Origin of the sequence: Cellulophaga omnivescoria, assembly GCF_001999725.1 — a bacterium.
In the GTDB taxonomy this organism is placed as follows: domain Bacteria; phylum Bacteroidota; class Bacteroidia; order Flavobacteriales; family Flavobacteriaceae; genus Cellulophaga; species Cellulophaga omnivescoria.
On record NZ_MDDP01000050.1, the window covers coordinates 171749 to 228154 of the forward strand.

50 protein-coding genes and 2 tRNA genes (1 of these 52 running past the window's edge) are annotated in these 56406 nt (G+C 33.2%); 19 read left to right on the forward strand and 33 right to left on the reverse strand.

All coding sequences use genetic code 11. The annotated features are described in order from the left end of the window. The 6 genes in view from BFJ87_RS16075 to ccoS are tightly spaced (at most 30 nt apart) and all read right to left on the reverse strand, a layout consistent with a single transcriptional unit that may run on beyond the window. Positions 1–360: the 5' portion of a FixH family protein gene (locus tag BFJ87_RS16075; RefSeq protein WP_077407014.1), read on the reverse strand. Its footprint begins 87 nt before the window's first position; 360 of the gene's 447 nt are visible here — the first part of the coding sequence; it begins with the start codon at positions 358–360; the stop codon falls past the left edge of the window. A gap of 11 nt (positions 361–371) precedes the next feature. Beyond that, the gene (ccoG, locus tag BFJ87_RS16080) at positions 372–1787 is read right to left on the reverse strand and encodes a cytochrome c oxidase accessory protein CcoG (protein ID WP_077407017.1); all 1416 of its coding nucleotides are present in this window, start codon (positions 1785–1787) and stop codon (positions 372–374) included. Between the two features lie 30 nt (positions 1788–1817). Further along, positions 1818–2705, reverse strand: a complete 888-nt coding sequence (locus BFJ87_RS16085) for a cbb3-type cytochrome c oxidase N-terminal domain-containing protein (RefSeq protein WP_077407020.1) — start codon at positions 2703–2705, stop codon at positions 1818–1820. Positions 2706–2709: 4 nt separating this feature from the next. Then, entirely contained in the window at positions 2710–2904 is a 195-nt protein-coding gene (locus BFJ87_RS16090) for a CcoQ/FixQ family Cbb3-type cytochrome c oxidase assembly chaperone (RefSeq protein ID WP_077407023.1), read from the reverse strand. Between the two features lie 4 nt (positions 2905–2908). Further along, positions 2909–5107: a cytochrome-c oxidase, cbb3-type subunit I gene (ccoN, locus tag BFJ87_RS16095; protein WP_077407025.1), complete on the reverse strand. Its 2199-nt coding sequence runs from the start codon at positions 5105–5107 to the stop codon at positions 2909–2911. A 3-nt stretch (positions 5108–5110) separates the two neighbouring features. Further along, positions 5111–5311 carry a cbb3-type cytochrome oxidase assembly protein CcoS gene (ccoS, locus tag BFJ87_RS16100; protein WP_077407028.1) on the reverse strand — a complete coding sequence of 67 codons (201 nt, stop codon included), beginning with the start codon at positions 5309–5311 and terminating at the stop codon, positions 5111–5113. 183 nt (positions 5312–5494) lie between these two features. Between ccoS and BFJ87_RS16105 the strand changes: the two genes are divergently transcribed. Further along, on the forward strand, positions 5495–6754 hold the full coding sequence (locus BFJ87_RS16105) for an alginate export family protein (protein WP_077407031.1): 1260 nt from the start codon (positions 5495–5497) through the stop codon (positions 6752–6754). Positions 6755–6812: 58 nt separating this feature from the next. On the opposite strand, the gene BFJ87_RS16110 is transcribed toward BFJ87_RS16105, so the two are convergent. Then, on the reverse strand, positions 6813–9188 hold the full coding sequence (locus BFJ87_RS16110) for a heavy metal translocating P-type ATPase (protein WP_077407034.1): 2376 nt from the start codon (positions 9186–9188) through the stop codon (positions 6813–6815). Between the two features lie 117 nt (positions 9189–9305). On the opposite strand from BFJ87_RS16110, the gene BFJ87_RS16115 reads away from it, so the two are divergent. Both BFJ87_RS16115 and BFJ87_RS16120 read left to right on the forward strand, forming a co-directional pair. Beyond that, the gene (locus BFJ87_RS16115) at positions 9306–9992 is read left to right on the forward strand and encodes a Crp/Fnr family transcriptional regulator (RefSeq protein ID WP_077407036.1); all 687 of its coding nucleotides are present in this window, start codon (positions 9306–9308) and stop codon (positions 9990–9992) included. 78 nt (positions 9993–10070) lie between these two features. Further along, positions 10071–10913: a universal stress protein gene (locus BFJ87_RS16120; RefSeq protein ID WP_077407039.1), complete on the forward strand. Its 843-nt coding sequence runs from the start codon at positions 10071–10073 to the stop codon at positions 10911–10913. Between the two features lie 71 nt (positions 10914–10984). Here BFJ87_RS16120 and BFJ87_RS16125 read toward each other — a convergent pair whose 3' ends face one another. The 8 genes from BFJ87_RS16125 to BFJ87_RS16160 form a co-directional block, all read right to left on the reverse strand. After that, positions 10985–11845, reverse strand: a complete 861-nt coding sequence (locus BFJ87_RS16125) for an outer membrane beta-barrel protein (protein ID WP_077407042.1) — start codon at positions 11843–11845, stop codon at positions 10985–10987. Positions 11846–12127: 282 nt separating this feature from the next. Continuing rightward, positions 12128–12202, reverse strand: a tRNA-Val gene (locus BFJ87_RS16130). An 89-nt stretch (positions 12203–12291) separates the two neighbouring features. Further along, positions 12292–13503, reverse strand: coding sequence for a bifunctional folylpolyglutamate synthase/dihydrofolate synthase (locus tag BFJ87_RS16135; protein WP_077407045.1), 1212 nt, complete (start codon positions 13501–13503; stop codon positions 12292–12294). A gap of 54 nt (positions 13504–13557) precedes the next feature. Then, positions 13558–14469, reverse strand: coding sequence for an energy transducer TonB (locus BFJ87_RS16140; protein ID WP_077407048.1), 912 nt, complete (start codon positions 14467–14469; stop codon positions 13558–13560). Then, on the reverse strand, positions 14469–14855 hold the full coding sequence (locus BFJ87_RS16145; RefSeq protein WP_034642970.1) for an ExbD/TolR family protein: 387 nt from the start codon (positions 14853–14855) through the stop codon (positions 14469–14471). Before BFJ87_RS16145 ends, BFJ87_RS16140 begins: the two co-directional genes overlap by 1 nt. A gap of 10 nt (positions 14856–14865) precedes the next feature. Further along, positions 14866–15558, reverse strand: coding sequence for a MotA/TolQ/ExbB proton channel family protein (locus BFJ87_RS16150; protein ID WP_077407051.1), 693 nt, complete (start codon positions 15556–15558; stop codon positions 14866–14868). Positions 15559–15608: 50 nt separating this feature from the next. Then, positions 15609–16943, reverse strand: a complete 1335-nt coding sequence (gene nhaD, locus BFJ87_RS16155) for a sodium:proton antiporter NhaD (protein ID WP_077407054.1) — start codon at positions 16941–16943, stop codon at positions 15609–15611. 21 nt (positions 16944–16964) lie between these two features. Then, entirely contained in the window at positions 16965–18191 is a 1227-nt protein-coding gene (locus BFJ87_RS16160) for a Glu/Leu/Phe/Val dehydrogenase dimerization domain-containing protein (RefSeq protein ID WP_077407057.1), read from the reverse strand. 303 nt (positions 18192–18494) lie between these two features. Here BFJ87_RS16160 and BFJ87_RS16165 point away from each other — a divergent pair, with 303 nt between their 5' ends. From BFJ87_RS16165 to BFJ87_RS16205, 9 genes are all read left to right on the forward strand, one after another. Beyond that, positions 18495–19637, forward strand: a complete 1143-nt coding sequence (locus tag BFJ87_RS16165) for an acyl-CoA dehydrogenase (protein ID WP_077407060.1) — start codon at positions 18495–18497, stop codon at positions 19635–19637. 235 nt (positions 19638–19872) lie between these two features. Beyond that, a complete protein-coding gene (gene gltB / locus BFJ87_RS16170) occupies positions 19873–24384 on the forward strand; it encodes a glutamate synthase large subunit (RefSeq protein ID WP_077407063.1) in 4512 nt (1503 codons plus the stop codon). 6 nt (positions 24385–24390) lie between these two features. Further along, positions 24391–25857, forward strand: coding sequence for a glutamate synthase subunit beta (locus tag BFJ87_RS16175; protein WP_077407066.1), 1467 nt, complete (start codon positions 24391–24393; stop codon positions 25855–25857). A 68-nt stretch (positions 25858–25925) separates the two neighbouring features. Continuing rightward, a complete protein-coding gene (locus tag BFJ87_RS16180; RefSeq protein WP_013621600.1) occupies positions 25926–26117 on the forward strand; it encodes a cold-shock protein in 192 nt (63 codons plus the stop codon). A 163-nt stretch (positions 26118–26280) separates the two neighbouring features. After that, the gene (gene rpe, locus BFJ87_RS16185) at positions 26281–26940 is read left to right on the forward strand and encodes a ribulose-phosphate 3-epimerase (RefSeq protein WP_077407069.1); all 660 of its coding nucleotides are present in this window, start codon (positions 26281–26283) and stop codon (positions 26938–26940) included. After that, entirely contained in the window at positions 26940–27905 is a 966-nt protein-coding gene (locus BFJ87_RS16190; protein ID WP_077407072.1) for a YpdA family putative bacillithiol disulfide reductase, read from the forward strand. The genes rpe and BFJ87_RS16190 overlap by 1 nt, the downstream gene beginning before the upstream one ends. Before the next feature lie 162 nt (positions 27906–28067). Continuing rightward, positions 28068–30059, forward strand: coding sequence for a tetratricopeptide repeat-containing sensor histidine kinase (locus BFJ87_RS16195; protein ID WP_077407075.1), 1992 nt, complete (start codon positions 28068–28070; stop codon positions 30057–30059). Then, the gene (locus BFJ87_RS16200; RefSeq protein ID WP_077407078.1) at positions 30046–30693 is read left to right on the forward strand and encodes a response regulator; all 648 of its coding nucleotides are present in this window, start codon (positions 30046–30048) and stop codon (positions 30691–30693) included. Before BFJ87_RS16195 ends, BFJ87_RS16200 begins: the two co-directional genes overlap by 14 nt. A gap of 106 nt (positions 30694–30799) precedes the next feature. After that, entirely contained in the window at positions 30800–31192 is a 393-nt protein-coding gene (locus BFJ87_RS16205) for a hypothetical protein (protein WP_077407081.1), read from the forward strand. A 366-nt stretch (positions 31193–31558) separates the two neighbouring features. Here the strand turns inward: BFJ87_RS16205 and BFJ87_RS16210 are convergent. From BFJ87_RS16210 to mraZ, 15 genes are all read right to left on the reverse strand, one after another. Continuing rightward, positions 31559–31632, reverse strand: a tRNA-Arg gene (locus BFJ87_RS16210). Positions 31633–31653: 21 nt separating this feature from the next. Continuing rightward, positions 31654–32103 carry a GatB/YqeY domain-containing protein gene (locus BFJ87_RS16215; protein ID WP_077407084.1) on the reverse strand — a complete coding sequence of 150 codons (450 nt, stop codon included), beginning with the start codon at positions 32101–32103 and terminating at the stop codon, positions 31654–31656. Positions 32104–32201: 98 nt separating this feature from the next. Continuing rightward, the gene (gene ftsZ, locus BFJ87_RS16220) at positions 32202–34175 is read right to left on the reverse strand and encodes a cell division protein FtsZ (RefSeq protein ID WP_077407088.1); all 1974 of its coding nucleotides are present in this window, start codon (positions 34173–34175) and stop codon (positions 32202–32204) included. 45 nt (positions 34176–34220) lie between these two features. After that, a complete protein-coding gene (ftsA, locus tag BFJ87_RS16225) occupies positions 34221–35579 on the reverse strand; it encodes a cell division protein FtsA (RefSeq protein ID WP_077407091.1) in 1359 nt (452 codons plus the stop codon). A 3-nt stretch (positions 35580–35582) separates the two neighbouring features. After that, on the reverse strand, positions 35583–36302 hold the full coding sequence (locus BFJ87_RS16230; protein WP_077407094.1) for a cell division protein FtsQ/DivIB: 720 nt from the start codon (positions 36300–36302) through the stop codon (positions 35583–35585). Next, positions 36299–37645, reverse strand: coding sequence for a UDP-N-acetylmuramate--L-alanine ligase (gene murC, locus BFJ87_RS16235; RefSeq protein WP_077407097.1), 1347 nt, complete (start codon positions 37643–37645; stop codon positions 36299–36301). Before murC ends, BFJ87_RS16230 begins: the two co-directional genes overlap by 4 nt. Beyond that, positions 37642–38733 carry an undecaprenyldiphospho-muramoylpentapeptide beta-N-acetylglucosaminyltransferase gene (gene murG, locus BFJ87_RS16240; RefSeq protein WP_077407100.1) on the reverse strand — a complete coding sequence of 364 codons (1092 nt, stop codon included), beginning with the start codon at positions 38731–38733 and terminating at the stop codon, positions 37642–37644. Before murG ends, murC begins: the two co-directional genes overlap by 4 nt. Then, on the reverse strand, positions 38720–39913 hold the full coding sequence (locus BFJ87_RS16245; RefSeq protein WP_077407103.1) for an FtsW/RodA/SpoVE family cell cycle protein: 1194 nt from the start codon (positions 39911–39913) through the stop codon (positions 38720–38722). The genes murG and BFJ87_RS16245 overlap by 14 nt, the downstream gene beginning before the upstream one ends. A gap of 18 nt (positions 39914–39931) precedes the next feature. Further along, positions 39932–41266: a UDP-N-acetylmuramoyl-L-alanine--D-glutamate ligase gene (gene murD / locus BFJ87_RS16250; RefSeq protein ID WP_077407106.1), complete on the reverse strand. Its 1335-nt coding sequence runs from the start codon at positions 41264–41266 to the stop codon at positions 39932–39934. Next, complete coding sequence (gene mraY, locus BFJ87_RS16255; RefSeq protein WP_077407109.1) at positions 41267–42490, reverse strand: phospho-N-acetylmuramoyl-pentapeptide-transferase; 1224 nt, start codon at positions 42488–42490, stop codon at positions 41267–41269. It lies immediately after the preceding gene. A gap of 25 nt (positions 42491–42515) precedes the next feature. Continuing rightward, positions 42516–43979 (reverse strand): UDP-N-acetylmuramoyl-L-alanyl-D-glutamate--2,6-diaminopimelate ligase, encoded by a 1464-nt coding sequence (locus BFJ87_RS16260; RefSeq protein ID WP_077407112.1) that lies wholly within the window; start codon positions 43977–43979, stop codon positions 42516–42518. Beyond that, positions 43976–45982 (reverse strand): penicillin-binding protein, encoded by a 2007-nt coding sequence (locus BFJ87_RS16265; protein ID WP_077407115.1) that lies wholly within the window; start codon positions 45980–45982, stop codon positions 43976–43978. Before BFJ87_RS16265 ends, BFJ87_RS16260 begins: the two co-directional genes overlap by 4 nt. Continuing rightward, positions 45982–46299, reverse strand: a complete 318-nt coding sequence (locus BFJ87_RS16270; protein WP_013621583.1) for an FtsL-like putative cell division protein — start codon at positions 46297–46299, stop codon at positions 45982–45984. The genes BFJ87_RS16265 and BFJ87_RS16270 overlap by 1 nt, the downstream gene beginning before the upstream one ends. Next, positions 46299–47195, reverse strand: coding sequence for a 16S rRNA (cytosine(1402)-N(4))-methyltransferase RsmH (gene rsmH / locus BFJ87_RS16275; RefSeq protein WP_077407117.1), 897 nt, complete (start codon positions 47193–47195; stop codon positions 46299–46301). The genes BFJ87_RS16270 and rsmH overlap by 1 nt, the downstream gene beginning before the upstream one ends. Next, complete coding sequence (gene mraZ, locus BFJ87_RS16280) at positions 47182–47646, reverse strand: division/cell wall cluster transcriptional repressor MraZ (RefSeq protein WP_077407120.1); 465 nt, start codon at positions 47644–47646, stop codon at positions 47182–47184. Before mraZ ends, rsmH begins: the two co-directional genes overlap by 14 nt. A 239-nt stretch (positions 47647–47885) precedes the next feature. Here mraZ and BFJ87_RS16285 point away from each other — a divergent pair, with 239 nt between their 5' ends. Continuing rightward, positions 47886–48650, forward strand: a complete 765-nt coding sequence (locus BFJ87_RS16285) for an alpha/beta fold hydrolase (protein ID WP_077407123.1) — start codon at positions 47886–47888, stop codon at positions 48648–48650. 23 nt (positions 48651–48673) lie between these two features. Further along, positions 48674–49294: a ribosome biogenesis GTP-binding protein YihA/YsxC gene (gene yihA / locus BFJ87_RS16290; RefSeq protein WP_077407126.1), complete on the forward strand. Its 621-nt coding sequence runs from the start codon at positions 48674–48676 to the stop codon at positions 49292–49294. Positions 49295–49297: 3 nt separating this feature from the next. Here yihA and BFJ87_RS16295 read toward each other — a convergent pair whose 3' ends face one another. Next, on the reverse strand, positions 49298–49696 hold the full coding sequence (locus BFJ87_RS16295) for a GTPase (RefSeq protein WP_245799651.1): 399 nt from the start codon (positions 49694–49696) through the stop codon (positions 49298–49300). Between the two features lie 87 nt (positions 49697–49783). On the opposite strand from BFJ87_RS16295, the gene BFJ87_RS16300 reads away from it, so the two are divergent. The 3 genes from BFJ87_RS16300 (at position 49784) to BFJ87_RS16310 (ending at position 53155) form a co-directional block, all read left to right on the forward strand. Beyond that, complete coding sequence (locus BFJ87_RS16300; protein ID WP_077407129.1) at positions 49784–50095, forward strand: hypothetical protein; 312 nt, start codon at positions 49784–49786, stop codon at positions 50093–50095. A gap of 68 nt (positions 50096–50163) precedes the next feature. Continuing rightward, positions 50164–52560, forward strand: a complete 2397-nt coding sequence (locus BFJ87_RS16305; RefSeq protein ID WP_077407132.1) for a TonB-dependent receptor — start codon at positions 50164–50166, stop codon at positions 52558–52560. A 19-nt stretch (positions 52561–52579) separates the two neighbouring features. Next, positions 52580–53155 carry a type 1 periplasmic binding fold superfamily protein gene (locus BFJ87_RS16310; protein ID WP_077407135.1) on the forward strand — a complete coding sequence of 192 codons (576 nt, stop codon included), beginning with the start codon at positions 52580–52582 and terminating at the stop codon, positions 53153–53155. Between the two features lie 73 nt (positions 53156–53228). Here the strand turns inward: BFJ87_RS16310 and gldC are convergent, their stop codons facing one another. Continuing rightward, a complete protein-coding gene (gene gldC / locus BFJ87_RS16315; RefSeq protein ID WP_077407138.1) occupies positions 53229–53564 on the reverse strand; it encodes a gliding motility protein GldC in 336 nt (111 codons plus the stop codon). Continuing rightward, a complete protein-coding gene (gene gldB / locus BFJ87_RS16320; protein WP_077407140.1) occupies positions 53565–54530 on the reverse strand; it encodes a gliding motility lipoprotein GldB in 966 nt (321 codons plus the stop codon). A gap of 96 nt (positions 54531–54626) precedes the next feature. Between gldB and nadE the strand changes: the two genes are divergently transcribed. Together nadE and BFJ87_RS16330 are read left to right on the forward strand one after the other, a co-directional pair. Further along, positions 54627–55415 carry an NAD(+) synthase gene (gene nadE / locus BFJ87_RS16325; protein ID WP_077407143.1) on the forward strand — a complete coding sequence of 263 codons (789 nt, stop codon included), beginning with the start codon at positions 54627–54629 and terminating at the stop codon, positions 55413–55415. Positions 55416–55586: 171 nt separating this feature from the next. Beyond that, positions 55587–56216: a response regulator gene (locus tag BFJ87_RS16330; protein WP_077407146.1), complete on the forward strand. Its 630-nt coding sequence runs from the start codon at positions 55587–55589 to the stop codon at positions 56214–56216. Positions 56217–56406: the final 190 nt, after the last annotated feature.

Consider the following 56406-nt stretch of genomic DNA (forward strand, 5'->3'; position numbering starts at 1 on the left):
TTTGTCAGGTATGAGCAAATGTGTTTTGGATAAACTTATGGGTAAGCTAAAATCCAATTGTTTATTAGATGGCCTATATAGGGACACCTTACCTGTTATTTTATTAAAATCTTGATCCTTTGGAAAAACTATTAATAAGCCATCTTTAGTTTTATCTACAGCTAGTTTATTAGTTAATTTATAAGCATTGGTAACGTCATTAATTTCTTTTTGATACCCTAACTCTGCCTTATAATACTCTTCTGTAACCAAATCATGTTTTGCTCTGTTCTCAGAATTCATTCTAACAACAAAGTATAATATAAAGCTAATGAAGCCTACAAATGCCAGTACTATTCCTGTTCCCCAATTTATTTTCATAACTTATTTTTTTATTTGTAGCTTCTTGGTGCCAAAAAGCGTGCTGTAGTTGTTTCTACCAATTTATTATTGCTATACACTCCTATTTTAAGCTTGTCTTTATCACCATTTAAAGCTGCATTATTAATTTCTATAAATAATGTGCCTTCTGCCAGCTCTTGTGCTGGTACGTTAAAGTTTTTATGTGTAACCAGTTTAATTGTTCCTTTGTGGGATAGCAGTTTAAAACTAACATCTGTAACATCTTCTGTTGTTTTATTCACCAGTTTAAACGTATATACATTACTAATTATACTTCCTTCTTTATGCTCGTATAACTGACCTGGAAGTCGTAAAATATTTGCTTCTAAATCGTTTCTTAAAAACAGCATACCAATAAGCAATCCAATTAAAATTATTAAAACAGCCGAGTAACCTTTTAGTCTTGGTGTAAATTTAAACTTGGCTTTCTTTTCTATATTATCTTCACTGGCATACCTAATTAAACCTTTTGGCAAGTTTACTTTTTCCATTATGGTATTACACTCATCTATACAAGCAGTACAATTAACACATTCTAGTTGCGTACCATTTCTTATGTCTATACCTGTAGGACAAACATTTACACATTGCGCACAGTCTATACAATCTCCGTGACCAAGTGCTGTGCGATCTTCATTTTTTCTAAACTTTTTTCTTCCATTTTGTCCTTCGCCTCTTTTATGGTCATACGCTACTACAATAGATTTATTATCTAAGAGTACACCTTGCATACGCCCATAAGGACAAGCTATTATACATACTTGCTCTCTAAACCAAGCAAAAACAAAATAGAAAACCGCAGTAAAAATCAACAATGAAATTATTGTACTGGTATGCAACAATGGTCCGTCTGTTATGTATTTAATTAGCGTATCACTACTAATTAAATACGCCAAAAAAACGTTAGCAATTATAAATGAGATGATAAAAAAGATAATCCATTTGGTAACTCTTTTTCTTATTTTATCTGCATTCCATTTTTGCTTATCTAAACGCATTTGTGCGCCACGGTCACCCTCTATCCAATATTCTATTCTACGAAAAACCATTTCTAAGAATATCGTTTGCGGACACATCCAGCCACAAAAAATACGCCCAAAAGCAACGGTAAAAAGAGCAATAAAAACAACACCTATAATCATTGATATTACTACCAAATGAAAATCTTGTGGCCAAAAAGGAAAACCAAATATGTTAAAACGACGATCTATGACATTAAACAATATAAATTGGTTGCCCTTTATTTTTATAAAAGGAGATACTAGTAAAAACAACAGCAAAGTGTAGCTAACAATTTTGCGATAATTGTAAAATTTGCCACTAGGTTTTTTAGGAAAAACCCAAGCTCTTTTGCCGTCAGTATCTATTGTACCAATAGAATCTCTAAACTTTTCATCTGCAGCCATTGTGTTGTTTTTACTAGTAATACTCCGTTGTTATTCTTCTGTTGGTTCTGGTTTCCAAATTTCTCCTTGCGGTTCTTTAGGACTAGCAGGGGTTGTACCTTGTAATGTTAAAACATAACTTGCTACCTGTGCACGTTCTAAAGGTTTTAATATTTGTTTCCAGGCAACCATACCTTTACCGTCTCTACCACCTTCAGATATGGTATTAAAAACATTTTTAATACCACCACCTAAAATCCAATATTCATCCGTAAGGTTAGGTCCTATACCGCCTCCACCATCTGCTATATGACAAGCAACACAACTTGTTTGATATATTTTTTCACCAGCTTTTATATCTGCAGTTTCAGTTAGCACCTCAACTGTATTAACATCTACCAAACCCTTAGCTGTTTTTTTGTACTCTTCTATTTCTATTTTGGCTGCAGCAACATCTTGCTCATACTCCAAAGCCTGGTCATAATCATTAAACACATGAAATCTTGCTAAATACACCACACCAAATATGATACCTGCATAAAAAAGGTACACCCACCAAGGCGGCAAATTGTTATCTAACTCTTGTATACCATCATAATTATGATCTAAAATTATTTCATGCTCTTCTTCCATAGGCTTAGAACCTAATAGTTTAGCATAAACTCTTTTCCCCCATTTCCACTCAAACTTTTTAGTATCTTCTTCTAAATACTTCTGTTTTGCTTCTTCTGGTAAGGTCTGGAACATTACATTTTCTATAGACCTAACTATTACTTCTGATGCTATTAAGATTAATAACACTAGTACTAAAAAACCTAAAACAATTGGGTAAGCAATAAACGCTGGCTGGTCACCAGAATCTATAAAGTATTCCATTAATCCAAAAACGATAAAGAAAACTAGAGGTATCCTTATCCACCAAGGTGTCATATTTTTCATAGTATTATTCTTTTGTTAGGTTGGTTTTATCATCATCTTCTAGAGGTATATTACTTACCTCTTTAATATGCTCTTTTGTTGCTGTAAACACCCACCAAAAAAGTATGGTGAAGAACACAAAAAATATAAGTAGCGATATCATAGGATAAGTTGCTATACCCTCCATACTCTCCATATGTCCTTTTATAAATTTTAGCATAACATTATTTTTTAGCTGTTGTTTCTTCCGTGTTTTTTATTTTAATATCTGTACCTAAACGCTGTAAGTAAGCTATTAGAGATACTATTTCTCTGTCTCTCATTTCTACAAAAGGCTGTCCGCTATCTTTAGCAAACTTTTTATCTGCCTCGTAGCTCTTTGCAAAATCTGGATCTGTATATAAGTTCTTTTCTATTTTAGTAGCCTGTACATCCATAGATTTTTCTGCGTTAGCAATATCTTCTTCTGTATATGGTACACCAAGAGCTACCATTGCTTCCATTTTAGCTTTAATATTACTTCTATCGTGCTCATTACGAACAAGCCATTGGTAAGCTGGCATTATAGAGCCAGATGAGGTACTTTGTGGATCATACATATGGTTTAAGTGCCAATTGTCTGAGTATTTACCACCAACTCTTAATAAATCTGGACCTGTACGCTTACTTCCCCATAAAAAAGGATGATCATAAACAAACTCTCCTGCTTTGGCATACTCACCGTAGCGCTCTACCTCCCCTCTAAAAGGGCGAATCATTTGCGAATGGCAACCAACACAACCTTCTCTTATGTACAAATCTCTACCCTCTAACTCTAAAGGTGTATAGGGTTTTACACTAGTTATAGTTGGTATATTAGATTTTACCAATATTGTTGGTATTATTTGCACAATGCCACCAATTAAAATAGCCACAGTAGCCAATATTGTTAACTGTACAGGCTTACGCTCTAACCAAGAGTGGTATGTTTCTCCTTTTGTTCTTTTTTTAGATACTCTTGTAAGAGGTGCAGCTTCTGCCAACTCATCTTCTACTTTTTGTCCAGAACGCACTGTTTTAAACACATTATACAACATAATAAACGCACCTAATATGTACATACTACCACCTATTGCACGCATCCAGTACATTGGTATAATTTCTTTTACTGTTTCTAAAAAGTTACCATAAACTAATGTCCCATCTGGATTAAAATCTTCCCACATTAAAGCTTGTGTAAAACCAGCCACATACATTGGCAATGCATAAAGAATAATACCCAAAGTACCTATCCAAAAGTGTGCATTAGCTAAACCTGTAGAATGTAATTTTGTTTTAAACATTTTAGGTACCAACCAGTAAATCATACCAAAAGTTAAAAAGCCGTTCCAGGCCAATGCCCCAACGTGTACGTGTGCAATAATCCAGTCACTAAAATGCGCAATTGCATTTACATTTTTTAATGATAGCATAGGACCTTCAAAAGTTGCCATACCATAACCTGTGATAGCTACTACCATAAATTTAAGCGTTGGGTCTGTACGTACTTTATCCCAAGCACCACGCAAGGTTAAAAGTCCATTTATCATTCCACCCCAAGATGGTGCTAGTAACATTATAGAGAATGCCACTCCTAAGTTTTGTGCCCAATCTGGCAATGCAGAATACAATAAATGGTGAGGTCCTGCCCAGATATAAATAAATATTAAGGACCAAAAGTGTACTATAGATAACCTGTAAGAATATACAGGTCTGTTAGCTGCCTTAGGCACAAAGTAATACATTAACCCTAAAAACGGCGTTGTTAAGAAAAATGCAACGGCATTATGCCCGTACCACCACTGTACCAATGCATCTTGTACACCTGCATAAACAGAGTAACTTTTTAAGGCACTAACAGGCAACTCCAAACTATTAAAAATATGTAGTACAGCTACAGTTACAAATGTTGCTAGGTAAAACCAAATTGCTACATATAAATGTCTTTGTCTTCTGCGTAACATTGTACCAATAAGGTTCCAACCAAAAGCTACCCAAACAACAGCAATTGCAATATCTATAGGCCACTCTAACTCTGCATATTCTTTAGAAGTACTGTAACCAAGTGGTAGTGTAATAGCTGCAGCAACAATAATAGCTTGCCAACCCCAAAAGTTAAAATTACTTAGGCCATCACTAAACATACGTGCTTTTAGCAAACGTTGTGTAGAGTAATATACACCTGCAAAAATAGCATTACCTACAAAGGCAAAAATTACCGCATTGGTATGTAATGGTCTTAACCTACCAAAACTTAACCATGAAATACCATCGGTTAAATTTGGGAAAAGAAACATAAAGGCTAATAACAGACCTACTGACATCCCTACAATACCCCAAAATATTGTAGCATAGAGAAATTTCTTTACGATTTTGTTATCGTAATAAAACTGTTGTACTTCCATAATTTAATTCATCTTAGTTTGTTCGATTTTTTTACTTTCTTTAGTACTAGAGCTCTTTTGTACAAGTTCGTCTTCAAAAAGCATACGTATAGATGGTGTATAAGAATCATCATACTGACCACTCTTTACCGATATTATAAATGCTAAAAAGAAAAACAGCGCCACTATAATACTTATAGACAGCAACACATAAATTACACTCATACCTACCTGAATTTATAAGACAAAATTACCGGCTATGCACTTCTTATAATATGATATATATCATACTTTAAAGAAATTTGAGAAAAAGATAGTTTAGTTTATTCTTAATAAGATTACTATAGTGATTAGCCTATGAAATAAAAGCTAGTATATTTGAATAAACATTACAAATAGAGAACTACAATGAAGTTATTGAAAAATGTATTTTTTACTACATTCCTAATTATTATACAGCAAGTAAATGCACAACAGTTTAATTTAGATGCAGAAATAAAACCTCGTTTTGAGTTTAGAAACGGTTACAGCACCTTAAATTCTGATGCTGTTGATCCTGCTTCTTTTGTATCACAAAGAACTAGATTAAATTTTGGTTACAAAGGAACCGAATTTAACGCTTTTGTTGCTGCACAGAACGTTAGGGTTTGGGGAGATGCCGCTACATTGTCTACTACAGATGCTAATGGCATAACACTACAACAAGCTTGGGCTGAAGCTTTTTTAGGAAAATGGAGTTTTAAACTAGGAAGGCAACATATTGCTTATGATACAGAACGTATTTTTGGACGTGCAGACTGGAACCAACAAGGTAGAAGCCACGACGCTCTTAAAATAAAATTTAAACCAAATGCAACTAACAGAATAGATATTGGTTTTGCGCTAAATGAAACGTCACAATCTATTTTTGAGGAAGATTACACCTTAAATAACTATAAAAACTTTCAATATTTATGGTACAACACCAAGTTTAACAAAATAGGCTTAAGTTTTTTATTTTTAAATACTGGTTTTGCTTTTGATGATAATAATGAGCAAAAAATAGCGTACAACCAAACCATTGGTTTAACAAGTGCCTTAAATGATACTAGATGGAGTGCAAATGCATCAATTTATTTACAAACTGGTAAAATTGAAAATTCAGATTTATCTGCTTTAAATGCTAGTGCAACCATAAACTACAGCTTAAACTCTGAGTTTTTAGTAGGGCTTGGAGCCGAGTATATGTCTGGTACAGATATGAACGAAACAACTGGCGATTTAAATTCTTTTACGCCTTGGTTTGGCACCAACCACAGGTATAATGGTATTATGGATTATTTTTATGTTGGCAACCACAGCAACTCTGTTGGTTTAGTAGATATTAACGCTAAAATTAATTACAGTAAAAATAAGTTTTCTGTAAACTTGGCACCTCACTTTTTTAGTTCTGCTGCTACTATAGTAAATGGTAACGGTATAGAGCAAGATAGCTATTTAGGAACTGAAATAGACCTTACATTTGGTTACAAAGCATCTAAAAGTATACTTTTTAATGCCGGATACTCACAAATGTTTGCTTCTGATTCTATGGAAATTATTAAAGGAGGAGACGCCTCTATGACCAACAATTGGGCTTGGGCTATGATTACTTTTAAACCACATTTTTTTAGTTATAACGGCAATTAAACTTTAATGTTTTACGCATAAAAAGAGCAGTTTTACAAATTGTAAAACTGCTCTTTTTTTATTCTAATTTTTTACCTACTAAATTGGTTGCAATAGTAGTAAACAAAACAATACTTATAGAGCTTAAAGGCATTAATATAGCTGCAATAACAGGCATTAATTGTCCTGTAGTAGCAAAATACAAACCAATTAAATTGTATGACAATGAAAAACCAAAACTTAGTTTTATAATCTGCATTGCACTTTTAGATGCTTTAATATAATTATTTAACTCTTTAAATTTTGATGCATCTAAAATACCATCGCAAGCGGGAGAAAACACATTTACATTTTCTGATATAGCAATACCAACATTACTTTGTGCCAAAGCACCGGCATCATTTAAACCATCACCAACCATAAGTACTTTTTTACCTTGGTCTTGTAAACTTTTTATAAAGTTTAATTTATCTTCTGGTTTCTGATTAAAGTAAAGCGGAGTTAATTTAGGCAATAAAGCTTGTAAACGTTCTTTTTCTCCTTCATTATCACCAGATAAAACACCTAAATCCAAAGAGTTCTGCATTTCACTAAACAATTTAGATACACCTTTTCTGTATTGGTTACTAAAAACAAACTTGCCTTTATAAGCATCATTACTACTAATATACACCGCTGTATTTTCTTGACCACTTACAGTACCGTTTCCTGCAAAATTTGCAGATCCTACTTTTATATTATTATCTTCTAAAACTCCTATTATCCCTTTTCCTAAATGTTCTTGATACTCATCCAAAGTTAAAATATCTTGTGCTGCTAATAAATTGTAAAGTGTTCTACTTAATGGGTGGTTAGAGGCTCTTAATGTATTTTTTAATAACGATTCTTCTTCTGCACTTAACGCCATACCCTCATAGCTAGCTGTGCTCTTTTGAGCTGTTGTTAAGGTACCTGTTTTATCAAAAATAGCTGTAGTTAACTGTGCTAACTGCTCTATAGTTTGTGTGTTTTTTAAATAGAATTTTTTACGCCCAAAAATGCGTAACATATTACCCAATGTAAATGGTGCTGCCAATGCTATGGCACAAGGGCAAGCAATGATTAAAACCGCAGTAAAAACATTTATAGCCTTACTACTGTCTATAAACATCCAAATAAATGTAGCTATAAAAGCAATACTTAAAACTGCAATTGTAAAACGCTCACTTATTTTATCTGTAATGGTTTGGAACTTGCTTGTTTTATCTACTGTAAAAACGGAATTCCCCCAGAGTTGCGTTAAATAACTTTGTGATACCGATTTTAAAGCTTCCATTTCTATTGCTCCTTGCAACTGCTTACCACCTGCTAAAATTTTATCGCCACTTGCCTTTTCAACAACTTCAGATTCACCTGTAACAAAGCTATAATCTATACGCGCATTACCTTTTAACACAATACCATCTACAGGTATTAACTCTTCATTTCTTATTAAAAGTTTATCTCCTTGCTTAATATCATACACTTGTACTGTTTCTTCTTCTCCTCCAGGCAAAATTCTAGTCACAGCAATAGGAAAATAAGACTTGTAATCTCTCTCAAAAGATAAAAAGGAATATGTTTTTTGCTGAAAAAATTTACCTAAAAGCAGAAAAAATATCAACCCTGTTAAACTATCAAAAAAACCAGTTCCCCAATCAAAAATAATTTCTAATGTACTACGTACAAAAAGCACTAAAACACCTAATGCAATTGGCACATCTATATTTAAAATTTTAGAGGAAATACTTTTGTAAGCAGATATTAAATAATCTTGTGCAGAATAAAAAACTACAGGCAATGAAAAAGCAAACATTAACCACCTAAACACATTTTTATACTGGTCTAACCAAAACTCTTGTACTTCAAAATACTCTGGAAAAGACAAAAACATAACATTTCCAAAGGCAAAACCAGCTACTCCTAATTTATAAATAAGACTGCGGTCTACGCTTTTTTTACCTTTGCTATAATCCTCTAAAGAAATATATGGCTCATAACCAATTTTAGCCAATAAAATTACCAACTGCTTTAAACTTAATTCTTCTGGATTATAAGCTATACGAACCATTTTTTTAGGAAAATCTACTTGAGATGATCTTACTGCTTTTGCTAATTTATTTAAGTTCTCTAAAACCCAAATACAAGAACTACAATGTATATGTGGTATGTATAAATTTACTATTTGATGATTTTCTTCATTAAACTCTATTAATTTATCTAAAATTTTAGGAGAGTCTAAAAAGTTATATTTATCCGCTACTTCATTTGGTGTGGCACCAGCAGCAGATTGTAAATCATAGTAATAAGTTAAGTCGTTAGACTCAAAAATTTCGAAGACTGTTTTACATCCATTGCAACAAAAATGCTTACCTTTAAATACAATAGGTATTGTGTCACAATCATCTCCACAATGAAAACATTTTTCTTTTATCATCTTTAACATTTTAGACCAAAACAAAGGTCTGTTAAAGTGCTATTTTAAAATATGACAAATGTCAGGTTTTGATTTTAACATTAACCGTAAATTTGTATTGTAAGCAAAAACAATGTTATGAGTAGGTGTGAAAATTGTATTATTCGTCAGTTTAATTCGTTACGAGCTATGAGCAAAGACGAGTTAAAAAAAGTATCTGACACCAAAGTTTCTAAAACTTATAAAAAAGGTGATGCAATTTTTGAAGAAGGAGAGCGTCTAGACGGTGTATTTTGTGTTAGAGATGGCGTGTCTAAACTATCTAAACTTAGCTCTAACGGAAAAGACCAAATAATAAAACTTGCTACTAAAGGAGAGATTTTAGGGCAACGTTCTGTAATTGCAGAAGAATCTGCTAACTTAAGCGCTGTAGCTATTAAAGATGTAGATCTTTGTTTTATTCCTAAAGAAAGTATTTTACATACTTTAAACACCAACCCCAATTTTGCTGTTGAGGTATTGCGCCATATGGCCAATGATTTAAGAGAGGCAGATGATGTTATTGTAAATATGTCTCAAAAAACAGTAAAACAACGTATTGCAGAAGCCTTTATCTATTTAAAAAATGAGTTTGGTGAAGATGATAATGGTTTTTTAAAACTAAGCTTAAGCAGAGAAGATATGAGTAATGTTGTGGGTACTGCAACAGAGTCTACTATTAGAATTATATCTGAATTTAAAAAGAAAGGTATGATTGAAACCTCTGGAAAACAAGTTAGAATTAAAGATATAGCAAAATTACAAAACGTTGTAAGCGGATTATAAGTTTTTAAAACTGACAAATATCATAGTTTACGGTTGTAACTACTTTTATTTTTACATCAGATATTTTAACACAGTCTGATGAAAAATATACTCTTACCCACAGATTTTTCTGAAAATGCAAACAATGCAATTACGTATGCTCTTGAGCTTTTTAAAAAAGAAAAGTGTAATTTTTACTTATTAAATACTTACGTACCCGCTATAACACATAGCAGGTTTATGGCAGAAAGCTCTAAAACTCTGGTTGTAGAAAAGAATACAGAAACAAGCTCTAAAAATGGGTTAAAAAAGACAATAGAATATATTAGGCAAAAACACGCTAACCCTTTACATAGTTTTAAAACCATATCTTCTTTTGATTTACTAACCCATGAAGTTGTAGATATTATTAAAAACGAGCATATAAATTTTGTAATATCTGGCACTAAAGGAATAACAAATTTTAAACGTGTATTTATTGGTGCAAATACTATGCACATAATTAATGCAATTAAAGACTGTCCTGTTTTAGCAATACCAAATAACTATAATTTTTGTGTTCCAAAACAATTGGTTTTGGCAACAGACCTTAAACGCAGCTTAAGTCCCGAAGCATTGCAAGCACTTTTGTTTATAACAAAATTGTATAGTTGCACAGTACATATTCTTCATTTAAAAACAAATGTATTGTTAGATGATTTTCAGCAATCTAATTTAAAAATAGTACAAAATTGTTTAGCTAGTGCCCCTTTAAAACTACATTTATTACCATATTACGCAAATAAATCTGAAATTATAAGCAGATTTATAAAAGACCACGCAATAGATACTTTGGCATTAGTTTATAATAACCGTAGTTATTTAGAAGAATTAATACAAGAACCCGTTGTAGAAAATGCAGATTACCATACAAAAATTCCATTACTGGTTTTACCTAGCTAATCATTAGCAATAAAAAAGCTCCAAAAATGCAAAACACATCTTTAGAGCTTTTTTAAAGTTTTAATTTAAGCTTACTGTTTAGCAGCCTTTTTAAACTTATATGTTATACCTACGTTAACTCCAAAAGAAGAATATGGTACTTTTTGTGATAATTTTTTAGATGGATCTGTATTGTCATTTCTTAACTCATCTACATAAGTAGTTTTTTTACTGTAACCTGGAGGTAAGTTATCTAAAGTAAAAACACTTTCTGCAACCATATTACCATCAGGAGTAAATAGGTTTGTATTAAACTCTTGCAATTCAGAATCTTTACGTTTTAGGCTAATACCGTAGTATTCTGCCTCTACGTATATACTAAAGTTGTTATCTATAGGGAATTTATATCCTAAAGCACCAACAAAACCTAAAGGAAACTTACCGTGAAAATCTTCTGTGTAATTCGTTTCTGAGTAAGAACCCTCAGGAAGGCTATATGGCTCTCTCTCTGCCTCAGACATTAATGTACTACTAAAAACTACAGCTTCTGTTTTACCTGCTATTTTTAATAATGCACCTGCACGACCATAAAAATTATCTGTAAATTTGTAAGCTACAGCTACAGTTGCACCATAAGCTCTACCTCTTGCAATTGCATCTACATCTACTCCTGGTACTGTGGTCTTATTTATAGTATGGTCTGCTCCATTTAAATAACCAACACCCACATCTAAACCAACTTTTTCATTAAAAAAATAAGTTCCTCTTAGCTGAAAGTTAACACCCTCTCCGTAACTACCATAAGTATTTTCTACACTTGTTGTTGTTGTTTCTGTTCCTAATTTCATCTCAGCGCTTCCAATTGCATAACCTGTACCTGCCGAAATTTCAAATTGAGCATAAGACATAGTACTAATTAAAATACCGACTAATAATATTACTCTTTGTTTCAAAATATATAGTTTTAAGTTAATATAATGTAAAGGTAGAAAAAAGGAAAATGAAGAACACACCAATTGTAGTAATTTCTGACGTTTAACACTAATATTATAGAAATGATAATTTATTATTTAAATTATAGAACAATAATAAACACAGCTACCAATAAGCTTAATTATACCTAAATTTATTAAGATATATTGTAGTTTCAGTATAAGATTGTATAACAAGAAGTTTACTTACAAAACGATATAAAATAAAAAAGCTCCCGATAAAATCGGAAGCTTTAATTACTGTGGGCCCTACTGGATTCGAACCAGTGACCCCCTGCTTGTAAGGCAGGTGCTCTGAACCAACTGAGCTAAGAGCCCTCATTCACAATTTAGAAATTTGTTTTCCGTATTGCGAGTGCAAATATATAACTGTTTTTCGTTTCTCGCAAATAAAAAATGAAAAAAAATTAAACTATTTCTGCAACAACAAAAGTGCTGCCTCCAACGTAAATTAAATCTTCTTTTTTTGCTAAAGATTTTGCTTTTTCAAGTGCTTCTTTTACAGATGAATAAGCATCACCCCGTAATAAAAAGCTACTTGCTTTAGCTTGTAATTCCTCTGCATTTAATCCTCTTTCTATTTTTGGACAACAGAAAAAATAATTTGCATTTTTTGGAAAAAGAGGTAAAATAGCATCCAAATTCTTATCCTTAACAACTCCTAAGACAATAAAAAGCGACTTATATTTTTGCTGTTTTAATTGATCTAAAGTTAAACTTAAGCCTTCTTTATTGTGTGCTGTGTCGCAAATTACCCTAGGTTGCTCCTGTAATAGTTGCCACCTACCCATTAATCCAGTATTTTCTACCACATTTAACAGCCCTTTTTCAATTGCACTATTCGTAATTGTAAATTCTTTTAATTGTTTAAGTGTAGCTAAAACACCTTTTATATTTTTTTGCTGATAATTACCCAATAAAGATGTTTTGTATGTTTTTACTAAAATAGCATCTGCATAAATTAAATGCGCGTTTTTAGACTCTGCAATTTCCTTAAACACAGCTACTGTTTCTTTTTGATTTTCACTTACTACAACCGGCACATTATTTTTTATAATACCTGCTTTTTCTGCTGCAATTTTTTCTAATGTATCTCCTAATAAATCTGTATGATCTAGTCCTATATTTGTTATTAATGAAACCTCGGGCGTAATAATATTAGTAGAATCAAGTCTTCCACCTAAACCAACTTCTATAATGGCTATGTCTACTTTTTCTTTAGCAAAGTAATTAAACGCCATTGCCACAGTCATTTCAAAAAATGAAAGTTTATGATCATTAAAAAAAGGCATATTACTTTCTACAAAGTTTATAACATCATCCTCTGGAATTTTAATTCCATTAATTCTTATGCGCTCCCTAAAATCTTTTAAATGCGGAGAAGTATATAAACCTACATTGTAACCAGCTTCTTGTAAAATAGATGCTAACATATGGCTACTAGAACCTTTACCGTTAGTACCAGCTACGTGTATACTTTTAAACTGTTGTTCTGGAGATCCTAAAGCTTTAGAAAATAGCTTTATATTGTCTAGCTTTCCATTAAACGCAGATTTTCCTTTGTTTTGGTATATTGGAAGTTGAGCAAACATCCAATCTAACGTTTGGCTATATGTCATTAAAGTATATTAAATTGAGTAAATAAGGAGTAAAATTAAAGTAATTTTAGATAATTACTCTCCTAATTTAAAGTTTACAACAACAAAACCTATTTGTCTGCTTGGAGCATTAGCATCTAAGTTCCACTTATGTAAACGTGCAGTTGCCTCTGCTGGCTTTAATAAACAAGGATGGTTGTTAGTTGTACCTTTTACGCCTGGTGTTGCAGATAGCACTTTACCGTTACGGTCTACAATAATTTTAACAACAACTCTACCCTCTTCATTACACTCTTGCTTTACTTTACCTTTTGCTAGTAGTTTTCTTCCAGATAATCCGTAACCAGCCCCACCACTACCAGAACCTGGAGAGCCATAATAACTAGTTGCATAAGGGTCTCCTTGTGGATTTCCCTTGTCACCAGCTTTATTATCATCTCCTTCTCCTCCTGTGGCTTTACCGTCAGACTTAGCTAAGCCACCAAAAAGGTTATCTACCTTATCCCTTTTTGCCTGCTCTGCTTTACGCTTACGCTCTGCTTCTGCTTTTTCTGCAGCAATACGCTGCTGCTCCTTACGCTCTGCCTCTGCCTTAGCTTTTTTTGCTGCGGCATCTGCTTTACGTTTAGCTTCTTGCTGTTGTTTTATTAAAATTGATTCTTCATTATCTTGAGTAACCAATTTTTCTGCTGCCTTTTCTTGTGCAGACTCTTGTTGTACTTGTGGTTCTGCTACAGGCTTAACTTCTTCTTGTTGTTCTTCTACAACCTCTTTTGTAGTCTTTACTGGTTCAGATTTTATTTTCTCTTTTGGTTGTACGTTACCTTTACCAAAATCCATCTGACCAAAATTAACCGCAATACCCTTTTCTTCTGGCGGATCCATATAAGTTAAACCAACATAAAAAAGCAACAACAAGAAAACGCTTAACAACAAGGTTGTAAGCGTAAAAGATTTTTTCTTGTGTTTGGTATCTAAGAACGACATTATTTTGCTCGCACAGCTAAAATAACCTTGTAATTATTTTTATTAGCAATATCCATTACGTTTACTGCTTCTTTTACAGGCACTGTTTCTTCTGCCCTTAAAATAATTGTAGGTTTTTCTTGACCTTCTAGTGCTTTCTTTAATTCAATTTCTATGTATTTCCCGTTTATTTTTTCATTATTCACAAAATACTCTAAGTTTTTATTAATACTTACAGATACATTTTGTGTGTTGGTTGACTTCCCTTTTGCCTTAGGAAGCAACAGATCTAGTGCATTTGGTGCATTTGACGTTAGCATAAAAAATACCAACAATAAAAACACAATGTCTGTCATAGACGACATACTAAAGTCCGGACTTACTTTATTTCTTCCTTTTAATTTCATCTAAAGGAATTTAAAGTGGTTCGTTTAATAAGTCTAAAAAGTCTACAGCGTTAGCTTCCATAGCGTGTACAACTTTACCCGTTCTGTTTACAAGGTGGTTGTAGCCAATGTATGCAATAATACCCACAACTAAACCAGCTACTGTAGTTGTCATTGCTGTATAAATACCAGATGCTAAAGAACCCATTTCTGCTTGCCCTCCTGCAGATGCCATTTCATGGAATGCCAAAATCATACCAATTACAGTTCCTAAGAAACCAATCATAGGTGCAGCACCAGCAACAGTAGCTAAAACACTAACATTTTTTTCTAATTTATATACTTCTAAAGTACCCGCATTTTCAATAGCAGTATTAATATCATCTAAAGGTTTTCCTATTCTAGATATCCCTTTTTCAGTTAATCTTGCCACCGGAGAATCTGTTTGTGCACACAACATACGAGCAGCGTCTAGCTTACCATTTGTTACGTGGTCTTTAATCTGATTCATAAAATTTTTATCAATTTTAGAAGCAGCCTTTATTGCAAAGATTCTTTCAAAATAAATATATAGAGCAACAAACAAAAGAATTCCTAAAATTGCTATAATAATAATGCTACCCGCACCACCATTTACAATTAAATCTATTACTGATAGTGTTTTTTCTTCGGATACACTTTCTCCCATTACTACCTCATTAGCAGCATCTTGAAACAATAACATATATTTTCCAGTATTTAAGTTGCTCTTATAACGCTATTTTACAAATAAAATTATACGTTTAATATAAAATCTCTGATTAAAATAAAAGAAGCTGCACCTGCTAAAAAGCCTACTAAAGCCAACCAAGTGATTTTCTTAAAATACCAGAAGAAATCTATTTTTTCCATACCCATTGCAACTACACCTGCAGCAGAGCCAATAATTAACATACTACCACCCGTACCGGCAGAATATGCAATAAAGTGCCATAAAGGATCATCCATAGTTTGAGGAAACATACCAATACTAGCTGCTACCAACGGAACGTTATCTATAACCGCAGAACCTGCCCCTAATAACATTACTACAATATCTGAATTTGGAATTGCCGCATTTAGATTTTCTGCAAAGTGGAATAACATACCTAACGATTCTAAAGCAGCTACAGCTAACAATATACCCAAGAAAAATAAAATACTTGGTAACTCTATCTTAGACAAAGAATGATGAACTGGACTATGGTGAGCAGCAGCTTCACTTTCACCATCTACATTAGATATACTAAATTTAGAGTTACTGTAAATTTCTGCAAAAGTTGCAACAACAGCTAAAGACAACATCATACCTACATATGGTGGTAAGTGCGTAATAGTTTTAAAGAAAGGAACAAAAACAATAGCTCCTAAACCTAAATATAGCATTGTAGATCCAAATTTAGATTTTTTATCGCTATCGGTTTCTTCAATATCTTCAATATTACCTTTAAAGGCTTTAAATCTACTTGCAATAAGTGTTGGTACTACCATACAAACAATAGATGGTACAAATACGTGCTCTACTAATTGTGCAGCAGAAACTTTATCTGCTATCCATAGCATTGTGGTTGTAACATCTCCAATAGGAGACCAAGCTCCACCAGCATTAGCTGCAATAATAATCATACCAGCAAACCACAAACGAGTTTCTCTGTTTCTAATTACTTTTTGTAAAATTGTTATTAATACAATAGTAGCTGTTAAGTTATCTATAATTGCTGATAAGATAAAAGCAAGAATGGAGAACAACCATAATAGTTTACGTTTGCTTTTTGTTTTTATAAACCCTTTAATTGTGGCAAAACCATTAAAGTAATCTATAATTTCTACAATAGTCATTGCCCCTAATAAAAAGACCAATATTTCTGCAGTTTTTCCTAAGTGATGTAGTAAAATTTCATCTACGTGGCTTGGTGCTAATTCTCGCAAAGCCGCATCAACTTCAAAAACTGGCATATGAGCTAATGCTATTACCGCCCAAAGTAATGCCATCATGGCAAGTGCAGGTATTAGCTTATCTATTTTAAGATTGTGCTCTAAGGTTATTGCTAAATAACCAACAAAAAAAATAATTATTATAATGGTCTCCATTCTTCTTCTTCTTAGTTTAGTTTATATTAATTGTTTTAAAGCTATCTCAAAAGCAGTCTTACTTAACTGTTTTTTTGAAGCGTTATTTTTATATACATTTTGCATTGCTTTCTTTATAGTTTCAGATGTATCTAGAAAAACCAACTCATCATTCATTTCTACTCTTCTTTCCATAAAGTAAGCAAATACTCTAGCCATACCACAGTTAGATATAAAATCTGGAATTAAACTTACACGCTCATCTGTATACTCCATTATAGGACCAAAGAAAATTTCTTTATCTGCAAATGGCACATTAGCTCCACATGTAATAACTTCTAGACCTGTATCTATTAACTGTGTTATTTGTTCTTTGGTTATTAGTCTAGATGCGGCACAAGGTGCAAATATTTCAGCTTCTAAACCCCAAATTTGTTTATTAATTTCTTCAAACGGAATCATATTATCCGCTACAAGAGTATTTCCGTTTTTATTAAGGTAAAGCTCTTTTACTTCTTCAAAAGAAAAACCGTCTTTGTTAATTATACCACCATCACGGTCTATAATACCTACAATTTTAGCTCCCATTTGACTAAGGTAATATGCTGCAGCAGCACCCACGTTACCAAAACCTTGTACTATTGCTCTTTTACCTTTTATGGTACCACCATAAATATCATAATAATGTTTTGCTGCTTCTGCTACGCCAAAACCAGTAATCATATCTGCTACTGTGTACTTACGCTCTACAGAAGGAGAATACGTATTACTCTCTATCACTTTTATAACACCCAATCGCAATTGGCCAATACGGTTAATTTTATCTGCTTCTGTAGGTTTAAAATGTCCGTTAAAAACCCCTTCTTGTGGATGCCAAACACCAGCATCTTCAGTAATAGGAATTACTTCGTGTATTTCATCAACATTTAAATCTCCGCCAGTACCATAATAACTTTTTAATAATGGAGCAACGGCATTGTACCAACGTTTTAGAACTCCTTTTTTTCTTGGATCACTAGGATCAAAATTAATTCCTGATTTTGCGCCACCAATTGCTGGCCCAGAAACTGTAAACTTCACCTCCATAGTTTTTGCCAAAGACAAAACTTCATTCATATCCAAACCTTTACGCATTCTTGTGCCACCACCGGCTGCACCGCCACGTAAAGAATTTATAACCGTCCACCCTTCGGCTTCCGTTTCAGAATCCTTCCAATTAAAAACTATTTCAGGTTGTTTGTCCTCGTATTTTTGTAGTAAATCTTTCATTTTAAATTGATTGTAAATTATGTAACATATTATTGCATTGCTATTGTTGTTAAAAATATCCCTCCCAAACGGGAGTTACTGCTGTCTCATAATTTTAATATTAAATCAATTACTAAAAGTTCAATTCAACAAATATAAAAATATTGCGGCATTTTTAAACTTTTAACAACCATAGAATGATTAATTTTTCATTAATTTTACGTTGAACCGTACTAAAGTATAGAGAAAGAGAACAATATACTGTTGAATATATCACAATATAAAGCTATATTTGTACACATAAATTAACATTATCGCAATAAGATGGACTTTAAGTTAACAGAAGAACAATTAATGATTCAGCAAGCAGCAAGAGATTTTGCTCAAAATGAATTATTACCAGAAGTAATTGAAAGAGATGACGCCCAAAGATTCCCTGAAGAAGAAGTAAAAAAAATGGGCGAGCTAGGCTTTTTAGGAATGATGGTAGACTCTAAATACGGAGGAAGCGGCCTAGACACCCTTTCATACGTTTTAGTAATGGAAGAATTGTCTAAAGTAGATGCTTCTTGTTCTGTAATTGTTTCTGTAAACAACTCTCTAGTTTGTTGGGGCTTAGAAACTTTTGGCACAGAAGAACAAAAACAAAAATACTTAACTCGTTTAACAACAGGAGAAAGTATAGGTGCTTTTTGTTTGTCTGAACCTGAAGCTGGTAGTGATGCTACATCACAAAAAACTACAGCAATAGACAAAGGAGATCACTACGTATTAAACGGTACAAAAAACTGGATTACCAATGGTAGTTCTGCAGACATATACTTAGTAATTGCACAAACAGACATAGAAAAAGGGCACAAAGGAATTAATGCTTTAATTGTAGAAAAAGGAGCAGAAGGGTTTGAAATTGGACCAAAAGAAAATAAATTAGGTATTAGAGGTAGTGACACACACTCATTAATATTTAATGATGTAAAAGTACCTAAGGAAAATAGAATTGGAGAAGACGGTTTTGGTTTTAAATTTGCTATGAAAACACTTTCTGGTGGAAGAATTGGTATTGCTGCACAAGCATTAGGTATTGCTGCAGGCGCATATGAATTAGCATTAAAATACTCTAAACAAAGAAAAGCATTTGGTACTGAGATTGCCAACCACCAAGCTATTGCTTTTAAATTAGCTGATATGCACACTTCTATAGAAGCTGCAAGGATGTTAGTTTACAAAGCTGCTATGGATAAAGATAATCATGAAAATTATGATTTATCTGGTGCAATGGCAAAACTCTACGCATCTAAAGTTGCTATGGATGTTGCTGTAGAAGCCGTACAAATACACGGTGGTAACGGTTTTGTTAAAGATTACCACGTAGAGCGTTTAATGAGAGATGCTAAAATTACACAGATTTATGAAGGCACATCTGAAATACAAAAAATAGTAATTTCAAGAAGCATTTTAAGAGATTAAATTACAATAATATCTTTTTTTAATAGAAATGCTGCACAAGTTCACTTGTGCAGCATTTTTTTATGACAAATTCATAATTTAACATTATGAATTTGATAATTTATACACCCTTAAAAATTTAAAATTTCACATAATTTATCAATACACTGAAAATGATGAATTAATTTCTTACTTATCATTAAATCTTTAAACATAATTTAACGATTGTAATATATTTGAAGAAATGTGATAATTTATGAAGCTGAAAAAACAAGGGTTATACCTACCGGATTTTGAACATGACAACTGTGGAGCAGGTTTTATATGTAGCTTAAAAGGAAAGAAGTCTAACGACATAATACATAAAGCCTTAGAGATATTAGATAAACTAGAGCACCGAGGAGCCGTTAGTTCTGATGGCAAAACGGGTGACGGGGCTGGTATCTTAATAGATATACCACATGATTACTTTGTAGAGGTTTGTAATTTTACTCTGCCAGAACCAGGCGAATATGCTGTTGCAAACATATTTTTGCCGCAAAAGGAAAACCAAAGAGATTTTTGTATTTCTGTTTTTGAAGAAAACATAAAAAAACAAGGGTTAAAATTGCTTGGCTGGAGAGATGCGCCTGTAAACAAAAATGTTCCTGGGCGTATTGCTATGGAAACAGAGCCCTTTGTTAAGCAAATATTTATAGCAAAAGAAGACAGCTCACAAGATTATGCTTCTTTTAACCTAAAATTATACATTGCTCGTAAAGTTACAGAGCACACAATTTTGGGATCTAAATTATCTGAAAGTGGCTTTTTCTATGTACCAAGCTTATCTACAAAAATTATTATTTTTAAAGGTCTTTTAATGCCACAAGACATTAAATTTTACTTTAAAGATTTAATGGATCCTAGAGTGGTTACAAGACTTGCCTTAGTACATCAACGTTTTTCTACAAACACTTTTCCTACTTGGGATTTAGCACAACCATTTAGGTATATGTGCCATAACGGAGAAATAAATACGTTACGCGGTAATGTGTCTAGAATGCGCTCTAGAGAAGAGTTATTAAAAAGTGATTTATTTGGAGATGAAATAAAAAACATACTTCCTATAATATTACCTGGCAAATCTGACTCTGCAACTATGGATATGGTGGTAGAATTACTGTTGATGACAGGCAGATCTTTACCAGAAGTAATGATGATTATGGTACCAGAAGCCTGGGAAAAAAACCCAGATATGTCTCCTGCTAAAAGAGCTTTTTACGAGTACAACTCTTGTATGATGGAGCCTTGGGACGGACCTGCATCTGTACCATTTACAGATGGCAACTATATTGGAGCAGTTTTAGATCGTAACGGATTAAGACCTTCTAGATATTCTGTCACCAAAGATGGCTACGTAATTATGTCATCAGAAACTGGTGTGGTAGATATAGAACCAGAAAACATTGAGTTCCACGGCAGATTAGAGCCTGGGAAAATGTTTTTGGTTAATATGGAAGAAGGCCGTATAGTTAATGACGAAGAAATAAAAGAAAAAATTGCTCAATTAAAGCCTTACCAAAAATGGTTAGACAATAATTTGGTACATTTAAAAGATATACCTTATAATGACTGCCCTTTATTTCTAGGAGAGGAAAGTCTTGATAAAAGAAAATCTCTTTTTGGATATACTTTAGAAGATATAAACACAATTATATTACCAATGGGCAAAACAGCCAAAGAACCTATTGGTTCTATGGGGTCTGATACTCCAATTGCTGTATTATCTGAAAAACCACAACTTATTTACAATTACTTTAAGCAATTATTTGCCCAAGTTACTAATCCACCTTTAGACGGGATAAGAGAAGAGTTAATTACAGATATTAGCTTAACTCTTGGTAGTGATCATAATATTTTTGATTTTTCGGAATTGCATTGCCGTAAATTAAAAATTCAGAATCCTGTAATATCTAAAGAAGATTTAGACAAGATAAAGAACTATGATGCTAGTCCAGATTACAAAGTAACATCTATTCCTATTTTATACAAAATAGCACGTGGGCACAATGCTTTAGAAGAAGCTTTAGCTAGCATACTAGACCAGGCCTCTAAAGCAATAGATAGCGGTACAAATATTATTATTTTATCAGACAGAAATGTAAACAAAGACAACGCACCTATACCTGCTTTGCTAGCTTTATCTTTTGTAAATAGCGGACTTCAAAAACTAGGAAAAAGATCTAAACTTAGTATCATTATTGAGTCTGCAGAACCTAGAGAAGTACATCATTTTGCATTATTATTTGGTTACGGAGCAAGTGCTGTAAACCCATATTTGGTAAACGAAATTATTGCTGAGCAAATAGAAGAAAATGACATTACAGACATTACTTTTGATGAGGCAATTAAAAATTACAACAAAGGTATTGGCAAGGGAGTTTTAAAAGTGATGAACAAAATAGGCATCTCTACCTTAAACTCTTACAGAGGTTCGCAATTATTTGAGTGCATTGGTATAAACACCAAGGTGGTAGATAAATATTTTCCAAATACCCCAACAAGAATACAAGGTATTGGCTTGTATCAAATAGAAAAAGAAATAGCAAAGAGACATCAAAAAGCATTTAACACTAAAGAAGTAGCTGCTAGTTTAGAACTAGAAATGGGCGGTGCATACAGATGGCGTAGAGATGGTGAAAAACACTTATTTAATCCACTTACCATTGCTAAACTACAAAAATCTGTACGTAACAACGAACCAGAAACCTACAAAGAATACTCTAAGCTAATTAATGAACAATCAAAACACTTAATGACTATTAGAGGTTTGTTTGAATTCTCTAACTACGATCCAATTCCTATTGAAGAGGTAGAACCTTGGACAGATATTGTAAAGCGCTTTAAAACTGGCGCAATGTCTTACGGATCTATAAGTAAGGAAGCTCATGAAAATTTAGCAATTGCTATGAACCGTATTGGCGGTAAAAGCAATTCTGGTGAAGGTGGTGAAGATGCAGAGCGTTTTTACAAAAATGAAACTGGAGATTGGAGAAACAGCGCTATAAAACAAGTTGCTTCAGGTAGGTTTGGAGTAACATCTAATTACTTAACAAGTGCCAAGGAAATACAAATAAAAATGGCACAAGGCGCTAAACCTGGAGAAGGCGGACAATTGCCTGGACCAAAAGTAAATCCGTCTATAGCAAAAACAAGAAACTCTACTCCGTATGTAGGTCTTATTTCCCCTCCTCCACATCATGATATTTATTCAATTGAAGATTTATCACAATTAATATACGATTTAAAATCTGCCAACAGAGAGGCAAGAATAAATGTAAAATTAGTATCAGAAGTTGGTGTAGGTACCGTAGCTGCTGGTGTAGCAAAAGCAAAAGCAGATGTAGTATTAATTTCTGGTCATGATGGAGGAACAGGAGCATCTCCTTTAACATCTTTAAAACACGCAGGCTTACCTTGGGAACTTGGTATTGCAGAAGCGCAACAAACTTTGGTTATGAACGACCTAAGAAATAGAGTTGTTGTAGAGTGTGACGGACAATTAAAAACGGGTCGTGACGTTGCAATTGCATGTTTACTTGGAGCAGAAGAATTTGGTTTTGCAACCGCTCCTTTAGTAGCTTCTGGATGTATCATGATGCGTGTTTGTCACTTAAACACTTGTCCGGTTGGTATTGCTACTCAAAATCCTGAACTACGTAAAAAGTTTAAAGGAAAACCAGAACACGTAGTTAATTATATGTACTTTATTGCTCAAGAATTAAGAGAAATAATGGCACAGTTGGGCTTTAGAACGGTTAACGAAATGGTTGGTCAGGTTCAAAAACTAGACCGCAACAAAGCCATAGAACACTACAAAGCAGAAGGCATAGACCTTACCCCTATTTTACATCAAGTAGATGTACCTGCTGATACCAAACTATACAATACACAAAAACAAGAGCACGATATTTATAAATCTATAGAGTTTAAAATTATAGAAAAAGCGCATCCATCATTATTCAGAAAAGAAAAACTAACACTAGATTTTCCTATTAAAAATACAGACAGAGCAGTTGGTGCAATTATAAGTAATGAAATTTCAAAAACCTATGGTGCAAAAGGTTTACCTATAAACACGCTACGTTTAAACTTTACTGGTTCTGCCGGACAAAGCTTTGGTGCCTTTGCAACCAGAGGTTTAACTATGACCGTTAATGGCAACACTAATGATTATTTAGGAAAAGGGCTTTCTGGCGGTAAACTAGTAATAAAAGTTCCTGAAGGTGCTACTATAATTCCAGAAGACAATGTTATAACTGGTAACGTAACCTTATATGGTGCTACTGCTGGTAGAGCCTACATTAATGGTAAAGCAGGTGAACGTTTCTGCGTGCGTAACTCTGGAGCAAAAACTGTTGTAGAGGGCATTGGAGACCACGGTTGCGAGTATATGACTGGTGGTGTTGCAGTAATTTTAGGTGAAGTAGGCCGTAATTTTGGAGCAGGTATGAGTGGCGGTATTGCTTACGTATTAGACCCAAACAAAACTTTTGAAAAAAATTGCAACAAAGAGTCTCTTAATTTACTACCTGTAGAAGAAGCTAATGACATTGCAGAATTAAAAGACCTTATAGAGAGTCATTACAACTACACTATGAGTCCTTTAGCACAACGTTTATTAGAAAACTGGGAAAACAGCTTACCAATGTTTGTAAAAGTATTCCCTGAAGAATACCGCCAAGCATTAAAAAGATTAGAAGAAGAAGAAAAAGCTAGCATAATATAGAGCACTATGGGAAAAACAACTGGATTTTTAGAGTTCGAAAGAAAAATAGAAGACTATGCTCCTGTAGAAGAGCGTATAAAAAATTATAAAGAATTTACACAGCCATTAAAAGAAACAGAATTAAAAAACCAAGGCGCACGTTGTATGGATTGCGGAGTTCCGTTTTGCCATAGCGGATGCCCACTAGGAAATTTAATTCCAGATTTTAATGATGCTGTTTACAAAGGAAAATGGGAAAAAGCAGCTACCATATTACACTCTACAAACAACTTTCCTGAGTTTACAGGTAGATTATGCCCTGCTCCCTGTGAAGAAGCCTGTGTATTAGGCATTAACGAAGATCCTGTATCTATAGAAAATATAGAAAAAAACATTGTAGAAACCGCATTCTCTAAAGGATGGATAACAGCACAACCACCTAAAACAAGAACAGGTAAAACTGTTGCTATTATAGGATCTGGACCGGCTGGCTTAGCAACTGCACAACAATTAAACAGAGCCGGACACTTGGTTACTGTTTTTGAGCGCGATGCAAAAGTTGGTGGATTATTACGCTATGGTATTCCAGATTTTAAAATGGAAAAAAACGTAATTGACCGTAGACTAGAAGTCCTGAAAGAGGAAGGGATAATTTTTAAGACTAACACACATATAGGAGTAGATATAGACGCCAACACTCTAAAAGAAGATTTTGATGCCGTTGTACTTTCTGGCGGTGCCACAGTACGCAGAAAATTACCTATAAAAGGAGCCGATTTAAAAGGAGTTGTACAAGCAATGGACTTTTTAAAGCAAAACAACAAACGTGTAGATGGTATTACCGATTTAGGAGAAGAAATAAAGGCTACCAACAAAGATGTTATTGTTATTGGTGGTGGTGATACTGGATCTGACTGTATAGGAACATCTATACGCCACGGAGCAAACTCTGTTTCTAATTTTGAGATTATGAGCAAAGCAACTCCAGAAAGGCCTGTAGATCAACCTTGGCCGTTTTGGCCAATGCGCTTACGCACTAGCTCATCTCATAAAGAAGGCGCAGAACGTTTTTTTAGCATATCTACCAAAGAATTTATTGGAGATGAAAAAGGAAACTTAAAAGGACTTATAACCGCAGAAGTAGAGTGGATAAAAACACCTGGACAAAGACCTACATTAAAAGAAGTTCCTGGTACAGAAAAAGAATGGAAATGCGACTTAGTTTTACTTGCAATGGGTTTTACAGGTTCAGAAATGACTGTAGCTCAGCAATTAGGCTTAGAAGCAGATCCTAGAACAAATATTAAAGCGTCTGCAAAAAACTATATGACCAATGTACCCGGTGTTTTTGTGGCAGGAGACCAAAGAAGAGGGCAATCTCTAATTGTATGGGCAATCTCAGAAGGCAGACAGGCTGCGCATCACGTAGATGTTTACCTAACAGGAAGCTCTACTTTACCACTAAAAGGAGAAGGAGATTTACCTAGGGTTTAGAAAAAAAAATAAAAAACGCTTTGTATTGATATTATACTATCTTTGCACTTTAAATTAAAAATAAAATTATGAGTAACGGTACAGTAAAATTTTTTAACGACTCTAAAGGTTTCGGTTTTATCACTCCAGATGATGGTGGTAAAGACGTTTTTGTTCACATTAGTGGATTAACTCACGAAATAGCTGAAGGAGACAAAGTTAGTTATGACGTTGAAGAAGGAAAAAAAGGACCTAATGCAGTAAACGTTGAAGTCCTTTAATATATAAAGAATTTAACTTATTACATGCAAAGCCTGTTGTTTTTAACAACAGGCTTTTTTGTTTCATCTAACTACTAATCTTAAACAATTTATAAAGGTTAATTTCCACTGTTTCAATTTACATCAAATGCGTACTTTTGCATAAATATCAATCTAAAACAAAATGAGCAACAACAAAATTGCACCTTCTTTATTAGCAGCAGACTTTGGAAACCTACAGAGAGATGTAGAAATGGTAAACAATAGTGAAGCAGATTGGCACCATATAGATATTATGGACGGCGTTTTTGTTCCTAATATATCTTACGGTATGCCGGTTTTAAAAAGTATAGCACAGCACGCTACAAAAACATTAGATGTACATTTAATGATTGTAGACCCTGATAGGTACATTAAAACCTTTGCTGAATTAGGTGCAAATGTGTTAACAGTACACTATGAAGCTTGTACACATTTACACAGAACTTTACAAGCAATTAAAGCAGAAGGTATGATGGCTGGCGTTGCTTTAAATCCGCATACAAGCATACACTTATTAGAAGATATAATAAACGACATTGATGTTGTTTGTTTAATGAGTGTTAATCCTGGTTTTGGCGGACAATCTTTTATTGAGAATACTTACTATAAGGTAAAAGCATTAAAGGAATTAATCATTAAAAAAAATGCAAAAACTCTTATAGAGATAGATGGTGGTGTTACCTCTAAAAATGCAAAGGATTTAGTAGATGCAGGTGCAGATGTACTAGTTGCGGGAAGCTTTGTTTTTAAGAGCGATAACCCTACGGATACAATTAAAAACTTAAAAGAAATTATAGGCTAGTGAATTTATTAGATGTTGTAATTATTGGCGGCGGACCCATTGGTATTGCCTGCGGATTAGAGGCTAAAAAAAACGGACTTTCTTATCTTATTTTAGAAAAAGGGTGTATTGTAAACTCGTTATACAACTACCCTGCTAAAATGCAATTTTTTTCATCATCAGAAAAACTAGAAATAGACAATATTCCTTTTATTAGTAATGAAGCCAAACCTAAAAAAGAAGAAGCTTTAGAATACTACAGAAGAATTGTAAGCAGTAATAATTTAGACATTAATTTATTTGAAAAAGTAACTGATGTCACCAAAGACACTACTTGCTATATTGTAAAAACCAGTAAAGCAACTTACACAGCAAATAGCGTAATAATAGCTACTGGTTTTTACGATATACCTAATAAATTAAATATTCTAGGAGAAGACTTACCAAAAGTTAGCCACTATTATAATAATCCACATTTTTTTTCTAAACAAAAATTAGCGGTTGTTGGCGCAAGTAACTCATCAATAGATGCTGCATTAGAATGTTGGCGTAAAGGCGCAGAAGTTACTTTAATAATTAGAGGTTCTGAAGTTGGTAAACGTGTAAAATATTGGGTACGCCCAGACATTATTAATCGTATAGAGGAAGGTAGTATAAAAGTTATATACAATGCCAATATTACAGAAATTAAAGAAAGAGAGATAGTAATAAAAACAGCTAACGAAACTATAGTATTAGAAAACGATTATGTTTTAGCCTTAACTGGTTACAGACCTAATTTTAATTTTTTAACCAAAATAGGAATTACTTTATCTAACGACGCAAAAAAAATTCCGACTCATAACACAGACACTATGGAAACAAACCTAAAAAATGTTTTTTTAGCCGGTGTAATTTGTGGAGGAATGGAAACACACAAATGGTTTATAGAAAATTCTAGGATACACGCTAAAAAAATAATAAGTACTATTTTAAAAAAGAAATAATAATTATATTACACTGTTTTCAGGGATAGTCATTTCACTAACTAATGGGATTGTCATACTAAATAATAATATAAACTTTGTAAACACTATTAAAACTAACTGTTAGAACTTCTTAATTAGAATAAATTAAGAAAATAACAATCAAATATTAAATCATCTTTTTTGATTACCACCAAATCTTCATACAACCTAAAGAAATATAGTAAGCTTAAATACTTTTTATTATATTTTATAATTGCAACCTTTCAATTAGCTGCAGCACAAGAAAAAGATAGTTTAAATAAAGAAGATAATCCTTCCTTTTTTTCTTTTTCATGGTCAAAAATTCAAAAAGACAAAACTTTACAACCTTTATATGATGCATTAAAAGATGCAACATTTGGAGCACAAAGATTCTCAGTATTTGATCAGCTTATAGAACACCACGCCAAAAAAGCAAATACCGATTCCGTTTTACATTATGGGAATTTATATGTACAAGAATTAGGAAATTGGGATAAACCGGAAAAAGATAAAAAATTTTTATATGCCAAAGCATATTATTTTATGTCTGTTGGTAGTTCGTTAAACGGACTAGTAGACAAGTCTATTGAGTGGAACATAAAAGGATTACAGGAAGCCGAATTTATTAATGACTCTCAGTATATATATTTACATAAAGTTAGTCTGGCAAAAAATTACATTGCTCAAAACAATATAGATAAAGCCATAAAACTACTTCAAGAAAGCATAGCAATTTACAATAAACAGCAACCAACAACTACCTATAAAGCATTTATGCAACTAGGCAATGCTTATTCCAAAAAAGAAGAATATAACAAAGCAGAAGAATACTACAACTCATCTTTAGAGCTTGCAAAACAATTTAAAGATTTAGAATCAGAATTAGAAACCAAACTTCACAAAGCCAAACTTTTAGAAGTAAATAAAGAATACAACAAAGCCATACAAATGTATGCGCAAATAAGTAACCAAGCAAAAGCCAATAATTTTAATGCTATTTATTATGAGGGTGCATTACTAGTAGCTAAATTGTATTATAAATTAGAAGAGTATAATATTGCTAACGTTGGCCTCACTATGGCTTACATTAATGCCGTAGATCATGAAAACTTACAATTTCAAAGAGAATCACTAATTATACAAGCAAGAAGCTTTTACAAACAAGAAGATTATAAAAATGCCTATGCAACAATGACACAACTTTTTGGAGTTTTAAATGAGATAAAAGACAAACAACAAAGAGAAATTATAAAGGAACTAGAGATACAATACGAAACCATAAAAAAAGAACAAGCTATTTCTGACTTAAAAGAGGACCAAATAAAACAACAAGCCGAGCTAGATAGGCAAAAAACTATTAAAGCAGCTTTTTTAATCGGCTTTTTAGTAATTCTTATTCCTGTAATTGCCCTACTCTATACCTATTACCAAAAAATGCAAGCTCAAAGTGAACTTGCTAAAAAGAACGAAGAAATTAACAACCAAAAAGTAACAACTCTAAAACAAGAACAGGAATTAAAGTTAATAAAAGCCGCAATTGAAGGACAAGATGAGGAACGAAAGCGTATAGCCCAAGAATTACACGATAGTATTGGTGGTAATTTAGCTGGAATAAAATTACAGCTTGCTAGCGTAAAAGAAAAAACCAGTACATTACATACCATATCTGGTCAGTTAGATGAAACCTACCAATTGGTTAGAGACATCTCTCACACCCTAATACCAAAAAAGTTTAGACAAGACGATTTTACACAGCTTATAAAAGAATATGCTAAATCTATTACAAGCACTGGCAAGCTAAATGTAGAGTTTTACCCTCACCCAGAAGAAAAAATAAATACCATTAATGAAATGGTAAAAATGGAGTTGTTTAAAATTATTCAAGAATTAATGACAAACACTCTTAAACACGCCAAAGCATCTAATACAGATATACACCTAAATTACTTTGAAGATAGCATTACTTTGCTTTTTGAAGACAACGGTAAAGGATTTGATACAAGCAAAAACGGAGAAGGTATTGGATTTAAAAATATTAAAAGTAGAATAGAAAAACTAAACGGTACTTTACACATAGATTCTGCTGTAAACAGAGGAACAGTAATATCTATAGAAATACCAATAAAAAACACAACCAATGGTAACATATAACCTAATTATTGCAGACGACCATAAAATGTTTATAGACGGACTTACGAGTATTTTAGAAGATGCTCCTGAGTTTAATATTACTACAACCGCTAAAAATGGTGCACAAGTAGTAAAATATTTAGATATTAATGGTGCCGAAGACATTCATTTATTAGTGACAGATTTAACTATGCCAGAAATGAATGGTATAGAATTAAACACTATCGTAAAAGAACGCTTTCCAGGCTTAAAAACACTAGTTGTTAGTATGCATATAGATGGCGGTATGATAGACACACTAATTAGAGGTAATGTAGATGGTTATGTACCCAAAAATGCTGAAAAAGATGAATTACTAGAAGCCATTAGAACAATTATTGGTGGTGAAAAGTATTTTTCTACAGAAATTAAAAAAGCCTATACTGATGCTATGTTTGCCAGTAAAAAAGAAAAAGAAATTTCTTTAACCAATAGAGAAAAAGAAGTTTTAAAACTTATTGCTGAAGAGTACACAACACAAGAAATTGCAGACGAGTTATTTTTAAGCAAGCATACAATAGAAAGTTACCGTAAAAATTTAATATCTAAATTAAATGTAAAAAACTTAGCCGGCTTAACTAAACACGCAATAAAAATGGGGCTTCTAGACGATTAAGCCTCTGCCACCCCTGTTTTCAGGGTAATCATTTTCACTAATACAGGCGTATTCTTAGGCCTATAATAGCTTCATCTTTGTAGTGTATTTAAAAAAGCACTCAATTATGAAAACTAAATTATTTGTATCAGTATTAGCAACAGCATCACTTTTCTTATCTTGTAGTAACGATAAAAAAACCGCAGAACAAGCAAAAGCAAACGCAAATATTAAGTCGGATATTATTATTGAAAACACAAAAATAAGAACAGGTATTTCTGCAGAAGATGAAGAACGTTCTTTTATTATGGTAACAGGAAAATCTTTATTAGATGGAACTGCCACCGTAAAAACAACAAACATTAAAGGAGAAGAAATACATTGTGAAAGCTTCCCTGCAAAAAAATTAATTAATCAAGAATACAAAACAGCAAATTCTACTTTAAAAGAATCTCACATTATGGAAAATGTGCAAAATTATTTTGAGGTTAACCACAGTAGAGATTTAGCAAAGTCATAATAACATACTAAACACTTACCACAAAAGCCACGCAAATTGCGTGGCTTTTACATTATATATGCTCCATAAATTTTATCTAAAAGCTCCGCTTTTAAAACAAAAAATCCAAAATTAAAAATACAAGTAAACTGTTATAAATTTTACGAATAGGGATGAACTGCGCTTCGCTTGCTGATCCCTAAAAGCTCCGCTTTTAAAACAAAAAACCCAAAATTAAAAATACAAGTAAACTGTTATAAATTTTACGAATAGGGATGAACTGCGCTCCGCTTGTTGATCCCTAAAAGCTCCGCTTTAAAAACAAAAAATCCAAAATTAAAAATACAAGTAAACTTGATTTTTAATTTTGGATTTTTTGTTTATTCGTGACCCCGGAGGGATTCAAACCCCCAACCCTCAGAGCCGAAATCTGATGCGCTATTCAGTTGCGCCACGGGGCCTTTTATTAGCTTATAAAAAAATTAAGCTAATTTACTTTTTACTATAGTAGAAATTGTTTTACCATCTGCTTTACCTGCCAACTGAGAAGATACCATACCCATAACTTTCCCCATATCTTTCATACCATCTGCGTTAGTTTTAGCTATTACATCATCTACCACTTTAGCTATATCATCCTCAGACATTTGTTCTGGCAAAAACTGTGCAATTACTTCTGCCTGTGCCAGTTCTGGAGCAGCTAAATCTTCTCTCCCCTGTTCCTTATATATAGCAGCACTATCTTTACGCTGCTTTACCAACTTTTGTACAATTTTTATTTCTTCTTCTTCACTTAATTCTGTTTTTGCCCCTGACTCTGTCTGTGCCATTAACAAAACAGATTTTATAGCTCTTAACGACTCTAAAGCAACGCTATCTTTAGCTTTCATAGCTGTTTTCATTGCTGTCATTACATCTTGTTGTAAGCTCATAATATTTAATTTTTAGGAACACGAAGATAAAAAAATAAACCCGAAAACAATTATTGCTTTCAGGTTTATACACTAAATTATATAGTTTAAAAACTACATTAATCTACATTATCATGTAAAAAAGAATTATTAGAACGCAATTGAATATCGTCTCCGTCTTCACTTAACGTTGTTCTAGAAATTCTGTTTTCAGGATTGTTCTGATTTAAATCTACTCCCTGACGTAAATAAGCTGGCTTTTTCTCCATATCATTTACGGTGTTAATATTGTTTTTAAACTTATGGTTAAAGTCTTTTAATTTCCTTCTACGCTCATCTGCTCTGTTTCTTAACAAATCTTCAATAGGAGTGTTCATTGGGTCTACTTCTATCTCTTTTTCTTCTGGAGCAGGAGTAGGTGCTGGAGCCGGTGCTTGAGTTGCTTTTGGTGCCACAGTTTTTTTCTCAAAAGCCAATGCCTCATCTATTATTTTAGGCTCTGCCTTTTCTGCTTTAGATTTAGCGCCTGTAAGCTCTTTTTCTAACTCCATATAGTCATCTAAACTATATCTTTTTTCTCCTTCTTTATTGTACTCTAATACAGGAACAACCTCTACATGATCTTTAACATCAATATTATTTACATCTTCATCATCTAAGCTAAATGTAATAGTATGCTCTTCCTCCTCTTCTTCAACTTTTTGTTCCTTACGCGGAATATCAAAACTAAATGCAAATTGATCTTCTTCTTGCACAACCTTTACTTCTTCTGCATCTACAACGTCAAAATCTCTTACATCTACAATAACAAAATCATCTTCTTTAGGAGTCTCTGCTACTACTTCATCATAAAAAACATTAAAGCTTTTAATAAAATTTGTTGTAGGTATTAAATCCATTTCTGGTTTTTCATCCTCAAACAAAGTATGTTTAATTACCTCCGGTTCTGCAGGAGCAACTTCCTTTTTAACAGGAGTAGTTTCTGGCTCAACCACTTCATAAACAACATTTGCATTGTTTGGTGTTAAGTTGTGGGTGGCCTTCTGCTCGTCTTCTAGAGTATGAATTATTTTTTTAGATTCTGTATTTACAATATCGTCTTGCTGATCTACATTAAAACCCGTAGCAATAACTGTAACAGCAATTGCATCTCCTAGGTTTTCATCTTCACCAACACCCATAATAATGTTAGCTCCGTGGCCAGCTTCTGTTTGTATATGATCGTTAATTTCACCTATTTCATCAATAGTAATTTCCTGAGCACCAGAAACTATTAACAACAATACGTTTTTAGCACCAGCAATTTTATTATCATTTAATAAGGGTGAATCTAATGCTTTCATAATAGCCTCTTGCGCTCTAGAAGATCCAGAAGCATTTGCAGAGCCCATAATTGCGGTACCACTGTTTGATAGTACCGTTTTAGCGTCACGTAAATCTATATTTTGTGTATAATGATGAGTTATAACCTCTGCTATACCACGAGCAGCAGTTGCTAAAACTTCATCTGCCTTAGAGAAACCGGCTTTAAAGCCTAAATTACCGTATACTTCTCTAAGTTTATTATTATTAATAACAATTAATGAGTCTACATTAGCACGAAGTTTTTCTATACCAGTCTGAGCTTGCTGGCATCTCATTTTTCCTTCGAACTGAAAAGGCATTGTAACAATACCCACTGTAAGGATATCCATACCTTTTGCTTGTTTTGCTATTATTGGAGCAGCACCTGTACCTGTACCACCACCCATACCAGCAGTAATAAAAACCATTTTAGTATTAGAATCTAACATACTTTTTATGTCTTCCATACTTTCTATGGCAGCTTGCTCACCAACCTCTGGGTTGGCACCCGCACCTAAACCTTCTGTTAAGGTAACACCTAATCTTATTTTATTAGGCACTGTACTGTTTTCTAATGCTTGTGAGTCTGTATTACAAACAATAAAATCTACACCATTTATTCCGGCTTGGAACATGTGATTTATTGCGTTACTACCACCGCCACCAACACCAATGACTTTTATTACGTTACTTTGATTTTTAGGCAAATCAAAAGAGATATTACTTTCTAATTCAGTGTTCTTGCTCATACTGTTATTTTACTGAGTTATTTTTTCAATTTTTCTATTTATGCGTTACTCTGCATTATCTAAAAAGTCTTTCAACTTATCAGACCATTTTTCAAAAATGGATTTACGTTCTGGTTTCACTTCTTTTTTGGTTGATGTGGTATTTGGTTCTTCTGTTTGGAAACCTTCTTCTGTTTGATTACTCTCTACTATTTCTTCTTTTTCTGTTTGAGCCTCTTCTAATGCTAATTCTTTGTTTTTAGCATTAGTTTCAATTGCGTTCATTAACAACCCTACACCTGTTGCGTATAACGGACTTGCTATATCTTGGGTAGAGTCTCCTGCTAAATGCTCATTAGGATACCCTATTCTTGTATCCATACCAGTTATATATTCTACCAATTGCTTTAAATGTTTTAACTGGCTACCACCACCTGTTAAAACAATACCACCAATTAGTTTCTTTTTTTGGTCTTCATGGCCATAATTTTTTATCTCCATATACACCTGCTCTATGATCTCTACAACACGAGCATGTATAATTTTAGAAAGATTTTTAAGTGTAATTTCTTTAGGCTCTCTACCTCGTAATCCTGGTATAGAAACTATTTCATTATCCTTATTTTCTCCTGGCCAAGCAGACCCAAATTTAATTTTTAATAGTTCGGCTTGTTTTTCAATAATAGAACAGCCTTCTTTTATATCTTCTGTTATAACATTTCCTCCAAAAGGAATTACAGCAGTGTGCCTTATAATACCATCTTTAAAAATAGCAACATCTGTTGTACCACCTCCTATATCTATTAATGCAATACCAGCTTCTTTTTCTTCTTGGCTTAGTACAGCATTTGCAGATGCTAAAGGCTCTAACGTTATACTACCTAAATCTAAGCCAGCGCTTTTAATACACCTACCAACATTTTTAATAGATGATACCTGCCCAACTACTACATGGAAATTAGCTTCTAACCTACCACCATACATACCAATTGGCTCTTTAATTTCTGCCTGCCCATCTACCTTATATTCTTGTGGTAACACATGAATAATTTCTTCTCCAGGAAGCATAATTAATTTGTAAACTTGGTTTACAAGTATATCTACATCATCTTCATTAATAACCTGCTCAGAGTCTGGTCTTGTAATGTAATCACTATGTTGCAAGCTACGTATGTGTTGCCCAGCAATACCAACCACAACAGAACTAATTTTTAAACCAGAAGTAGCCTCTGCTTCTTCTACCGCTTGTTGTATAGATTTTATAGTTTGTGTAATATTATTTACCACACCTCTATGTACACCAAGGCTTTTAGATTTACCAATACCTAAAACTTCAATTTTACCATACTCGTTTTCTTTACCAATTATGGCTACAATCTTTGTTGTCCCTATGTCTAATCCTACTGAATATTTACCTGGCTCCATAACTTAAATTTTGGTACACACTACTTGATTATTGTACTCTAAACTAACAGCTTTATAACTACCTAAAGCTTTATCTTTTATTGCTTTACTATAAAAAGCTTTGTAATTATTAAACTTAGCTTTTAAATTTTCTACCTTACCTAAATTAACTACATAATCCTCTAACCTAAGCTTAAGCTGAAAATCGTTTTCATCTGCAATATGAATACCAATAATATTTTTCTTTAAAAAATCATCAGAATTAATAAAATTCAAAAAAGCAAAGCAATTTTGAAGGCTATTATCTGTAATTTTTCCAGTAATAATTGGCACTCTTGCAGAGTGGTTACTAGATAAAGGCATACGCTTACCCTCGTCATCCAAATAAAAATTTGAATTTCCTTGAATACGCCCTATTGGTTTACGTTGTACAATTTTAGATATAAGTTCCCCATTTACAGTAAGATAAACCTGAGCACTCTTCACCATTTTATTGGCTTCTAAAACCTTTTCTACTTTATTCAAAACTAGCGCATCTTTTGGCACGTTTGTAAGACTTCCTAAATTTTGTATTAACAATTTATTAACCATCTGTTGAGTTATAAACAAATTGTCTTCACCTAAAAACTCAACTTTAGTTTTTACTATTTTTTTAGATTGATGTCTAACACCTGTAAAAGCATACACTCCTAATAACAAGAGCAATAGAAACACCAATTTTATGTAGTTCCAGTTTACTTTCATTTTGCAAAAGCGTTTTTAATATTATCAATCTCCTGTCCTATATCACCAGCTCCCATTACTACTAACACCTCTGGATTTTGTTTTTTTAACTCAGCAATTAATTCTTTTTTAGAACATATTTTTTTATTTGGATTATTTATTTTACCCAACAACCATTCAGAAGTAACTCCCTCTATTGGCTCTTCTCTAGCCGGATAAATATCTAATAAAATAATGCTTTGAAATTGCGATAAACTAGCTGCAAAATCATTTATAAAATCTTTTGTTCTAGAAAATAAATGTGGCTGAAAAACGGCAACTGTATTTTTATCTGGATGCATTTCAGACACCGCATTATATACCGCATTTATTTCTGTAGGATGATGCGCATAATCATCTATAAAAACAAAATCTTCATTTTTAATACGGTATGAAAATCTACGTTGCACCCCTTTAAATGTTCCTAAAGCAGCAGCAACTACCTCTGGAGATTTACCAGCTTCTAAAGCCATTGCAAAAGCAACCAATCCGTTTAATAAATTATGTCTCCCTGGTTTGCTAAATTTTACTCCGTTTATAACAGAATCTGGCGTTTTTATATTAAAAACATAAGAGCCATTTTTTATTTGCACATCTGTAATGCAAAAATCAGAGTCATCTTCAATTCCGTATGTGATACCATCTAATGGCAAACCGTTACGCACAAACAATTTTCCGTTAGCTTCTAATTTGTTTGTATAAGCAATAAACGCATCTTTTAAATCGTCTCCAGTACCATAAATATCTAAATGATCTGCATCTATAGAAGTTATACAAGCCACGTTGGGAGAAAGTTGCAAAAAGGACCTATCAAACTCATCTGCTTCCACAACAGAATAATCTGTACCCTCTAACAAAAAATTACTGTTAAAATCTTCTGATATACCTCCTAAAAATGCCGTTATTGGTGTACCTGTAGCGTGTAGCAAATGTGCTAAAATACTAGATGTTGTAGTTTTACCGTGCGTACCTGCAACGCCAAAACAAAATGTATTTTTAGTAATAATCCCTAAAACTTCAGAACGCTTTTTTACCGAAAAACCATTGGACAAATAGTAATTTAATTCCGTATGGTTTTTAGGCATTGCTGGCGTATAAACCACTAAAGTATTGTTTATGTTTTTATAGTATTCTGATATAAGATCTACATTGTCATTGTAATGTATTTCTATACCAGATGCTGCAAGCTCTTTAGTTAAAGGCGTTTCGGTTTTATCATAACCAGCAACTTCTTTCCCAATAAATTTAAAATAGCGAGCCAAGGCAGACATTCCAATGCCACCAATACCCAAAAAGTAAACGCTATGTATATTTTTTAAATTCATTTTTTTAATAACTTTTGCACCTCTAAAGCAATGTTTTTTGTTGCATTTGGTAGTGCTTGCTTTTTTATATTTTTAGCTAACTCTAGCTGTTTTTCTTTATTTTGAAATAAATCTGTAAAAACAGTCTTAAAATTATCTTGTAACTCTTTTTCTCTAATTAAAATGGCAGCATTTTTATCTGCGTACGCTAAGGCATTTTTTGTTTGATGATCCTCTGCAACATTAGGAGACGGTATAAAAATAACCGGCTTACCAACAATACTTAATTCTGACACAGAACCAGCACCAGCCCTAGATATTATTACATTTGCAGCAGCGTATGCGTAATCCATTTTATTTAAAAAATCGAACACCAAAACATTTTCATTCTGACACTCTTTATATTCCTCATAATATAACTTACCACATTGCCAAATAACCTGTACTCCCAAAGATTTAAATAATGGCAACTGCTCTTTAATAAGCACATTAATTCTTCTGGCTCCCAGACTACCACCCAAAACAAGCAAAACTGGCTTATCCTGTTTTAATCCAAAAAACTCCAAAGCTTCTTGTTTAGAAACCTTCATTTCTACCAAGTCTTTACGAACAGGATTACCTGTTTTTATAATTTTATTAGCAGGAAAAAAACGCTCCATAGCATCATAAGCAACACAAATTTTTTGAACCTTTCCAGATAATAATTTATTGGTAATACCTGCATATGAGTTTTGCTCTTGCAACACACAAGGAATATTTTTACCAGCAGCAACGCGTAATAGTGGTCCGCTTGCAAAGCCACCTGTACCTATAACTGCGTTAGGTTTAAACTTTTTTATAATTTTGTTGGACTTATACAAACTGCTAACAACCTTTAAGGGAAATAGCATATTTTTAAGTGTTAACTTACGCTGTAAACCAGAAATCCACAGTCCTTCTATATTGTAACCAGCTTGTGGTACTTTTTCCATTTCCATACGGTCCTTGGCACCAACAAATAAAAACTCAGCATCCGGATACATTTCCTTTAGCTGATTAGCTATTGCTATGGCCGGATATATATGTCCGCCTGTACCACCTCCAGATAATATAAATTTATAATTGCCCACTTAAAACATCTAAAGGGTTAGACTCATCTACAACTTGTTTTTCTTTTGCTGGATTTTTGTTACTTGCACTAAGCACAATGCCTATTGCCAAACACGTCATCCAGATAGACGTACCTCCACTACTTATTAATGGTAAGGTTTGCCCAGTTACAGGAAATAATTCTACTGCTACTGCCATATTTATAAACGCCTGAAAAACTATTGGTAATCCAACACCCACTACCAACAACTTACCAAACACTGTAGGATTTGCATTTGCAACCACCACAATCCTAAATAATAGTAATAAGTAAAAAAACATTACTACCAAACCACCAACTAAACCATATTCCTCTACAATAATTGCATAAATAAAATCTGATGAACTCTGTGGCAAAAAGTTTTTTTGCACACTTTTACCAGATCCTTTACCCAAAATACCACCAGATGCTATTGCTATTTTTGCACGTTCTATTTGGTAATCTTCACTGGTGTCTTCTCCATTTATAAAATTTGCTATTCTGTTTTCCCAAGTGTCAATTCTGTTATCAAACAAATCCGGTACTGCCTTAGCTACTAGAATAAATAATGCTAAACAAGCCAAACCTGTACCAACTATACCTAATAAATATTTAAAAGGATAACCACCTAAAAATGTAAGTGTAAGCACCATAAAAAATATAATTGCAGCTGTAGAAAAATTGGCAGGTAAAATTAACACTACAACTAAAAAGACAGGTACCCATAGCGGAAGAATAGACTCCTTAAACGTTACCACTTTATTTTTAATTTTAGCCAAATATCTAGCAACATAAATCATTAAAACAACAGCCGCTAAAGTTGATGTTTGGAAAGAAAAACCAACAAACGGAATATTTATCCACCTACTTGCATTTGCCCCACCAATAGTTTTACCTTGCGCTAATGTATACCCCAAAAGTAACAGCACAATTGGCATAGCAATAATAGACAAACCTTTAAAAAAGTGCATTGGTATTTTATGAACACCGTAAATAATACCAAAACCAAGCAATAACAAAAAAGCATGCTTTATTAGGTGACTTACAGCAGTACCATTACCAACCACATATACTAAATTACTACTAGCACTGTAAACTGGTAAAAACGAAAATAATGCCAATAGCGCAACAATGCCCCAAATAGCCTTATCCCCTTTTATATTTTTAAAATAACTTAACACTATATTTTACACTATTAATTATAAACTTTTTACAGCTGCTTTAAATTGATTACCTCTATCTTCATAATTCTCAAACAAATCAAAACTAGCACAAGCGGGAGATAATAACACAGTATCTCCACGTTGACCTATTTTATAAGCCATTTTTACAGCTTCATTCATACTTTTAGTTTCTACTAACAGATCTACAACATTACCAAACTCTTCAATAATTTTAGAGTTATCTACTCCTAAACAAATAATAGCTTTTACTTTTTCTCTAACTAACGGCATTAACGACTTGTAATCATTTCCTTTATCTACACCACCAACAATCCATACGGTAGCAGATTTCATACTTTCTAATGCGTAATATGTTGCATTAACATTAGTTGCTTTAGAGTCATTTACATAATGTACATGAGCAATTTTTAAAACACTCTCTAAACGATGAGCTGCACCCTGAAAATTTTCTATACTAGCCCTAATAGTAGCTTTTCTTATGTTTACTAATTTAGAAGCTGCCGAAGCTGCCATTGTATTTTTTAAATTGTGTTTACCTTCTAAAGCTAAGTTATCTGTTGCCATCTCTATTGTATTATTTTGGGTCGTTATATGTATTTTATTATTCTTTAAACAAGCACCTTCTTCAAGTTCTTTTTTTATTGAAAAGGGTATTAATTTTGATTTTACTGGGTGATTCTCTAGCCAACTTACAAGCACTTCATCATCTGCGTCATAAATTAAATAGTCATCTTCTGTTTGGTTTTCTGCTATTCTAAATTTTGATGCGATATAGTTATCAAACTCATAATTATACCTATCTAAATGATCTGGCGTAATGTTAGTTATAATGGCTATGTGCGGTTTAAAATCTACAATACCGTCTAATTGAAAACTACTAATCTCTAACACATAGTAGTCAAAGTTATTTTCTGATACCATTTTAGCGTAGCTATCACCAATATTACCAGCCATACCAACGTGCAAACCTTCTTCTTTTAAAATATGGTTTACCATCATTGTTGTGGTAGTTTTACCGTTACTACCCGTTATACCAATTATTGTAGCATCTGTATATTTGCTTGCAAATTCTATTTCAGAAATTACAGGAACACGTAACGCTAATAATTTTTGCACAAGAGTTACCTTGTCTGGTATACCAGGGCTTTTCATAACCAAATCTGCATTTAAAATTTTAGATTCTGTATGCTGTTCTTCTTCCCAGTCTATCTCAAAATGTTTAAGAACTTTTTTATATTCTTCTTTAATTTTTCCTTTATCAGACACAAACACCTTGTATCCTTTTTTTATTCCTAAAAGTGCTGTTCCTACACCACTTTCTCCACCACCAAGAATGACTAACCTCTTCACCTATCTTACTTTTAAGGTTACAAAAGTTACAATTGCTAAAATGATGCTTACCACCCAAAAACGGGTTACTATTTTACTTTCATGATATCCTTTTTTCTGGTAATGATGGTGCAGTGGCGCCATTAAAAATATACGCTTACCCACACCAGATATTTTTTTTGTGTACTTAAAATAACCTACCTGTAGCATTACAGAAATGGACTCTGCAAAGAAAATTCCGCATAAAACAGGAATTATTAACTCTTTCCTAACAATTATAGCAATAACCGCAATTACGCCTCCAATAGTTAAACTACCAGTATCTCCCATAAAAACACTTGCCGGATAAGCATTGTACCATAAAAAACCAATAAGCGCACCTACAAAAGCAGCTATAAAAACTACCAATTCTCCAGATCTAGGAATAAACATAATATCTAAATAATCTGAAAAAATTATATTTCCAGATACCCAAGCAAAAATACCAAGCGTAAAAACTATAATGGCCGATGTACCAGCAGCTAAACCATCTATACCATCTGTTAAATTAGCTCCGTTAGACACAGCAGTTACAATAAAAATTACAATAGGAATAAATATTAACCAAGCGTAATCTTCTGCGCCATCACCCATCCAAGAAATAAGACTGGTATAGTCTAACTCATTATTTTTTACTAACGGCACAGTGGTAGCCATAGATTTAATTTCTGGCACAGCAACTGGTGCTACTACAGATCCTTTAGTTGCTATACCTGCAATTGCATTTTCTTTAATAGTTACGCCAGGATGAAAATAAAGAGTACAACCTACTATTAAACCAAGCACAACTTGACCTAGAATTTTAAATTTTCCTTTTAACCCTTCTTTATCCTTTTTAAATATTTTTATATAGTCATCAACAAAACCAATAACACCCATCCAAAGCATTGTTACTATTAATAGTAAAATGTAAACGTTATCTAACTTAGCAAACAATAAAACAGGAATTAAAGTAGCCATAATAATAATTAAGCCTCCCATTGTTGGTGTACCCGCTTTTTGTTTTTGTCCGTCTAAACCTAAATCCCTAACCGTTTCTCCTATCTGCTTTTTTTGAAGAAAAAGAATAATTTTTTTACCGTAAACAGTAGCTATTAACAAAGACACAATTATTGCCATAGCAGCTCTAAACGTGATAAACTGAAACAGACTTGCTCCAGGCAATTGATACTCATTTTCTAAAAACTCAAATAAATAGTATAACATATATTGTGTGTTGTATAACTAGCTTTTACTTTTCTAAACTTGTTAGTAATTGTTTTACAATTTTATAATCGTCAAAATCTATGCGCACACCATTAGTTTCTTGGTATGTTTCATGACCTTTACCTGCTATTAAAATAATATCTTTAGGTTGTGCTAACTGACAAGCCGTTTTTATGGCCTGCTCTCTATTTTCTATTGTTAACACCTTGCGCGTATTTTGTGCTTCTACACCAGCCTCTACTTCCCTTAAAATTTCTGAAGGAGATTCAGTCCTTGGATTATCTGATGTAAAAACAACTTTTGTACTCATTTCTGAAGCAATATGACCCATAACCGGACGTTTTGACTTGTCTCTGTCGCCACCACACCCCACAACGGTGATAACGTCTTCATTTCCTGTCCTCAATGCATTGATAGTGTTCAGTACATTTTTTAAAGCATCCGGAGTATGAGCATAATCTACTATAGCTGTAATATTATTACTAGAAATGTAATATTGAAATCTTCCGTCTACGTTTTCTAATTCGCTTAAAAGACGTAAAATTTCCATTTTTTCTAATCCTAACAATTGTGCAGTTGCATATATTGCAAGCATATTGTAGGCGTTAAAATCTCCAATTAATTTAGACCAAAGCTCATTATCATCAATCTTTAGCAATTGTCCGCTAAATTGGTTTTCTAATATTTGAGCTCTAAAATCTGCGTATGTTTTTAATGCGTATGTCTGTTTTTTTGCCTTTGTATTCTGCAACATAACAGCACCGTTTTTATCATCTATATTAGTTAATGCCCAAGCTGATTTTGGTAAACCATCAAACAACAATTTTTTAGTATCTCTATATTCAGCAAAAGTTTTGTGATAATCTAAATGATCATGAGATAAATTAGTGAAAATTGCACCTTCAAAAACTAAACCTTCTATCCTTTTTTGATGAATACCGTGAGAACTAACTTCCATAAAACAAAACTCAACTCCGACTTCACTCATTTCTGCCAAAGACTTATTTATGGTTATTGCATCTGGAGTAGTATGTGTTGCCTTAACCTCTTTATCATCTATCATTATTTTAATGGTTGACAACAAACCTACTTTATAACCTGCCTTTTTAAATAATTGATACAACAAGCTGCTAATAGTGGTTTTACCATTAGTGCCAGTTACACCAACTAGTTTTAAATTTTTAGACGGCGTACCGTAAAAATTAGAAGCCATTATTGCCAAGGCAGCATTACCATTTTTTACTTGTACATATGTAATACCATTAACCAGGTTAACTGGCATAGTTTCACATATTATAGCATTTGCACCAGCATTTAAAGCGGTATCTATATAACTATGACCATCTACAAGTGTTCCTTTTACAGCTACAAACACATCATCTAACCCTACTTTTCTAGAGTCAAAACATATAGCATTAACCATAGTATCTGTAGTGCCATTTACAGCAACAATACCTACACCGTATAATATGTCTTTTAATAATTTCACGATAATTCTAACGTTATTTTAGACACTCCGTTTACAGCTGTTCCCTGAGCCACAGATTGTGCTTTTACTTTTCCGTTCCCTTTAACTACTACCTTTATACCCATATTCTCTAAAAGAGATACAGCATCCATACCACTCATTCCTTTTACATTAGGAACCGTTCTGTATTTTTTTTGAACACTTTTATAGTAAGCTTCATAATCTCCATTTAACTTTTTACTACTAACCGCCAAACCTTTAACTATATCTGTTTTTGGTGATGTAGCATATATTTTATGTGCCACAGACTTAAATACAGGCCCAGCAACATCTGCTCCATAAAAACCCGCTTTTTTATCTGGGTCATGCACTACCACAATACAAGAATATTTTGGTTCATCTGCCGGAAAATAACCCGCAAAAGAGGATATATACTGTAATTTATTTGGATCTTTAGCCACATAGTTTTTTTGAGCCGTACCTGTTTTACCTGCCATTGAAAAATTAGGCGAATACAATTTATGCCCCGTTCCTTTTTTACTCTCTACCACATTTTTTAATAAAGCCTGTACTTTTTTAACAGTTTCCTTGGAGCATATAGACGGATTTATAACCTCTTTATCAAACTTATAAATAGTTTTATTCCACTCTTTCACCTCTTTTATTAACCTTGGCCTTACCATTTCCCCACCGTTAGCAATAGCATTATAAAAAGTTAATGTTTGCAGTGGCGTTAAAGACACCTCATACCCGTGAGACATCCAAGCTAATGAAATACCAGACCAACCTTTATCTCCCGGATACCTAATAACAGGTTTTCCTTCACCCTTAATTGGCAAACCCAAATCTCGGTTTAAGTTCATTTCCATTAAACGGTCTACAAATTTTTCTGGATTATTTTTATACCCATTATGTATAACCTTAGCAAACGCTGTGTTTGAAGAATACTCAAATGCCTTTCCAAAAGAAATTTTACCGTAACCACCCCATTTAGAGTCGCGTACTGTTCTGTCGTATATTTTCCAACGTCCATTTTCTGTATCAACAACCGTACTGGTGTCTATAATTTTATCTTCTAATGCAGCTACCATAGACACTAACTTAAATGTTGACCCAGGCTCAGAAGACTCTCCTACCGCATAGTTAAGACGCTCATAATATGTATTGTTTTTAGTACGACCCAGGTTAGATATTGCTTTTACCTCACCGGTAGCAACTTCCATTACAATTACACAACCATGATCTGCATTGTATTTCTCTAACTGACCCAACAAGGCGTGGTGAGCTATATCTTGTATATTAATATCTATTGTAGAAACAACATCATAACCATCTTTTGGCTCCACATCATTATCTGGGCCAATAGGCTTCCATTGCCCTTTTGCAATTTTCTGCTTTAATCTTCTTCCTTCTTCACCTCGCAGATACTCGCCAAAAGCACCTTCTAAACCAACTCTAGTATAATGCCCCTCATCGTCTACACGCTCATAACCAACACTACGTTCTGCTATTTTGCCTAACGGATGCTCGCGCACAGTTTTTTGCTCAACAATAAGTCCACCTCTATTAGGTCCTTTTTCAAATAGCGGAAATTTTTTAATTTTTATGTAGTCAGAATAATCTAGATTACGCGCAATAAGTTTATACCTATTTTTATTAGACCTTGCTTTTCTTAATAATTGCTGATAATAAGATGATGGTTTCTGAAACATTTTACCCAACGCATCGGACAATGGTTTTATGTTATCATTAAAATCTGAGTTGCGAACCGTTACAGCATCAAACCTAATGGTATACTTATTTACAGATGTAGCCAACAAACTACCATCATCAGAAATTAAATTACCTCTATTTGGCTCAATTACAAAAACACGCTCAGTACGGTCCATTGCCAGCTTGCGGTACTTATCACCATCTACTACCTGAATGCTAACTAGCTTTACAGCCACAGCAATAGCAAACAGAAACAGAAAACCTGCAACTATATACAAACGAGTTAATATGTTTTTTTCTGATGTAGCCACTACTTAACTGGTATTACTCTTATTTTTTTTGGTGGTGTCTCTGACGGGTACAAATCCCTTTTTTTCACCTCTTCTACAATTGAAGATTCTAGCTTAAGCTCCTGCAAATTAGAGCGCCCATCTAAAAACTGGCTGCGCAACTCTTTTACCTCTTCACTTAAAGCCGCAATTTTATGCACTTTGGCATCTGCACTATGCGCACTAGCTATCATTAAAGCAGCTAAAAAAGATGCAAATAGGATAAACATCCAATTTTTAGGAGCGTCACCACTCACTAAAAACTTTCCTTTCAATATGTCTAACAATCCTTTTCTCATTACTTACGCTCTGCAATTCTTAATTTTGCACTTCTTGCCCTGTTATTTAAAGCAATTTCATCCTTAGACGGCACTATTAAACTGCCTATTTTTTTAAACGGCACATTTACATTACCATAAAAATCTTTTTCTGGCTCACCCTCAAACTTACCAGCTCTTATATACCTTTTAACCAACCTATCTTCTAAAGAATGGTAACTTATTAAACTTAGCCTGCCACCAACTTCCAACAAATCATTAGTTTGCTCTAAAAACTCTTTAATAACTTGTATTTCTTGGTTAACCTCTATACGAATTGCCTGGTATATTTGAGCCAAAATTTTATGCTCTTTAAAAGCTGGCAAAAACTTTTTTAACACCTGCTTTAATTGGTCTGTGGTTTTTATTTCTCCTTGCTGCCTATAATCTATAATAGTATTTGCCATAGCATTAGCATTTCTTAAATCGCCATACTGAAACAACACCCTTCTTAGATCATCATACTCATAATTATTAACTACATCAAAAGCAGACACTGTGTTTTTCTGACTCATTCTCATGTCCAAATCTGCTTCAAAACGAGTAGAAAACCCTCTTTCTGCCTTATCAAATTGATGAGAAGAAACCCCAAAATCACCCAAAATCCCATCAACCTTGCGTATTCCATGAAATTTTAAAAATTGTTTTATATATCTAAAATTTTCGTTTATCAACAAAAACCTATCATCCTCTAAAGCATTAGCAAGGGCATCTTCATCCTGATCAAAACCAATAAGCCTACCTTTTTCTCCTAACCTACTTAATATTTCTCTAGAATGTCCACCACCACCAAAGGTCACATCTATATAAATGCCGTCTTCTTTAATATTAAGTCCGTCTACAGACTCTTTTAATAAAACTGGATTATGATAACTCATCTTCTTCACCTCCCATTACTTCTTCTGCCAAATCCGCAAAATTCTCTGCGTCTTCCTCAATTACTTTTTCATAACTATCCTTATCCCAAATTTCAATGATATTAATAGCAGAACTCAGTACCACTTCTTTGGTAATATTTACTATTTCTACTAAATTTTTTGGGATTAATAAACGCCCTGTGGCATCTAACTCTACAATTTTAACCCCTGCAGAAAAACGACGTATAAAGTCGTTATTCTTCTTTTTAAAGCGGTTTTTCTTGTTCATCTTCTCCATTAGAAGATTCCATTCTTCCATAGGATACAACTCTAAACAAGGCTGAAAAACAGAACGTTTTATAACAAAACCTTTATTTAGAACACTAGCCATCTGACTCTTAAGAGCTGAGGGTACCATTACCCTGCCCTTAACGTCTGCTTTGCACTCGTATGTTCCTATGAAGTTCACCATTTAAAATCAGCTGAATTTTAAAACTGATATCAAAGATAAAAAATAATACCACAATTTACCACTAAATACCACATTGTTAATAAGTTTCCCCACTTTAAATATCACTTTTAGACTAACAACCTAAAAAACAGGATGTAATGTGGTGGTAGAAATCTAAATTTATCTGCAAAAAAGAATGACGATTCTTTTTATGGAAATGCCTATATTTGCTACTTAATAGCATAAGAGCTATCCTATTAATGGAAGAAAAGATTATTACAGAAGGTAAATACAGATATATAGAGATTGGGGAAGGAACACCACTAATTATTTTACACGGATTAATGGGTGGATTGAGTAATTTTCAAGGTGTTATGGAACATTTTCCTGCAAAAGGATACAAAGTTTTAGTACCAGAACTACCTATATATGACAAACCTCTACTAAAAACTACTGTAAAAAGTTTTGCAAAATTTGTACAAGGATTTATTACCCACAAAGGGCTAAAAGACGTTATTTTACTAGGCAACTCTTTAGGTGGACATATAGGTTTATTACACACTAAATTATACCCAGAGACTGTAAAGGCATTAGTTATAACAGGCAGCTCTGGTTTATACGAAAGCGCAATGGGAGATGGCTACCCAAGAAGGGGTGATTATGAATTTATAAAGAAAAAAGCACAAGATGTTTTTTATGACCCTGAGGTTGCCACAAAAGAAATAGTAGACGAAGTATTTGCTACCGTAAACGACCGTATTAAATTGGTAAAAACATTAGCAATTGCCAAAAGTGCTATAAGACATAATATGGCCAAAGACTTACCAAATATGCACACACCAACCTGTATTATTTGGGGTGAAGATGACACCGTTACTCCACCAGATGTAGCCAATGATTTTAATAAACTATTACCAGACTCTGATTTATATTGGATTAAAAAATGCGGGCACGCTCCAATGATGGAACACCCAGATGAGTTTAATACTATACTAGAAAACTGGCTACAAAAACGTAGTTTGTAAGCCCAAACCTAAAAATACATATTTTGAAAATAAAATCTGCCAGCTTTGTAATGAGTAACTCTAACGTAAAGTCTTGCCCAAGCGAGCCTTTGCCAGAGTATGCTTTTATTGGCAGATCTAACGTAGGTAAATCTTCCTTAATAAATATGTTAATGCAACGCAAGAGTTTAGCAAAAACATCTGGAAGACCAGGAAAAACACAATTGATAAATCATTTTAAAATTAATGAAAATTGGTTTTTAGTAGATTTACCAGGTTATGGCTATGCACGTGTTTCTAAAAAAGAGAAAAAAACATTTCAGAAATACATTACCGACTACTTTAAAGAAAGAGTACAGCTTGTTTGTGCCTTTGTTTTGGTTGATATACGCCACGAACCACAAAAAGTTGATTTAGAATTTTTAGAGTGGATGGGAGAAAATCAAATACCGTTTGCCTTAATTTTTACCAAAGCAGATAAACTAAAGCCACAGGTAATACAAAAACAAGCAGACAACTACATTAATGCATTACTAGAAGGTATTTGGGAAGACGCTCCCCAATACTTTATAACATCATCTGCAAATAACTTGGGCAGAGAAGATGTTTTAGAGTTTATAGACGGTATTAACGAAGAATTTTTTAAAGCAACAGCTGCTAAATAAAAATTACAACTTAGCCTTTATAGTAGCAATTAGCTCCACAGAATTTTTTAAATCATTTAGTTCGTCCGCAGCAATAAGCGGTGTAAGCTCTCCTTTTTCCTTTTTAAAAATAACTGGCAACGTAGTATTTACAAACTCATTACCAACAAATTTCTTTTTAAATTCATCTTTGTGTAAAAACTGAAGTTCCAAATTATTCGTACTTCTAAATTTTTTCCAAACATTATCCTCTGTAAAAACACCAAAAGTAATATTACACAAATTACAATTATAAGTAGAAGGGCTAAATATTTTATGGGCGCTATCTAACATTGCATTACCTATACCGGATTTAGCATTATAAACAAATATAATTTCTTGAATCATTACTATTTTTAAAAGTTGGTCTAAACTTATTTGCATTACTTATCTTTAAAACAATTAATATTTTGTTAATTTTACCAGATACAATTTTTATTGCATTTTAAAAAAAGTATTTTCGCAAAACGTATGAAGCTGAAAGAAATTACATTATCGGTTTTTAGCGTAGTAATGATTGGGTTTCTGTTACTTGGATCTCAAAACATACACACGCTAAGCTACCACGCTGATGACGATGGCACTGCCATTGTACATTGTGAGCAGTGTGATTTTATTTTTACCAACAACCATACTTCCTTTACAAACTATAGTTTTACAACTATTGTAACGCCATATATTTTTACCGGAACTAAAGCTAAAACCGTAACTAATTACAAAAAGCCTAAGGTTAAAAATACAGTTACACCTAAGCATTTAAACAAGCCTCCACCAGCTGTTTAACCCTACACTAAACACTGCTTTTTTTATACAACAAAAAAGCACCTAATTATTTACACAAAAATATTATTATGCGCTATACGCTAACAATACTATGTATTATAGTTTGTCAGTCTTTTGTATTTAGCCAAGATTGTTCTAATATTCTTTTAGGAGAAGTAATAGACTTTCATGACAAAGAACCATTAGCAGACGCTATTATACAAGTAAGAGGAAACAAGAAGCAAGTATATTCTGATGAGTTTGGAAAGTTTACTCTAAAAAATTTATGCAACGGCATTATAGAGTTAGAAATATCTCACCCAGAATGCAGTACAAGATTTGTAACAGTAGAAATTTATGGCAACACCCATAAAAAAATAACCTTAGAACATCATTTAGAAGAGTTAAATGAAGTTAAGGTTACGGGCTCTACCATTAAAGAAACCAATTCTGCACAAGAAAAAACAATAAAAACAGAGGAGCTAGAACGTTTTGGCAGCAACAATTTGGGTGATGCGCTTAAACAAATAAACGGAGTATCTAGCTTAAACACAGGTTCAAATATTGTAAAACCTATAATACAAGGTTTAGGAGGCAGTAGAGTACTTATACTTAATAATGGTACTCGCATGCAAGATATGGAATGGGGTGCAGAACACGCACCAAACATAGATATTAATGCAGCCAACAAAGTTACAGTTGTAAAAGGTGCTGCCGCATTAAAATATGGTGGTGATGCTATTGGAGGTATTATTTTACTAGACCAAAATAGAATACCTAAAAAAGATACTATTTACGGCAAAACACTTATAAATGGAGTGTCTAACGGAAGAGGTGGAAACATTTCTACCGAACTTACAAAAGCATATGAAAATGGTTTTTATATTAAAGGACAAGCGTCTTACAAAAAACTGGGTGATGCTGAAGCTCCTAATTATATTTTGTCTAACACAGGAGTTTCTCAATTTGGAGCTAGCATAGATTTTGGAAAACTTGGTTTTGAAAGTGGCTGGAGTACCCACTACTCCTACTTTGATACAAACATTGGTATTTTAAGTGCATCTCATATAGGTAATGTAGACGATTTAATTACCGCGATTAATAGTGATGAACCAAGTAAAATAAGCGACTTTACCTATAACATTAAAGAGCCTAGACAACACGTTAAACATCATTTAGGAAAACTTAAATATTACAAGCGATTTGAAGGTTTAGGAAAATTAAACTTACAATATGACATACAACAAAACCATAGGTTTGAGTATGATATACGTGTTGGTGACGACAAAGGAAAAGCCTCTTTAGATCTTAAGCTTACAACACAAACACTTGCTGCAGATATAAATATTGATGCTTTTGAAAAGCAAAAATTTTCTTTTGGGATTCTAGGTAGATATCAAGAAAATTTTCCTAATCCAGAAACTGGAGTACGTCGTTTAATTCCTGACTACGAAAAAGTAGATTTTGGAGTTTTTGCTACTACAGAATATAAATTTTCTGATGCTACTACTCTAGATGCGGGTATTAGGTATGATTACAGTAAAATTGATGCTCAAAAGTTTTACATAACTTCTAGGTGGGAAGAACGTGGTTATGATGAAGATTATAGCGATATAGTTGTTAGTGATCGTGGCACTCAGCTTTTAGTAAACCCTAAATTTAACTACCATAATTTTTCTGCATCTGCAGGCTTAAAACATAGATTTAGCAATGAAAATCAGTTTAGATTTAATTACTCCTTAGCACAACGTGCTCCAAATCCAGCTGAATTATTTAGCGATGGTCTTCATCATTCGGCTGCACGAATTGAATTGGGCGATTTACGTATTAAGAGTGAAACATCGCACAGAATATCTGCAAGCCTAGGAAAAAACTCATACACATGGGGTTACGAGATTGAACCTTACTTAAATTTAATTAAAGATTTTATTTTAATAGAGCCAACAGGAATAGAATTCTCTTTACGCGGTGCATTTCCTGTGTGGGAATACAGACAAACCAATGCAAGTTTACTTGGCGTAGACGCATCTATCTTTAATAATTGGACAAACAATTGGAGAACAGATCATAAATTTTCTATAGTTAAGGGAAAAGACAAAACTAAAAATGAAGCTTTAATTAACATTCCTTCAGCTCGTTTACAAAACCAGATAACATTTACTAAACAAGAATGGAACAACTTTAATATTAGCTTACAAAGTGAATATGTATTTAAACAAAATGAATACATAGATAATATTATGGTATACTCACCACAACAAGACCAAGAAGTGGAACTAGATATAAACACACCACCAAGTGCCTACCATTTATTAAAATTAGATTCAGAAATTAAATTAAACTTAAAAAACAGCAAAGCACTAACTGTTGGTTTAGGTATAACCAATTTATTGAACACAGAATATAGAGACTACCTTAACAGACAACGTTATTTTACAGACGATTTGGGAAGGTCTTTTACACTTAGATTAAAATTAAATTACTAACACTAAAACAATTGACAAAATGATTAAAAGAAACACAATTTTAAAAAACATTAAAAAAGTAAGTTTAATTGCATTCTCTAGTATTGCTTTAATTTCTTGTTCTGATGATGACGATGCACCGGAAGAACAAAATGAAGAAGAAGTAATAACAACAGTAATAGTAAAACTTACACCACAAGGCGGAGGAACAGCAGTTACTCTAACATCTAAAGATGATGATGGCGCTGATGGCCCAAACGCTCCCGTAATTAGTGTTGAAAGCTTAGCAGCTAACACAACCTACAACGGTACTATTACATTACTTAACGAAACTGAAAGTCCTGCTGAAGATATTACACTAGAAGTTGAAGAAGAAGATGATGAGCACCAATTCTTTTATACTGTTTCTGGTTCTATTAGCGGTACAGATTACACAGATATGGATGAAGATGGCAACCCTGTAGGTATAACATTTACCCTTTCTACAGGAGATGCTGGCAATGCTACATTAGGCGTAACTTTAAGACACGAGCCTAAAAAACCTAACGATGGCTCTTTAGCAGACGCTGGAGGATCAACAGATGTAGATCAAACTTTTTCTCTTGAAGTAGAATAATTTACTTTTACGGTTAAAACTAAAAAAACTCCCAGATTTTTCTGGGAGTTTTTTTAATTTAATTAACGCATAATTATTTTTTAAGCTCTAGCTTATCTGCAAAATACTCGCAAAAGTCTTTCATAGTAGCAGTCATTTTTTCGTCTTGTGTAGCTTTATAAAAAGTATCAGACAAAGACACTAGTGTTTGATGAAAAAATACCTTCATTTCATCTACAGGCATATCTTTAGTCCATAAATCTATTTTTAAGGATTCTTGGTTTTTACTATCCCAAACAGATAAAAGCATTGCTTTTGCCTCTTCATTCTCTATTCCTCCGTCTTCTGCAGACCAATTTAAAGCCTCTGGCACTCTGTTTTCATCCAGACCAACAGTTAACTTAATTTCTGATGTATGTATTTTTGACATTTATCGTTTTGGTTTATAATTAGATTTTTTAAATATTTCCTCAGCAGGCAGCTGTAGCATTTGTTGCAAAGTTACATTATTATTATCCATAAAAGAACGCACAATTTGCCATCCTAAAAAACGTCCTAATCTTCCAGGCGACTCACTATCTAACTCCAACTGAAACTTAGAAAATGGTGCAGGATCTAAAAAACGCTTATTTAAATTTTTATCTGTACTATATAAATACTGGTTTTCAATAAAATTTCGCCAAATTGGCTCTTCATTAGCAAAAGCCCAATCTAAATCTTGCTGAGTATATTTTATTTTTACTGCATCATCTACAAAAGGTATTAGCTTATCTTTTACATATAACTCTTTTCCATAATATACCAGCTGCGCTAAAAAAGTTCTGTCGTTTGCCGGATAAGGCACAACTTTTTTTGCAAATGCATTAGCCACATCTGTAATTAAAAATTTTTTATCTAAACCCTCTGCTATGTAATTTTGTAATCCCTGATAAAACTTATGATCCTTACCTAAATAATTATCTAACCCAAGCAACAAAAGCTCATTTGTAAGTATAACAGGACTATTGTAATTCACATCAGATATTACTGTAACCACCTTAGGCTCTGATTCTTTTGGAAAATAATACTTCACATGTTTGTAAAACAATTCAAGGTCATTTTTCTGCTGTTTAAAGTCACCAAAAGCCACATTAACTTCTTTTAACAAAGATATTTGTAATGTATCTCTTAACTTTGCGACCCATAAACTATCCGGGTATTGCGCAGGAAATAAGTAAGGGTATTTTTCTTTTAATACAGGAATATCTACTGGTTTAGCATCAGCAATTTCCCTATCAAACCTAGCAATATCTAATGATACATTTACTTTGGCTATCTGTTTTGCCTCTTTAGATTCTTGTTTGCACCCATAAAAAAGGAAAAAAACAAGTAAAAAGATATAAAATGGTTGTTTCATTTAAAAGTAATTACAGTAACATTTTAATATTAAAATGTTAGCGTTTATTTTTACAGGATACAAAGTTAACAGTTTTCAACGTAATAAAGGAATTCTATGCAAACAGAAAAAGTAACAGACTATATTGTTAATTGGTTAAAAGATTATGCTACTAAAGCAAATATAAAAGGATTTGTAATTGGCATATCTGGCGGAATTGATTCTGCAGTAACATCTACCTTGTGTGCTAAGACAGGATTGGAACTGCTATGCTTAGAAATGCCAATACACCAGGCAGAGAGTCAAGTTACTAGAGCTAGTAAGCATATAGATTGGTTACAAAGTAATTTTAAAAACGTAAACAGGCAGCAAGTAAATTTAACTCCTGTTTTTGACAGCTTTATAGATACGCTACCAAGCGTAACCAATGAAGAAGAAAGATTTTTATCCTTAGCCAACGCAAGGGCAAGACTAAGAATGACTACTTTATATTATTTTGCAGGATTACACGGCTATTTAGTTGCAGGCACCGGTAATAAAGTTGAAGACTTTGGTGTAGGTTTTTACACCAAGTATGGAGATGGTGGAGTTGACCTTAGCCCTATTGCAGATTTAATGAAAAGTGAGGTTTATGATATAGCAAAATTTGCAGGTATTAATTCTGACATTATTAACGCCGCACCTACAGATGGTTTATGGGGTGATGACAGAACAGATGAAGACCAAATAGGAGCGTCATACCCTGAGCTAGAATGGGCAATGCTTGAAGATGCTAAGGGCAAATCTAAAAATGATTTTACAGGAAGAGAACAAGAAGTATTTATATTATACAAAAAACTAAACAATGCTAACCAGCACAAAATGAAACCAATACCAGTTTGCGACATTCCAAATGACTTAAAATAGTCAGTCATCGCAGATAATGTATTGTAAAACGAAAAAAAGTTAAATAATGGTAAATTCTAACAAAAAAGTATCATTTTTGTTGAACAAACATACAATTTAACCTTACATACTCTGTCAGAATTAATGTTGTGGAAGACAGATTATGCTTAAATTTAATTAAAACCAAAAAAAATGAAAACAGTATTTATTGCAGATAGTCACCCTGTTGTGCAAGTGGGCATTACGCAGATGTTGAGTGTTGAGACGGGCTTTAAAGTTATTGGCACTGCTAGAACTTCATCAGAACTTTTTGAAAAATTGGAAAATGAAACTCCAGACATCTTAATGTTAGAGATGGATTTCCCGGAAATAAACGGGATTGCTTGTTTAAGAAAAATGAAGAAGAATCATCCAGATGTTAAAGTACTTATGTACAGCGGACAGTCTGAAGATGTTTACGCTATTAGCTCTATTAGAGCTGGTGCACAAGGTTACTTATCTAAAAATGCAGATTTAGATTACATAGTAGCTGCATTAGAAAAAATTAGTGACGGTAAAATGTTTATCACCAATGAATTAGCACAAAGGCTAGCCTTTGATGAAGGAACACAAAAACCTAGAAGATTATTTAGAAAACTATCTACAAGAGAAATAGAAGTTTTAAAAATGCTTGCTAGCGGTAAAAGAAACAAAGATGTTGCATTAGGTCTTGGTTTAAACGAAAAAACCATTAGTACTTACAAGGCTCGTTTAATGAAGAAATTAAACGTAGACAATATGGTAGACTTATTACAACAAGCTAAAGCATTAGATATTTTCTAAGAAAATTAGTACGTATTAATAATAAAAAAAGCCAGCTAAAAGCTGGCTTTTTTTATTATTAATACAAATCTTAACTAAAACCCAAACTACCTATTACAATACAATTTGTCGATTATGAACATGAGACACAGCCAACTATCTTACCCCAATAAAACACGTAGATGGAACCAGAAAAGAAAAAAGAAAAAAA

Bases quoted from the DNA above. Each gene is read 5' to 3' on its own strand.
- ccoG (WP_077407017.1), bottom strand. From the start codon at position 1,787: ATGGCTGCAGATGAAAAGTTTAGAGATTCTATTGGTACAATAGATACT.
- BFJ87_RS16085 (WP_077407020.1), bottom strand. From the start codon at position 2,705: ATGAAAAATATGACACCTTGGTGGATAAGGATACCTCTAGTTTTCTTT.
- BFJ87_RS16090 (WP_077407023.1), bottom strand. From the start codon at position 2,904: ATGCTAAAATTTATAAAAGGACATATGGAGAGTATGGAGGGTATAGCA.
- ccoN (WP_077407025.1), bottom strand. From the start codon at position 5,107: ATGGAAGTACAACAGTTTTATTACGATAACAAAATCGTAAAGAAATTT.
- ccoS (WP_077407028.1), bottom strand. From the start codon at position 5,311: ATGAGTGTAATTTATGTGTTGCTGTCTATAAGTATTATAGTGGCGCTG.
- BFJ87_RS16105 (WP_077407031.1), top strand. From the start codon at position 5,495: ATGAAGTTATTGAAAAATGTATTTTTTACTACATTCCTAATTATTATA.
- BFJ87_RS16110 (WP_077407034.1), bottom strand. From the start codon at position 9,188: ATGATAAAAGAAAAATGTTTTCATTGTGGAGATGATTGTGACACAATA.
- BFJ87_RS16115 (WP_077407036.1), top strand. From the start codon at position 9,306: ATGAGTAGGTGTGAAAATTGTATTATTCGTCAGTTTAATTCGTTACGA.
- BFJ87_RS16120 (WP_077407039.1), top strand. From the start codon at position 10,071: ATGAAAAATATACTCTTACCCACAGATTTTTCTGAAAATGCAAACAAT.
- BFJ87_RS16135 (WP_077407045.1), bottom strand. From the start codon at position 13,503: ATGACATATAGCCAAACGTTAGATTGGATGTTTGCTCAACTTCCAATA.
- BFJ87_RS16140 (WP_077407048.1), bottom strand. From the start codon at position 14,469: ATGTCGTTCTTAGATACCAAACACAAGAAAAAATCTTTTACGCTTACA.
- BFJ87_RS16145 (WP_034642970.1), bottom strand. From the start codon at position 14,855: ATGAAATTAAAAGGAAGAAATAAAGTAAGTCCGGACTTTAGTATGTCG.
- BFJ87_RS16150 (WP_077407051.1), bottom strand. From the start codon at position 15,558: ATGTTATTGTTTCAAGATGCTGCTAATGAGGTAGTAATGGGAGAAAGT.
- nhaD (WP_077407054.1), bottom strand. From the start codon at position 16,943: ATGGAGACCATTATAATAATTATTTTTTTTGTTGGTTATTTAGCAATA.
- BFJ87_RS16160 (WP_077407057.1), bottom strand. From the start codon at position 18,191: ATGAAAGATTTACTACAAAAATACGAGGACAAACAACCTGAAATAGTT.
- BFJ87_RS16165 (WP_077407060.1), top strand. From the start codon at position 18,495: ATGGACTTTAAGTTAACAGAAGAACAATTAATGATTCAGCAAGCAGCA.
- gltB (WP_077407063.1), top strand. From the start codon at position 19,873: ATGAAGCTGAAAAAACAAGGGTTATACCTACCGGATTTTGAACATGAC.
- BFJ87_RS16175 (WP_077407066.1), top strand. From the start codon at position 24,391: ATGGGAAAAACAACTGGATTTTTAGAGTTCGAAAGAAAAATAGAAGAC.
- BFJ87_RS16180 (WP_013621600.1), top strand. From the start codon at position 25,926: ATGAGTAACGGTACAGTAAAATTTTTTAACGACTCTAAAGGTTTCGGT.
- rpe (WP_077407069.1), top strand. From the start codon at position 26,281: ATGAGCAACAACAAAATTGCACCTTCTTTATTAGCAGCAGACTTTGGA.
- BFJ87_RS16200 (WP_077407078.1), top strand. From the start codon at position 30,046: ATGGTAACATATAACCTAATTATTGCAGACGACCATAAAATGTTTATA.
- BFJ87_RS16205 (WP_077407081.1), top strand. From the start codon at position 30,800: ATGAAAACTAAATTATTTGTATCAGTATTAGCAACAGCATCACTTTTC.
- BFJ87_RS16215 (WP_077407084.1), bottom strand. From the start codon at position 32,103: ATGAGCTTACAACAAGATGTAATGACAGCAATGAAAACAGCTATGAAA.
- ftsZ (WP_077407088.1), bottom strand. From the start codon at position 34,175: ATGAGCAAGAACACTGAATTAGAAAGTAATATCTCTTTTGATTTGCCT.
- ftsA (WP_077407091.1), bottom strand. From the start codon at position 35,579: ATGGAGCCAGGTAAATATTCAGTAGGATTAGACATAGGGACAACAAAG.
- BFJ87_RS16230 (WP_077407094.1), bottom strand. From the start codon at position 36,302: ATGAAAGTAAACTGGAACTACATAAAATTGGTGTTTCTATTGCTCTTG.
- murC (WP_077407097.1), bottom strand. From the start codon at position 37,645: ATGAATTTAAAAAATATACATAGCGTTTACTTTTTGGGTATTGGTGGC.
- mraY (WP_077407109.1), bottom strand. From the start codon at position 42,490: ATGTTATACTATTTATTTGAGTTTTTAGAAAATGAGTATCAATTGCCT.
- BFJ87_RS16270 (WP_013621583.1), bottom strand. From the start codon at position 46,299: ATGAGAAAAGGATTGTTAGACATATTGAAAGGAAAGTTTTTAGTGAGT.
- rsmH (WP_077407117.1), bottom strand. From the start codon at position 47,195: ATGAGTTATCATAATCCAGTTTTATTAAAAGAGTCTGTAGACGGACTT.
- mraZ (WP_077407120.1), bottom strand. From the start codon at position 47,646: ATGGTGAACTTCATAGGAACATACGAGTGCAAAGCAGACGTTAAGGGC.
- BFJ87_RS16285 (WP_077407123.1), top strand. From the start codon at position 47,886: ATGGAAGAAAAGATTATTACAGAAGGTAAATACAGATATATAGAGATT.
- BFJ87_RS16295 (WP_245799651.1), bottom strand. From the start codon at position 49,696: ATGCAAATAAGTTTAGACCAACTTTTAAAAATAGTAATGATTCAAGAA.
- BFJ87_RS16300 (WP_077407129.1), top strand. From the start codon at position 49,784: ATGAAGCTGAAAGAAATTACATTATCGGTTTTTAGCGTAGTAATGATT.
- BFJ87_RS16305 (WP_077407132.1), top strand. From the start codon at position 50,164: ATGCGCTATACGCTAACAATACTATGTATTATAGTTTGTCAGTCTTTT.
- BFJ87_RS16310 (WP_077407135.1), top strand. From the start codon at position 52,580: ATGATTAAAAGAAACACAATTTTAAAAAACATTAAAAAAGTAAGTTTA.
- gldC (WP_077407138.1), bottom strand. From the start codon at position 53,564: ATGTCAAAAATACATACATCAGAAATTAAGTTAACTGTTGGTCTGGAT.
- gldB (WP_077407140.1), bottom strand. From the start codon at position 54,530: ATGAAACAACCATTTTATATCTTTTTACTTGTTTTTTTCCTTTTTTAT.
- nadE (WP_077407143.1), top strand. From the start codon at position 54,627: ATGCAAACAGAAAAAGTAACAGACTATATTGTTAATTGGTTAAAAGAT.
- BFJ87_RS16330 (WP_077407146.1), top strand. From the start codon at position 55,587: ATGAAAACAGTATTTATTGCAGATAGTCACCCTGTTGTGCAAGTGGGC.